Below are 57,671 nucleotides of genomic sequence, written 5' to 3' on the forward strand. Positions count from 1 at the left end.
TGGCGGTGCGCCACCCCCCCCCCCCCCCACATCCTGGCGCCGGGTGGGCGGGGCCCTCACCCCCGCGAAGGCCACCCACACACTGGCCTACGTCATTTACACCTCCGGCTCCACCGGCCAACCTAAAGGCGTCATGGTCGAACACCAGACCCTGTCCAACCTTGTCGACTGGCACTGCACCACTTTCAACCTGCAACCCGGCAGCCACACTTCGAACCTTGCCGGTTTCGGTTTCGACGCCACCGCCTGGGAAATCTGGCCAGCCCTGTGCAGCGGCGCCACCCTGCACCTGGCCCCGACCCAGGACGGCGCCGAAGACATCGATGCCTTGCTCAACTGGTGGCGCGCCCAGCCGCTGGACGTCAGCTTCCTGCCCACGCCCATCGCCGAGTACGCCTTCAACCACGACACGCCGCACCCGACCCTGCGCACCTTGCTGATTGGCGGCGACCGCCTGCGCCAGTTCCCGCACAACCAGCGCTTTAATGTGGTCAACAACTATGGCCCGACCGAAGCCACCGTCGTCGCCACCTCTGGCCTGATGCAAGCCGGCCAGCCGTTGCACATCGGCAAACCCATGGCCAACGCCAGGGCTTATGTACTGGATGAACAGCAAAATCCCGTACCCATCGGCGTCACCGGCGAGCTGTACATCGGCGGTGCCGGCGTTGCCCGTGGCTATCTGAATCGCCCGGACCTGAGCGCCGAGCGCTTCCTCAAAGACCCGTTCAGCCCGCTACCCAAGGCGCGCATGTACAGAACCGGCGATCTGGTGCGCTGGCTGGCCGATGGCACGCTTGAGTACCTGGGTCGCAACGACGATCAGGTCAAGATCCGTGGCGTGCGCATTGAACTGGGCGAGATCGAAAGCCGGCTTGTGCAGTTCACCGGCATCAATGAGGCGGTGGTGCTGGCTCGGGAGGACGAGCCGGGCCAGCTGCGGCTGGTCGCGTATTTCACCGAGTACAAGCACGCACAGCCGGTCGATGTGGCCGAGCTGCGCACCGGGTTGTCGACGCAATTGCCGGACTACATGCTGCCCGGCGCCTTCGTGCGGCTCGACAGCTTGCCGCTGACCGCCAACGGCAAGCTCGATCGCCGCGCCTTGCCCAGGCCTGAGCGAAATTCGCTGTTCAACCGCGAATGGCAGGCGCCGCAAGGGGAGCTGGAAGTCGGCCTGGCGCAGATCTGGGCCGAGTTGCTGGGCGTCGACCAAATCGGCCGCCATGATCACTTTTTCGAACTGGGCGGGCATTCACTGCTCGCCATGCGCCTGGCCTCTCAGGTGCGCCAGCGGCTGGGCGTGGAGCTGAGCCTGAGCGACCTGTTCGCCCAGGCGCAACTGGCCGATGTGGCCCAGGCCTTGAGCCGCGCCGGGTGTAGCCGTTTGCCGGACATTTTGCCCGCGACCCTGGCGGCGACGGCGGATACCGCGCTGCCACTGTCGTTTGCCCAGCAACGGCTGTGGTTTCTGGCGCAGATGGACGGCGCCAGTGCGGCCTACAACATTGCGGTATGCCTGAACCTGCGCGGCCGGCTGGATGAAGGCGCGTTGCAAAGGGCGCTGCAACGCATCGTGGCGCGGCACGACAGCCTGCGCAGCCGCTTTGTCGAGGTCGATGACGTGCCGCAGGTGCTGATCGCGCCACCGGAATCGGCCGCCGTGCTCAGTGTGCTCGACCTGCGCGGCCAGGCCAGCCAGCACCTTGATGAGCGAATCAGGGCTGAAGCCGCCCGGCCGTTCGATCTGCAGCATGACCCGCTGCTGCGCGGGCAGTTGCTGCGGCTTGAAGATGAGCGGCATGTCGTGCTGCTGACCCTGCATCACATCATCAGCGACGGTTGGTCGATGGGGGTGCTGACCCATGAGCTGCGGGCGCTGTATCAGGCTTTCAGCCAGGGCGCGGCCGACCCGCTGGCGCCGCTGGCCTTGCAATACACCGACTACGCGGTGTGGCAGCGACGCTGGCTGGGCGGCGATGCCTTGCAGCAACAGAGTGATTACTGGCGTCAGGCACTGAGCGGCGCGCCGGCGCAATTGCTGCTGCCCACCGACCGGCCACGCCCGGCGCAGCAGGATTACCGGGGCGCGAGTGTCGAGCTGCATCTGGGGCCTGCGCTGAGCGCGGGCCTCAAAGCCCTGGCCCAGCGTCAGGGCGTGACCCTGTACATGATCATGGTCGGCGCCTGGGCGCAGTTACTCACCCGTTTGTCCGGGCAAGGCGAGGTGGTGATCGGTTCGCCGGTGGCCAACCGTGGCCGGGCCGAGATCGAAGGCCTGATCGGCTTGTTCGTCAACACCGTGGCGCTGCTCATCGACGCCAGCGATGCCCCGGACACCCGCGCGCTGCTGGCGCGCGTCAAACAGCGCGTGCTCCAGGCCCAGGCTCATCAGGACTTGCCGTTCGAGCAAGTGGTGGAAATTCTTCGCCCCGAGCGCAGCCTGTCACACAGCCCGGTCTTCCAGACCTTGCTGAGCTGGGACAGCGGTCTGGAGGCCGAGCCAGGCGCTGCCGCCCGGTTGGGTGAGTTGAGTCTGGAAAGCCTTGCTCAGGACAGCCAGGTGGCCAAGTTCGACCTGTCGCTGAACCTGGGTGAAAGCGCAACGGGCATTCGCGGCCATCTGGAATACGCCAGTGCCTTGTTCGATGCCGCGACCGTGCAACGTTATGCCGGGTATTTCGAGCGCGTGCTGCAAGCGATGCTCAACGATGAGCACACGGCCCTGGAGCAGGCGGCGATCGTGTCGGTTCACGAGCGGCAGCAGTTGCTGGAGGGCTTCAACGACACCGTTGTGCCGTATGACCTGCAACAGAGCATTCATGGACTGTTCGAGGCCCAGGTGCTGCGCACACCCGAGGCCATTGCCGTGCAGGCGGGCGCGTTACGCCTGAGCTATGCCGAGCTGAATGCGCGGGCCAACGCGTTGGCGCATGCGCTGATCGAGCGCGGCGTGCAGGCGGACGACCGTGTGGCGATCTGCGTCGAGCGCGGGCTGGAAATGGTCATCGGCCTGCTGGGAATCCTCAAGGCCGGTGGCGCCTATGTGCCGCTGGATCCGGCTTATCCGCAGGAACGTCTGGCACACATGCTTGAAGACAGCGCGCCGGTGGTGGTGCTGGTGCATGAAGCCACGCACGCACTGTTGCCGAATGTGAAGGTGCCGCTGATCTGGATTGAATCTGACGCAGCCCTTGTGGGAGGGGGCTTGCCCGCGATAACGGACGCCAGCCATCTGGCCTATGTCATCTACACCTCCGGCTCCACCGGCAAACCCAAGGGCGTGATGAACGAACACGCCGCCGTGGTCAACCGCCTGCTATGGATGCAGGACGCCTATGGCCTGACCGCCGCCGACACCGTCTTGCAAAAGACCCCGTTCAGCTTCGATGTTTCGGTCTGGGAATTCTTCTGGCCGTTGATCACCGGCGCCAGGCTGGTCATGGCCAAACCCGAAGGCCACAAGGATCCGGCTTACCTGAAACGAATCATCGCCGAGGAAAACATCACCACCCTTCATTTCGTGCCGTCGATGCTCGATGTATTCCTGGCCCACGACGACACCACGGCCAGTCCGTCACTGAAGCGGGTGATCTGCAGCGGCGAGGCCTTACCCGGCAGTCTGGTCAGGCGCTTCAAGGCGCAACTGCCGGACAGCGAATTGCATAACCTTTATGGCCCGACCGAAGCCGCCGTCGACGTCACTGCGTGGAACTGCGCCGGGCCCATCGAACAGACGCCGGACAACACGCCAATCGGCAAACCCATCGCCAATACTCGCCTGTACATTCTTGACGCCCACCAGCAGCCAGTGCCGCTGGGCGTGGTCGGCGAGTTGTACATCGGCGGCGTACAGGTCGCACGCGGCTACCTCAACCGCCCGGAGCTGAATGCCGAGCGTTTCCTCGACGACCCGTTCAGCGACGGTCGTTTGTATAGAACCGGCGATATAGCGCGTTATCTGCCCGATGGAAATATCGAGTACCTGGGCCGCAACGACGATCAGGTCAAGATCCGTGGCTTGCGTATCGAACTGGGCGAGATTCAGGCACGCCTGACCGAGCGGTCTGATATTCGCGAGGCGGTCGTCGTTGCCCGTGACCAGCGCCTGGTGGCGTATTACACCGCCGCCGAACGGCTGGACATCGACGCACTGCGTGCGCATTTGCTGGAAACCCTGCCGGAATTCATGGTTCCGGCGACCTTTGTCCACCTGCAAGCCTTGCCGCTGAGCCCTAACGGCAAGCTGGACCGCAAGGCCTTGCCGGCCCCCGATGCACAGTCGATCAAGACCCGCACGTACGAAGCGCCAGAGGGCGAGCTGGAGATCACCCTGGCACGGCTATGGGCCGAGTTGCTGGGTGTCGAGCGGGTCGGCCGCCAGGATCACTTTTTTGAGCTGGGCGGGCATTCGCTGCTGGCGGTGACCCTGGTCGCGCGTTTGCGCCGCCTGGGCCTGGCCGCCGATGTGCGCGTGTTGTTCGGCCAGCCGAGCCTGGCGGCGCTGGCGGCTGCCTTGAGCCGCAGCGACGAGGTCGAGGTGCCGGCCAACCGTATTGCGCCCGATTGCACGCGCATCACGCCAGCGCTGTTGCCGCTGGTGGATCTGCCGCAGGCGGCCATCGACCGGATAGTCGACAGCGTGGCGGGCGGGGTGGCCAATGTGCAGGACATTTACCCGCTGGCGCCGCTGCAGGCGGGGATTCTCTATCACCACCTGGCTGCCGCGCAGGGTGATCCTTATGTGTTGCAGGCGCAGATGGTGTTTGCCGATACGCAGCGTCTGAATGCTTTTGCCCAGGCGTTGCAAGGGGTGATTGACCGGCATGACATTCTGCGCAGTTCGCTGTTCTGGGACGGGCTTGCAGAGCCGGTGCAGGTGGTCTGGCGCCAGGCGACGCTGGTCTGCGAGGCGCTGCAACCGGACCCGTCAGCGGGCGATGCGCTGAGCCAGTTGCGCCAGCGCTATGACAGCGGCCGTTACCGCATGCCGCTGAACCAGCCGCCGTTGCTGCGCCTGGTGCATGCCGTCGAACCCGGCAGCCAGCGCGTGGTGGCCTTGCTGCTGTTTCACCATCTGGTCATGGACCATATCGCCCTTGAGGTGCTGCGCGATGAAATGCAAACGCTGTTGCAGGGCCGTCCCGAGGCATTGCCAGCGCCGGTCCCGTATCGCCATTACGTGGCCCTGAGCCGCTCGACACTGGGCGTCGAGGAGCACGAAGGGTTTTTCCGCGAGCTGTTGGGCGATGTCGATGAGCCGACCTTGCCGTTTGGCCTGCAAGGGCCCGTTGCCGGGCCGACTGCACAGGCGCGTCTGCGTCTGCACGACGCGGTCAGCCTGCGCTTGCGCGCTACGGCGCGGGACCTGGGCATCAGCGCTGCCAGCCTGATGCACCTGGCCTGGGCCAAGGTGCTGGGGCATTTGTCGGGGCGTGACGATGTGCTGTTCGGCACCGTGCTGCTGGGACGGTTGCAAGGCGGCGAGGGGGCCGAGCGCGCGCTGGGGGTGTTCATCAATACCTTGCCGCTGCGCCTGGTGCTGGGCGAGCAGACGGTTCAGGCCGCCGCGCTGGCCACCCATGAACGCCTGACCCGGCTGCTGCGTCACGAACATGCGCCGCTGGCGCTGGCCCAGCGCTGCAGCGCACTGGCGGCAGGCACGCCGTTGTTCAGCGCCTTGCTCAATTACCGGCACAGTGCCGCGCCGGCCTCGGCCGAGGCTGATCATCCTGTCTGGCAGGGCATCGAGGTGCTGGCCGCCGAAGAGCGCACCAATTACCCGCTGACCCTGAGCGTCGACGATCTGGGCGAAGGCTTCAGCCTGACGGCACTCGCGGCGCCCGGCATCGATGCCGGGCAGGTTTGCGAGCACATGCGTGAAGCGCTTGAGCAGCTGCTGATGGCCCTGGAGCAAGCGCCGCACACCGCCATTGCCGAGCTGTCGAGCCTGCCGCAGGCCGAGCGGCAGCGCTTGCTGGTGGACTTCAATGCCAGCCAGCGCGATTACCCGCGCGAGCTGACCGCGCCCCAGGTATTCGAACGGCAAGCCGCGCAGCATCCCGAAGCGCTGGCGCTGCTGCACGGCGAACAGCGCCTGAGTTACAGCGAACTCAATGCCCGCGCCAACCGGCTGGCGCATTACCTGATCGAGCAAGGGATCAGGCCCGGCGATCATGTCGCGATTCTGCTGCCACGCTCTGCGCTGCTGGTCGTCAGCCAGCTGGCCATCGGCAAGTGCGCAGCCGTCTATGTACCGCTGGATATACAGGCCCCGGCTGAACGCCAGGCGTTTATCGTGCAGGACAGCCAGGCAGTGACGCTGCTGACCCGCAGCGCCGAGCGCGTGGATTACCCGGCACGGCGCATTGACCTGGACCACCTGGCGCTTTACGACCAGTCGGTCCAGAACCCAGGCATAGCGCAGCATGCCGAGTCGCTGGCCTACATCATGTACACCTCAGGCTCCACCGGCACCCCGAAAGGCGTGCGGGTGGCGCACCGGGGCATCAACCGGCTGGTGCTCAACAGCAATTACGCCGACTTCAACGCGCAGGACCGGGTGGCGTTTGCCTCCAACCCGGCGTTCGATGCCAGCACCATGGATGTCTGGGGGGCCTTGCTCAATGGCGCCAGTGTGGTGGTCATCGACCCGGACACGCTGCTCGACCCGCCGGCCTTTGCACGGGTGCTTGGGGATGCGCGGGTGAGCATCCTGTTTGTCACCACGGCATTGTTCAACCAGTACGTGCAGTTGATTCCCCAGGCGCTGGCCGGCTTGCGCATTCTGTTGTGTGGCGGCGAGCGCGCCGAGCCTGCGGCGTTTCGTCGATTGCTGGCGCAGGCGCCGGACCTGCGCGTGGTGCATTGCTACGGGCCGACCGAAACCACCACCTACGCCACCACCTTCGAGGTGCGGGCGCTGGATGAACAGGCGCAAAGCGTGCCGATCGGTGCGCCGATCGCCAACACCCGGGTTTATGTCCTCGACGCTCGCCAGCAACCCGCGCCAGTGGGTGTGCCTGGCGAGTTGTATATAGGCGGCGACGGCGTGGCACGCGGCTACCTGAATCGCCCCGAGCTTACCGCCGCAGCGTTCTTGCATGACCCGTTCAGCAGCGATGAAGGCGCCTTGATGTACCGCACCGGCGACCAGGTGCGCTGGCTGGCCGATGGCAACCTGGAATACCTGGGGCGTAATGACGATCAGATCAAGATTCGCGGGTTTCGCATCGAACCGGGTGAAATCGAAGCCCGTCTGGCCGGTTGCCCCGGTGTGCAGGACGTGGTGGTGCTGGCGCGCGAGATCGAGCCGGGCGCAGTACGCTTGATTGCCTGGTACACCGTCGCTGCCGATCAACCCGCACCGGACAACACCACCTTGCGTGCCTGGCTGCAAGCGCGGCTGCCGGAATACATGGTGCCCGCCGCCTGGGTGCAGCTGCAGCGCTTGCCGTTGACCAATAACGGCAAGGTCGACCGCAAGGCGTTGCCGATGCCGGCCCCGCAGGCATTTGTCAGCCGGGTCTATGAAGCGCCGCAAGGCGAGCTGGAACAGCACCTGGCCGAACTGTGGCGTGAGGCATTGCAGGTCGAGCAGGTCGGGCGTCATGACAGCTTCTTTGAACTGGGCGGGCATTCGCTGCTGGCCGTCAGGCTGGTCAACCAGTTGCAGCAGGCGGGCCTGAACCTCAGCCTGGCCGAGTTGTTCCAGCATGTCAGTGTCGAGTCGGTGGCGGCCTTGATCAGCCAGCGCAGCGGCACGCCTGAAAATGATCAAGCGCTGATCACGGTACGTGCCGAAGGCCAGGGTACGCCGCTGTTTCTGATTCATGAGTTCAGTGGCCTGGAGTTGTACTTCCCGGCGCTGGGCCGGCATATCGACGGTGATTTTCCGATCTACGGCCTGCCGGGCGTGGCGTTGGGGCAGCCGCAGTTGCAGACCATGGAATGCCTGGCCACCCGACTGCTGTCGGAGATTCGCCGGGTGCAACCGCACGGGCCTTACCGCCTGGCCGGCTGGTCGTTCGGCGGGGTGCTGGCGTATGAAATCGCCGCGCAATTGCTCGGCATGGACGAGCACGTGGCCTTTCTCGGTTTGCTCGACAGCTATGTGCCGCGCCTGACCGACCAGGGCAAGGCGCGCTGGTCCGGTGCGGACGCGCTGCACCGGCAACTGCTGCTGCACTGCACGATGTACTGGGGCAATCAGGGCGAGGCAGGCCGCGAGCCATTGGCATGCTTGCAGGCACTGGAGCCACAACTGCCGCAGTTGTCGTTCGATGAACTGCTGGAGCAATGCCGCGGGCAGGATTTGCTGTACCCGGACCTGGCCGCTGCCAACGCCGAAGGCCTGCGCCACTTCATGGCGCGTGAGGTCGCCCATGGCCACGCGCTGGCGCATTACCGGGTCAACCCGATCAGCGTGCCGGTGCATCTGTTCTGTGCCCGGTCGCGCCCGACTGAACTGTCGCGACGCAGCCAGAGCCTGGGCTGGGACACCTTGCTGGCGCCTCGACAACTGCGCAGCATCGAGGTGCCCGGCGATCACCAGAGCATGATGCAGGCCCCGCAAGTGCAAGCGCTGGGTCAGGCCATCGCTCAGGCCATCAGTGCGGCAGAGGCCATAACGTCCGAACAACCGCTGTATCAGCCGTTGGTGACCATTCAGAGCGGTCAGGCGGGGCATCAGCCGGTGTTTTGTGTGCCCGGCGCGGGTGACAGCATCACCGGTTTTATCGGTTTGACCGACGCCCTGGGTCCGCAATGGCCGGTGTATGGCCTGCAACCGCGCGGGCTGGACGGCGCTTCGGTGCCGCACAGCCGGGTCGAGGCCGCCGCGCAGTTTTACGTGCAGGCCATCGAACAGGTGTATCCGCAGGGGCCGGTGAACCTGATCGGCCATTCGTTCGGCGGCTGGGTGGCGTACGCCATGGCTGCCGAGTTGCAGGCGCGCGGGCGCAGTATTGCGTCATTGACCCTGATCGACAGCGAAGCGCCCGGCGGGCAAGGCGTGGCCGGGCGACCGTACACGACCACGGCCGCCTTGCAGCGGCTGATCGAGGCGCTGCAACTGGCCTCGAACACCTCGCTGGGCCTCGACGCCCAGGCTTTCAGCGAGGCCGATGACGACACGCAACTGCGCCTGCTGCATGAAGGGCTGGTGCGTGCCGGCGTCTTGTCGCGCAACGTGGCAGCCACGGCCATGCATGGCCCGGCACGCACCTACGCCACCGCGCTGCGCACTGTTTATCGGCCTCAGCGCCGGTACGACGGGCCGGTGCGTCTGGTGCTGGTCGACGACCCGGTGCTGGATGCGGCGGGTAACCAGCGTGAACAGGCCGCGATGCTGGCGGGCTGGCAACGCGAGGCGGCGCAATTGTCGGTGTGGTATGGGCCGGGCAACCATTTCACCATCCTCAAGGCGCCCAACGTCTACAGCCTCGCCGCCTGGTGGCACGACGGCCAGGCGGTGGCGGCTCAGGCGTCGGTGTCATGACCACACCCGGTTTGAAACCCATCCCCACTATGTTCAGAACGCCTGGTCTTTAACGGTAAGGGATTTATGCAAAAGTCGACATTTCGCAAGACCGCTCTGGGCGTAGCGCTGGTGGCGCTGGCCGGGTTGGGGTTTTACACCGTGCAGGCGCCGGCCGATGCGCCGCGCTACCTGTTTGCAACCGTTGAACGCGGCGACATCGAAAACGCCGTGCTGGCCTCCGGCACGCTGGAGGGCATCAAGCAGGTCGATGTCGGTGCCCAGGTGTCGGGCCAGCTCAAGTCGTTGAAGATCAAGCTCGGCGACAAGGTCAGCAAAGGCCAGTGGCTGGCCGAAATCGATCCGCTGGTGTTGCAGAACACCTTGCGCCAGGCCGAGGTCGAGGAGGAAAACCTCCAGGCCCAGTTGCGCGCCACCCAGGCGCAGCTCAAGCAGACGCAGCGCATCTACGAGCGCTATAAACGCCTGGGCGAGGGCGAGTCGATCTCGCGCCAGGACCTGGAAAGCGCCGAGTCCGATTTCGAGGTGCAGCAGGCCAATCTGATGTCGCTCAAGGCGCAGATCAAGAATGCCCGCATCCAGATCGACACCGCCAAGGTCAACCTGGGCTACACGCGAATCATTGCGCCCATCGACGGCGATGTGGTCGGCATCGTCACCCAGGAAGGCCAGACCGTGATCGCCCAGCAACTGGCGCCGGTGCTGCTCAAGCTCGCCGACCTCGACACCATGACCGTCAAGGCGCAGGTGTCCGAAGCCGATGTGATTCACATCAACCCCGGCCAGCAGGTGTACTTCACCATTCTGGGCGAAGACAAACGCTACTACGCGACCCTGCGCGGTATTGAACCGGCACCGCAGGACTTTCAGAAGGCCAGCAGCGACAACCCCAAGCAAAACGTCGCGGTGTTCTATAACGCGCTGTTCGATGTGCCCAATCCCGGCCACCGCCTGCGCATCGCCATGACCGCGCAGGTGCACATCGTGCTCGACACGGCCAGGGCCGCCCTCAATGTGCCGGTGGCCGCGCTGGGTGCGCGCAATGCCGACGGCAGCTATGCCATTCGCGTGCTGGACGGCAAGGGCGCCGCCCAGGTGCGCAACGTGCAGACCGGGATCAACAATAACGTCAGGGTCGAGATCACTTCGGGCCTGGCCGAGGGCGACCGGGTGGTCATCGGCGACCCGATCAAGGGAGCCAAGGACGCATGAGTCGCGACAACGACAGACAGCCGCTGCTGCAACTGACCGGTATCACCCGCAGTTTCATGGCCGGCGACCGGGAATTCATGGCGCTCAAGGGCATTGACCTGAGCATCGAGGCCGGCGAAATGGTCGCCATCATCGGCGCGTCCGGTTCAGGCAAGTCGACGCTGATGAATGTGCTGGGCTGCCTGGACCAGCCCAGCGCCGGCAGTTACCGCATCAATGGCCAGGAAACCCGCGACCTCGACAACCAGGCGCTGGCCGCGCGGCGCCGCGATTATTTCGGGTTTATCTTCCAGCGTTATCACCTGTTGCCGCACCTGAGTGCCATGCACAACGTCGAGATGCCGGCGATTTATGCCGGCACCCCGGAAACCGAACGCCATGGCCGCGCCCGGCGCTTGCTTGACCGGCTCGGCTTGTCCGGGCATTTGCATCACCGGCCCAGCCAGTTGTCCGGTGGCCAGCAGCAGCGGGTGAGCATCGCCCGGGCGCTGGTCAATGGTGGCGAGGTGATTCTGGCGGACGAACCGACCGGCGCGCTGGACACGGTCAGCGGTAAAGAGGTGATGACCATCCTGCAAGAGCTGCACGCGGCCGGGCACACGGTGATCCTGGTCACCCACGACCCCAAGGTGGCGGCCAATGCCGAGCGCATCATCGAAGTCAGCGACGGCCTGATCATCAGCGACCGACGCAACCAGCCGCCGGACCCATTGCTTGCAGAAAACACGGCGCCGGCGGTTGCAAGCGGTGCTTCGCGGCGCATGGTCGCCAGCCTCGGGCTGTTCAAGGAAGCGTTCAGGATGGCCTGGGTCGCGTTGATCTCGCACCGCATGCGCACCTTGCTGACCATGCTGGGCATTGTCATCGGCATCACTTCGGTGGTGTCGATCTCGGCGATCGGCGAGGGCGCCAAGCGCTATGTGCTCAAGGACATTCAGGCAATCGGCAGCAACACCATCGATGTGTACCCCGGCGCCAGTTTCGGCGACAGCCGCGCCTCGGCCATCGAGACCCTGCTGCCCTCCGATGTGCTGGCGCTTAACCAGCTGTATTACGTCGACAGCGCCACCCCGGTGGTCAACCGCAACCTGTTGCTGCGCTACCGCAATATCGATCTGGACGCACAGGTCAACGGCGTCAGCGAGCGCTACTTTCAAGTGCGCGGCATCAAGATGGAGGCCGGCATTCACTTCAGCGAAAGCGATGCGCGACGCCAGGCGCAAGTGGTGGTCATCGACCACAACGCCCGCAAGCGCCTGTTTGGCGATAACGTCGACCCGCTGGGCCAGGTGATCCTGATCGAAAACCTGCCGTGTACGGTGATCGGGGTCACGGCCGACAACAAGAACATGTTCGCCGCCAGCAAGGCCCTGAACGTCTGGGTGCCATATGAAACCGCCGCCGGCCGTTTGTTGGGCCAGCGCCATCTCGACAGCATCAGCGTGCGCATTCGTGACGGTCAGCCAAGCGACCTGGTCGAAGAAAAGGTCACCCAGTTGCTGCAACAGCGCCACGGCACCAAGGACTTCTTCACCAATAACCTGGACAGCATCATGCAAACCGTCGACCGCACCAGCCGCTCGCTGGCGCTGCTGCTGTCGCTGATTGCGGTGATTGCGCTGCTGGTCGGCGGTATCGGGGTGATGAACATCATGCTGGTCTCGGTCACCGAGCGAACCCGCGAGATCGGCATCCGCATGGCCGTCGGCGCCCGTCAGTCGGACATTCGCCAACAGTTTCTGGTCGAGGCGGTCATGGTCTGCCTGCTCGGCGGGGCGATCGGCATCTCGCTGTCCTATGCCATCGGGCATTTGTTCACGGTGTTCGTCAAAGAGTGGGAGATGGTCTTTTCCGCCGGCGCGATTATTACGGCGGTGGCGTGTTCGACATTGATCGGGATTGTGTTCGGCTTTGTGCCGGCGCGTAACGCGGCGCGGCTGGACCCGATCGATGCGCTGGCGCGGGATTAGGGGCAGACATTCTGGTCAGATCGCTGAGAGTCCCGAGAACCAGGGTGTAACAGCGCGACTGTTGTGCCCTTGGTACTCCCCTTGTCCTCGAAGATCATTGAGGCATAGAAATAAACTGATTGTGGCTGGAATAGCCAGAACGTTCAGCATCCAGAGAACGAAATGACTGGATTCAAACGTCACCAGCGCGACGATGTTAATGACCGCCATGCCAATGATTACAATATTGCACTTGAGGTGCTGACGTCGGCAGGAGGCAAAGCTTTCCCAGTCATACATCAGCCACTCCTCGGCAAAGACTTCGCACTCGGGGCACTTATGAGTGGACGGCACTCTGAGGCGGGTATGTCCACAACTGGGGCACCGAGACTTCATCGCGTTATCCACGGTTGAGTGATGTTCCTTGTCAGGTTTTGCCAAGCTTAACGCAGCGCGAGCCGGGTTGCCCTCATCACGGTTCAGACGAGGGGCTGGGTTGAAAATTGAGCCATGGCGTTCACACTATCGTTCGTCAATCAGGATCAGGAGATACACCATGCCGTGGGGGCCGATACTTGCAGAACCCCGTATTCGCGCTTCATTCACAACGCTCGAACATCACCAGCAAACCGTGGTGATGGCTGCTTATCTTTACCGCCAGCTCGGATTGATCGAGGCGTTTGATCGTCTTTACTCTCAACAGGTTTCGCAGGTTTTCATCCGCGGATTGAACGCTGCGTTGGCAAACGACCGCGATGCGCTGCAGCGTGTCAGTGAAGAGGTCAGCCATTGCATACCGGATACCGAGGTGTACTCAGAGCAGGAAGGTTCTTATGCGCAAAATCTGCTGATTGCGCTGAGCTACTTTCTGGACTTTGTGCACAGCAAGAATGCGAGCGCGCTGGACAACAGCACCCGCATGCTGTTTGAGAACACTGACCTGATCAATTATGAAGTCGATGAACAGTACGATGAAGACAGCGTATTCGCTCACGAAGTGGGCATTTTTCTGCAACTGATCGATGCTGTTCAGCGCTTGTCTGTTGCGCGCTGTCGTGATGTTCACGGCGTTGCAGAGCTTGTGCAGCCGTATATGGTTTGAGCCGTTGCGAGGTGGCTACAGCCACCGCAAATGTGCTGGATTTACTGGCCCTTTCGCGAGCTGCGCTCGCTCCTACGAGGTTTGTGTCGTATTCAATACCGAGCCGCCCCCAAAATCTGTAGGAGCGAGCGCAAGCTCGCGAAGGTGAAGGTACAGTCACCACAAATGTGCTGGGTTTATTGGCCCTTTCGCGAGCTGCGCTCGCTCCTACGCAATTTGTGTCGAACTCAGTATCAAGGCCAGCCCAAAATCCGTGGGAGCGAGCGCAAGCTCGCGAATGCGAGAGTACAGTCACCACAAATGTGCTGATTTAACTGGCCCTTTCGCGAGCTGCGCTCGCTCCTACGCAATTTGTGTCGAACTCAGTATCAAGGCCAGCCCAAAATTCGTAGGAGCGAGCGCAAGCTCGCGAAGGCGAAGGTACAGTCACCACAAATGTGCTGGATTTACTGGCCCTTTCGCGAGCTGCGCTCGCTCCTACGCAATTTGTGTCGAACTCGGTATCGATGCCAACCCAAAATCCGTGGGAGCGAGCGCAAGCTCGCGAAGGCGAAGGTACATTCACCACAAATGTGCTGGGTTTATTGGCCTTTTCGCGAGCTGGCGCTCGCTCCTACGCGTGTGGCGAGTCAGATAAGCGGGTTGTGTTTGATGAGGGGACCGACGCTGCTCGCCCGGCCAACACCGTCACCACGGCAGCCATCAGCAATATCGCGGCGCTGGACTCGAAGGTCGCCCGATAGCCATCCAGGTCGTAAAGAACCCCGCCCAGCGTGGCGCCCGAGGCAATTGCCAGCTGCACAATCGCGACCATCAGACCGCCGCCGGCTTCGGCGTCGTCGGGCAGGGTTCTGGCCAGCCAGGTCCACCAGCCGACCGGCGCGGCCGTGGCCACCAGTCCCCATACACCCAGCAGCACGGTGGTGATGCTCACCGAGCCGCCGAAGGCGACAAGCGCCAGGGCAATCGCGGCCATCAGCAGCGGGATGGTCGCCAGGCTGCGAAACAGTCCTTTTTTCAGAAAGGCTTCGATTGCAAAGGTGCCGATCAGACCGGCCGCGCCCAGTACCAGCAGGATCAGTGACAGGGTAGACACCTCGACCTGGGTCACGCTTTCCAGAAACGGGCGCAGGTAGGTAAACAGCATGAACTGACCCATGAAAAACAGGCTGGCCGCGAGCAGGCCCAGAGCGACCGAGGCGCTGCCCAACAGATGCAACAGGTTGCCTCGGGTTTTGCCGTGTCGCGTCGGGATCGAGGGCATGCGCAGCCATAACCAGGCAAAGGCGAGGGCGGCCACCGGCACCACGCACAGGAACGCGCCGCGCCAGCCAATGATCGAGCCGAGAAAGCTGCCCAGCGGCGCGGCAATGACGGTGGCCAGCGCGTTGCCGCCATTGACCACCGCCAGTGCGCGCGGCACCTGTGCATCCGGCACCAGGCGCATCGCTGTGGCGGCCGATAGCGACCAGAAACCGCCAATCGCCACACCGATCAAGGCGCGGCCCAGCATGAACGTCGTGTAGTCGGGGGCGAATGCCACCACGCTGCCGGAGACGATCATCAACAGGGTCAGCGACAGCAGCAAGCGCTTGCGCTCGATACGTGCGGCGACGGCGGGTATCAGCAGGCTGGTGATCAGGGCAAACAGTCCGGAGACCGAAATGCCCTGGCCGGCCTGGCCTTCGCTGATGTGCAAATCGTTGGCGATCGGCGTCAGCAGGCTGACTGGCATGAATTCAGACGCCACCAGCGCAAAGGCCGCCAGAGACATGGCCAGCACCGCGCCCCAGGCGGCCTGGGGCGTAGAGGGTTGATTGATCATTAACATTTCCTTGCAAGTGCCGGAGCCGTCGACGCTTTTACAGGTGATTCAGAAAAAACGTGCCCAGCTTTTCGAACGGGATCAGGTTGACCCGGTCGTACAAATCCACATGCCCGGCGCCAGGAATAACCAGCAGTTCCTTGGGTTCGCCCGCACGTTTGTAGGCGTCTTCGCTGAACTCGCGCGAGTGTGCATCGCCGGTGATCAACAGCAACGGGCGCGGCGAGATCGTCTCGATGTCGTCGAACGGGTAGAAGTTCATGAACTTCACGTTGCTGGTCTGCGTCGGCATGGTGGTGGTCAGCTTTGACGCGCCCGCTGGCGTCACTTCGCCGCGCGGGGTGCGGTAGAAGTCGAAGAACTCGTCGCCAATCGCGTTGCCGGTCAGTTTTAGCGGCGTGCCGCCGGTGTACTTGACGGCACCGCCCTGAAACTCGACATACCGCTGTTCGGCGGCTTCGCGCAGGATCTGCTGGCGCTGTTCCAGCGTCACGCCGTGCTTGAGGCCGTTACGGTTGGCCGCGCCCATGTCGTACATGCTCACCGTGGCGATGGCTTTCAGGCGCGGGTCGATCCTGGCGGCGCTGATCGCAAAACTGCCGCTGCCGCAAATGCCGATCACGCCAATGCGCGTGCGGTCGACGAAGGGCCGGGTGCCGAGAAAGTCCACCGCCGCGCTGAAGTCTTCGCTGTACAGGTCCGGCAGCACCGCGTTGCGCGGCAAGCCTTCGCTTTCGCCCCAGAACGACAGGTCCAGCGACAAGGTGACAAAGCCTTGCTCGGCCATTTTGGTGGCGTACAGGTTCGCGCTTTGCTCCTTCACCGCGCCCATCGGGTGACCGACGATGATTGCGGCATTTCTGGCTGAAGGGTTCAGGCCTTTGGGCTTGAACAGGTTGCCGGCGACCTTCATGCCGTACTGGTTATTGAAGGTGACCTTTTCGACGGTCACTTTATCGCTGGTGTAGAAGTTGTCGGCGCCGTTGGGCAAGGCCGCAGCGGTGGCGGCGCACGAAGCCAGCATAAGCCCGAAGGCCATGAGCAGTTTGTTCATGGGTATGCCCCTTTAGTGAATGGTGCTCAGCCCGCCAGCGTGGCGTTGTCGATCACGAAGCGGTACTTGACGTCGCCCTTGAGCATCCGCTCGTAGGATTCATTGATCTGGTCGGCGCGCACCAACTCGATGTCGGCGACGATGTTGTGTTCGGCGCAGAAATCGAGCATTTCCTGAGTCTCGGTGATACCGCCGATCATCGAGCCGGCGAGGGTGCGGCGTTTCATGATCAGGTTGAACACAGTGGGCGAGGGGTGCGGCGTTGCCGGCGCGCCGACCAGGGTCATGCAGCCGTCGCGCTTGAGCAGCACCAGCAGCGCATCGAGGTCGTGCGGCACGGCCACGGTGTTGAGGATCAGGTCGAAGCTTTTGCCGTGCGCGGCCAGCTCTTCAGGGTTGCGGGTGACCACCACTTCATCGGCGCCCAAGGCCCTGGCGGCTTCGCGCTTGGGCTCGGAGGTAGTGAAGGCGACCACATGCGCACCCAGCGCATGGGCCAGCTTGATGCCCATATGGCCCAGCCCGCCAATGCCGACGATGCCGACCTTCATGCCCGGCCCGACACCGCGATGGCGCAGCGGCGACCAGGTGGTGATGCCGGCGCACAGCAGCGGCGCCACGGCGGCGAGTTGTTCTTGCGGGTGGCGGATGCGCAGTACATAGCGCTCGTGCACCACGATCTGCTGCGCATAGCCGCCAAGCGTGTGGCCCGGCGCATCCGCGGTCGGGAAGTTGTAAGTGCCGATCATGCCGTCGCAGTAGTTCTCCAGCCCTGCATCGCACTCTTCACAGTGCTGGCAGCTGTCGACGATGCAACCGATGCCGACCAGATCACCGACCTTGAAGCCCGCGACATGCGCGCCTACCGCCGCAACCCGGCCCACGATTTCATGCCCCGGCACACACGGAAATTGTGTACCGGCCCACTCGTCGCGCACCTGATGCAGGTCCGAGTGGCAGATGCCGCAAAAGGCGATGTCGATCTGCACATCATGCGCGCCGGGGACGCGGCGTTCGATCTGCAACGGTTCAAGAGGTTTGTCGCCGGCGTGGGCGCCGTAGGCTTGAATCGGCATGGGGAAACTCCTGGCTGATTGCGTTACCGGTCATTTTCCGGGTATCGCCGGTCTGCCGATAACGCATTCCGCTGGATTTCTTGCCCAATCCGCTGAGTCTTCACTCCTTCCCGTAGGAGCAACTTCAGTTGCGAATTACAGTAGCCCTACGATTCCCCGTCAGGCCCTTTCATGAAAGCCACCACCCCCCAAGCCATCCTGGCGCGCCTCATCAATCGACACATCAGCCAACCCGGCGATTACCCCACTTCAATTCCCGAGTTGGGCTTATACCGCCGCGACCAGCCTTCAGCGCCGGTGGTGTGCATGGTCCCGCCGAGTATTGTGCTGGTCGCTCAGGGCGCCAAACAGATGTGGGCCGGCGGCGAGGGTTTTCCGTATGACACCTCGAATTTTCTGATCACCTCGCTGGACCTGCCGGCCAACTCCGAAGTCATTCAGGCCAGTCCCGAACAGCCATGCCTGGGCCTGACGCTCAAGCTCGATCTGCGCATGCTCGCCGAACTGGTCGCCCAGGGCTGCCTGGCGCCGATGCGCGACAAAGCCGCTGGCAAAAGTGTGGGCATTGGCGCTGCGACGCCGGCGATTCTCGCGCCGGTGCTGCGGCTGCTGCAGTTGCTGGACGAGCCCGATGCGATCCCGGTGCTGGCGCCGATGATCCTGCGCGAGATTCATTACCGGCTGCTGCAAGGCGATCAGTCGCGCCTGCTACGCCAGATTGCCTCGGTCGATGGGCAAGGCCAGCGTATTGCCAGGGCCATCGACTGGCTCAAGCTCAACTACGCCGCCGTGCTGCGCGTCGAAGAACTCGCGGCCAGGGTGCAGATGAGCCCGCCGACCTTTCACCACCATTTCCGCCAGCTCACCGCCATGAGCCCGCTGCAATATCAGAAATGGCTGCGCCTGACCGAAGCCAGACGGTTGATGCTCAACGAGCATCTGGACGTGTCGAGTGCCGCCTTCAAGGTCGGCTATGAAAGCCCGTCGCAGTTCAGCCGTGAATATGGCCGCCTGTTCGGCGTGCCGCCCAAGCGCGACATAATGGCATTGCGCGGGCAGGGCAGTTATTGACGGGATATAAGTCGGGCGGTGAAGAAATATCCAGCCTGTTAGACCGTTTATGCATGAATCGTAGGTAACTATATTCAAATGGAATATCTATAGCGCCGTTAAAGACGTCGCTGTCATTTAACCGTCTGTCATTGCATCTATATTGATGTTTCAGCCATCGATAACGGCGTCCCCGCGACCGTTTGCGGGGTGACTGTAGCCTTGGGCGCTGCAACGCTGGCGTCTTGTGCCATTTCCACAAAATTCTAGAATCAGCGCCATCAAGCAATTATTCAGTCTTTCGATAATGGAGTTTCGATCATGATGAACGCAATGCAGATGCCGATGAACAACACCATGCCAATGATGCCGATGATGGGCATGCCGATGATGATGGCGACCATGGAATGCGAAATGATGGCCGACGCCATGATGTGCACCATGAAGCCGGCGGCTGGCATGGACATGGCCATGTTCAAGAACAACGCCGAAATGATGGCGATGATGATGAACTGCGGCATGCCGATGATGATGCATTGCGCCAACATGTCGATGATGTGCATGTCCGAAAGCGGCATGGCGATGATGAACATGATGGGCGGCATGAACATGCCAATGATGATGCCGATGGGCATGCCCATGCCGATGATGAAGTGCATGATGACCTGCACCGTCGAAGCCGACTGCATGAAGTGCATGATGATGCCGATGCCAGGCATGACCATGGACATGATGAATAACTGCTGCATGCTGATGATGAAAATGATGAACGATTGCAGCATGCCGATGATGATGAGCTGCAATGGTATGCCGATGATGTGCTGCACGTGCTGATACCGGCCTGAGGGCCAGACAAGCCCGCCAGTGAAGACTGGCGGGCTTTTTTACTGGACGCCATTCTGGTAAGTGGCTTGATCGCGTTATGATCCGTCAGTCTTGTCCTGTTACAACGACTGAGGAACTGCCTATCAAACTCGTTTCCAACACGCAGAGCCCATCCCGGCAATGGCAGCGCTTGCTGTCGGCACAACGCCAGGCCCTGGAAATGGCGGTCTCACGCAAGAGCCTCGACGAGTTGCTGGGCTTCATCGCCCGTGCCGGCAGTGAGCACCTGGGTGGGCGGTCGGCGGTGTTTCTGGTCGATCAGGACTCCAGCACCCTGACGTACGCGGCTTCTGAAGGACTCGATGCCGGCTATATCAAGGCGATCCAGGGCTTCGAGATCGGCCCCCATTCTCCCTCCTGCGGCACTGCTGCCTACACCGGCGAGCTGGTGATTGTCGGTGATGTGGCGGGCGACCAGCTCTGGACACCGTTTCTGGAACTGGCGGCGCAGTACGGCATTGCGGCCTGTTGGTCCAGGCCTATGAAGGATGCGAACGGCATTGTGCTGGGCACTTATGCGATCTACCACGAGACGCCGCGTGTGCCGACCGAGGATGAGCTTGAGGCCATCGAGCTGCTGGCCAATGCGGCAGCGCTGATGATCGAGCGCTCCGTCGCTGACACAACCTTGCAAAATACCCTGCAGGCCTTGCAGCGCAGTGAGACCGCCACGCGCGAGTTGAGCCACCGGGTGATGAACACCTTCCATATATTTGAGGGTGTGCTGGGGGCCAAGATTCGCTCCATGCAGGACCCCGATGCCAAAGCGGCCACCGCTGAGGCGCTGGCACGCATCCGGGCGATGTCGCTGGTGCACCACAAACTCTTCTCGCTGACCCAGAACAGCGAAGTCGATCTGGATGCCTCAAGCTTCATGGACAGCCTGATCAACGACCTTGCCCAGGCCTTCGCCTCGGAAAATAACCTGCGCATCATTCTTTCCAGGGAAGTGGGCATTACCCTGCCGGCCGAGCGTTGCGCCTCACTGGGCCTGCTCGCGGTGGAGCTGGTCCTGAACGCCATCAAGCATGCGTTCGATGAAGGGCAGCCGGGCGGGATCATTACCGTGACCCTGCACCGTGATGTCGAGTCGGTGGTGTTTTCGGTGCGCGATAACGGCAAAGGGCTGCCTGACGGGACATTGACCGCCCGCAGCAAGCGGCTCGGAACCCGCTTGATCCATTCGTTTGTCACTGACCTCAAGGCGGACTTTCAAACGCAAAACCTGGAGAAGGGCGCCGAGTTCCTGGTCCGGTTTTCCAGCAGCTCGTAAGAACCTGGCAGGATTACCGGTTCTTCATACCAAGGATTTTCTGTGTATTTTCTATCAGCGCACGATGCGCGCCCAAGGCCAGCCCCATGAAGCCCCACGCCGAATTACGCCTGTGCGCGGTGCCGGTGTGCGGCGGCCTGGTGCTCAGCATCGCCAAGGCACTGGTCAATGGCTGGAACAGCACCGAGCTGTTCTCCGGCTTTCTGTTTGGTTTTCTGATTGCCACGGTGGTGGGCATTCCGCTGTTGCTCTGGGGCGACAGGCGCTGCGGGCAGTTCAAGTGGCGCCATGTGCTCAGTGCGCTGGTGCAGAGCCTGGTGATGGTGTTGATGGTGCGTGGATCGTTCATCAATCTATTGCTGATGTGGGCGATTGGCGGATTGACGCTGGGAGTGCTGTACACCGCAGTGGTCACAGCCATCGAGCGTCTGCCGGTGCGCCGCGCTGGTGGTGGCCGTCAGCGTTGGGGAATGATTGTGGCGGTGCCTGTGTCGGGCGGGCTGACAGCGGGGAGTGTCGCCGCGTTGTTCTATTCCGCCGACTCAACACTGCAAATGTTTCTCTTTTTCGCGTTGGTCGGTGTCTCGCTGAGCATGCTGGTCAGTTGGCCGGTGTTATGGCTGATGGAGCGCTTTGTCTCGACCCGCTGGCGTTATGTGTTGGGTGGCGGGATCAGCGGTGTACTGATCTGGATGTTGTTTGGCATGCCGCTCACACCTGCGTATCCGGCGGCTTTCGTCAGTGAAGTTAGCGCCTGGAACTTCTTGCTGCAGCTTCTCATTGTGCCTTTTGTGCTACTCGGGTTGATGGCCGGTGTCCTATGTACGGCGTTGAATGCCCTGTATGAATGGAGGCAAAACGTGAAGGAGCGTGCCACACCATGAACCTCAATCCCATCATCCACGTGCGCTTCGAGCCAGAAGCGTTGCGCATCGAGTGGGCCGACGGCCTGATCCTGCACCAGCCCTTGACCCGCTACAGCCGGCTGCAAGAGGCCACGCCCGAAGCGCGGGCTGGCTTTGAGATTCAGGGCGCTTCGGTGAGCTGGCCCGCATTGGGCGTCAATGTCGAAGCCGCCGACTGGATCTGGGAGCATCTGTGCAACGAGTCCATGGCCCGCCTGCAAGCGCTGGACTGGCAACTCGACAAATTGACACCGCACGATCAATCCATCGTTGCGCTCTGGCGCCTTGAGGCGGACGGTTACAACGGCGGGTTCCTGCAGTTTTTCTGCAACTGGGGCGACCAGACCTGCACGCTGGCCTTGCAGGCGCTTGCCGCCATCGGCGCACACAGCAGCCATGCCGTGGTCAGCCAGCAGCGCCAGTTGATCGGCCACCTTGAAGACCATCCGCAACTGGAAAAGCTGTGGGACATCGTGCAGTTGCTCAGCGATGAACAGCATGACGTCATCAGCGGCGAACTGGACGAACAGTTATGGGCCGCGATGGAAGAAGTGCCGGGGTTGGCAGCAGGGTATTTCTACCGTCACGAATGACCGTTCGCCGATTCGACAATCAGGTTCGCCAGGGCCTCGACGGCGGTATTCAGGCTGGCCCTGGCCCGGTGCACCAGGCCGATGTCGCGATGAAACGTGTGTTCACCCAGTTCCAGCACGCGCACCGAGGCCGGCCAGGCATTGCAGTGGATCTCCGGCACCAGCGCCACGCCCACGCCATTGGCCACCAGCTTGACGATGGCCTCTTGTTCATCCAGCTCGCACACTTCACGCGGCACCAGGTGCATCTGCCTGAGAAAGCGCTCGACCTGTCGGCCGCCAAAGGAAGAGCGGTCGTAGCGAATGAAGGGTTGTGTCGATAACAGCGTGATCCAGTCATCACCGGGCATTTTTTGCGGCACGATCAGGCGATAGGGCTCGCTGGCCAGCGTGGTCCAGGTCAGATCGCTGTGCAGTGAAAAGGGCGGGCGGATAATCGCGGCCATGTCGATCTCGCCAGTGTCCACCAGGTTGATCAGCTCCAGCGAGACGCCCGGCAGGATGCGCGTGCGGCACTGGGGGAATTGCTGGTGAAAACGGGTCAGTGCATCGGGCAGCAGATTGCGTTGAATGGACACAATGGCGCCGAGGGTCAGCAAGGTCGAGGCGGGCATGCCCGGCGTGCGGTTGCCCAGCTCGTTGTACATCTGGATCAGTTCCTGCGCCTTCACCAGCATTTCGTGGCCACGCCGGTTCAAATGCGCCGCACGGCCTGTGCGGTCGAACAACTCAAAGCCCAACTCGGCCTCCAGGCGCTGCATCTGCGCGCTGACGGCGGCCTGGGTCAAGCCGACGCGATGGGCGGCAGCGGCGAAGGTGCCTTCACGCGAGACGGCAAGCAAGGTCTTGAGTTCGCGAATCATGTACAAATTTCCTTTGTGCTAACCACAAAATCATATTGTTTTTTTTATTGATTCGCCACGCTTAAGATTTCTTCGGCTGCTGAACGACAGCCATGATAAAAATCACAGACCGTGGAGTTTCCCGATGAGCCTTTCTCCTTTTCACCTGGCAATCCCTGTTTACGACCTGGCCGCGACCCGTACCTTCTACGGTGAGGTTTTCGGTCTGGAAGAGGGCCGCTCCAGCACGCAATGGGTCGACTTCAACTTCTACGGTCACCAGTTGGTGATTCATGAGCACCCCAAGACCGCCTCGCAGGAAAGCGTGCACAGCAACCCGGTCGATGGCCACGATGTGCCGGTGCCACACTTCGGCATTATCCTGCAGTGGGAACAGTGGGAAGCCCTGGCTGAACGCCTGAAGTCGTTTGGCACCCAGTTTGTGATCGAACCCTACATCCGCTTCAAAGGCCAGGTCGGCGAGCAGGCCACCATGTTCCTGTTCGACCCGTGTGGTAACGCACTGGAGTTCAAAGCCTTCAAAGACATGAGCCAACTCTTCGCCAAGTAACACGCCTTCTGATCATCAAGCGGCACAACCTGCGTTGTGCCCTTTTTATTTCGATCTAGCCACTGCCTTTAACGCAGCTATTCCCCTCCAACAAGAAGACTAGACATGAAACGTATTCCCCTGGTTTGGCAAATCGTTGCCGGGCTATTGCTTGGCGTGCTCGTCGGTGGGTACTTGAATACTCATCCGGATTATCAACAGTGGGTCAGTGCAGAGATCCTCAAACCACTGGGCGATATCTTTATCAAGATGATGAAGTTGGTCGTAGTGCCGATTGTTTTTTGTTGCATGATTCTGGGCATTGCCGGTGGCGGCGATAACAAGTCGTTTGGGCGCATGGGCGCCAAGTCGCTGGCTTACTTCTTCGCCATTACCAGCCTGGCGATTGTGCTGGGTCTGTGTTTCGCCAATCTGTTCGAACCGGGTGCCGCTACGGACATATCCGGCATTGCTCACACCGCCGCTGTATTGAAGACCGAGCCGTCGAAGGGCGCACTGGTGATTGTGCAGAATATTGTGCCCGATAATATTTTCGTCGCCATGAGCGAGGCGAAACTGCTGTCGATTCTGTTCTTCTCGGTGTTGTTCGGCATGGCGCTCAATGCACTGCCGCGAGAAAAGAGCGCGCCGGTGATTGCGGTGATACAGGGCATTTCCGATGCAATGTTCAAAGTGGTCAGTTTTGTCATGGCCTATGCGCCGATCGGTGTCTTCGGCATGATCGGCGCGACCGTCGCCACCTTTGGATTCGCCTCGTTATTGCCACTGCTCAAGTTGATCGGGGTGGTGTACCTGGCGTTGATAGTGTTCGCCCTGGTGGTTCTGGGCGGTATTTGCTACTTGTTGGGTGAAAACATCTTCAAGTTGATCAAGTACTTCCGTAACGAGTTGATCCTGGCGTTTTCCAGTGCCGCGTCGGCAGCGGTCATGCCGCAGTTGATGAACAAGCTGGAAGCGTACGGCGTGCCTCGGCGCATTGTCAGTTTCGTGGTGCCGGTGGGCTATGCCTTCAATCTGGATGGCGCGTCGATCTTTCTGGGCGTGGCGACGATCTTTGTCGCGCAGCTGTATGGCATCGACCTGTCGCTGTCGCAGCAGATCCTGCTGGTGGTGACCATGGTCCTGACCTCCAAGGGCGCGGCCGGGGTGCCGGGGTTCGCGATCATCATTCTTTCGGCCACCCTGGCCTCGGCCGGGCTGCCACTGGAAGGCGTCGCGCTGATTGCCGGTATCTTCCGCGTGATCGACAGCGGCACGACCACACTGAATGTGCTGGGCAATGCGATTGCACCGTTGGTCATCGCCCGCTGGGAGAGGGTCGAGTTGTTGCCGGCAACACCGGTCAAGAACCTGTAAAGCCTGGCGGTTATGAGGCCAGTGCCGGCGCCAGCATGGCCACGGCGCTGGCGCCGATGCCCTGCAGGTCTTCACGGCTTGCACCGTCGTGGGCCTGCAGCGACATGCCCTCCAGCAGGGTATTAAACGCCGAGGCGAGCAGGCGGGTGTTGGTTTGCGCCTGCAACTGGCCGTCGGCAACCGCGCGATCCAGGCGCTGTTGCAAGTAATCGCGGCCTTCCTGGCGCAAGGCCTTGAGGGCGGCGGTGACTTCTGTGGCATCGTCGGACACGTTTACAGCCGCCAGCACCACCATGCAGCCACAGGGCGCCTCGGTCTCGGTCAGGATCGAGGCTGAGGTGTGGAAGAAGTTGCCAATGGCAGAGACCACGTCAGGTTCGCTGTCCATACGCTCCCAGGTGGAGTCCCAGAAGGTGGTTTCGTAGTGAGCGACCGCTTCCAGAAACAGCCTGGCCTTGTTGCCAAAGGCCGCGTACAGGCTGGGCGGGTTGATGCCCATCGCGGTGCACAACTCGGCAACCGAGGCCGGCTCGTACCCGCGCTTCCAGAACACGGCCAGTGCCTGAAGCAAGGCCTGGTCGCGGTCAAAGGCGCGAGGGCGTCCCTTGCTGCGGGAAACAGAGGAGGAGTGGGGATCGGTCATGGAACTGATTGCCTGGAAATACAGGCGTCGATGATACACAAAACGGCTTCTTCGAGCCGCCACCGACGAGGCCTGTGTTTGTCGAGGTAAAAAGGCCCGCACACCACTTGAAAGCTGTGGTGTGCGGGCTTTTCTTTATTCGCCGGTTACCAGTCCTGGCGAGTCGGCGAAATGATCAGATCGTTGACGGTGACGTTGGCGGGCTGATTCAAGGCATAAACCACGGCATTGCCAATGTCTTCGGGTGCGATGGCAATCCTGTTCAGTTCCTGGGCCGCCTTGCGCCCGGCAGGATCAGTGACCTTGTCGGCCCAGCCGGTATTGATCACACCCGGACTGATGGTGTTGACGCGAATACCATGGTGCACGCCCAGTTCCTTGCGCATCGACTCGGTCATGGCCTGTACAAAGAACTTGGTCGAACTGTAGACACCGGCAGCAGGACCTACCTGATGACCGGCCACCGAGTCCATATTGAGAATCTGGCCACTGCCTTGCTTCAACATGAACGGCAGCACCCCGGCAATTGCGTTCAGGTAGCCCTTGATATTGACGTTGATCATTTTTTCCCAGTCATCGGTCGCCAGGTCTACCCAGTTGGAAAACAGCATCAGGCCGGCGTTGTTGATCAGGATGTCCACCGAGCCAAACGTGTCCTGAGCGAACTGAGCCAAGGCTTTCATATCGTCGAGCCGGGTGACATCGCTGACACGGCCTACGGCTTGCGCGCCGCTGGCTTGCAGTTCGCTGACCATCGCCTCCAGGCCTTCCTGATCCAGCGCGGCGGCAACCACGCGCACGCCTTTGGCCGACAGGGCGCGCGCCGAGGCGGCGCCCAGGCCTGACGAGGCGCCGGTAATGATCGCGGTTTTGTTGTGCAGATAATTCATGAGGCTTCTCTGTGTTTGACGGGGGATTGATCAGTAGTTGCCCAGCGGCCAGTCGGTGTAGCCCTTGGCACCGCCGCCGTAGTAGCTCTCACGCGGGGCAATGGTCAGCTCGGCGCCACGGCGCAGGCGCTCGACCAGATCGGGGTTGGCGATGAACAGACGACCAAAGGCCACCGCGTCGATCCTGCCCTGTGCGCGGCGTTCGATGGCCATGTCGAGGTCGTAGTTATTGTTGCCAATGAAAGGCCCGTTGAACTGCGCACTCAATGCATCCATGTCCACGCCTGCCGGTACTTCGCGCGAGGTGGCGGTGGCGCCTTCGACGAAGTGCAGGTAAGCCAGGTTGAAGGCGTTGAGTTGCTGGATCAGATAGCCGTACATCGCCATTACATTGCTGTCGGGCGGTGTATTGCCGGCATCGGGAGTGACCGGCGACAGGCGAATACCGACCCGCTCAGGCCCCCAGATATCGACGATCGCCTGGGTGACTTCCAGGGTCAGGCGCGCACGGTTCTCGATCGAGCCGCCGTACTGATCGGTACGCTGGTTGGTCGAGTCGCGCAGGAACTGATCCAGCAGGTAGCTGTTGGCCGAGTGCACCTCAACGCCGTCGAAACCTGCGCGCTTGGCGTTTTCAGCCGCGCGCCGGTACTGCTCGATGATGCCGGGAATCTCGTCTGTCTCGAGCGCACGGGGCATCGACACCGGGACAAAGCCATCGACGGTGTAGGTATTGCCCTCGGCCTGAATGGCCGAAGGCGCCACTGGCGCTGCGCCGTCGGGCTGTAACTCCACGCTGGAGAAGCGCCCCACATGCCAGAGCTGGCTGACGATTTTGCCGCCTGCCGCGTGTACGGCATCGGTGACTTTTTTCCAGCCGGCCACCTGTTCATCACTCCAGATACCGGGTGTGGCGGCATAGCCACGGCCTTGCGCGGAAATATTGGTCGCCTCCGCGATGATCAGCCCGGCGCTGGCCCGTTGCGCGTAATACAGCGCGTGCAGCGCATCGGGAATGCCATCTTCTGTGTAGCGGCTGCGGGTCACCGGCGCCATCACGATCCGGTTGGTGAGCGCGAGGGCGCCCAGGTTGACGGGGGTGAACAAGTCGGTGCGGGTGCTGTTGTCAGTCATGCGTAATCAAACCTGAATAGACCAGTCGTCTAAAAAATGATCAGAAAAAAATGGCTGCGGCCTGGCCGCTTAGCCATTTATGAATTCAATAAGGCCGTTCGAGGCGCGCAATGGCCTCGGCCACCGGCGTGTCGCCCTGGGTCAGTTCGATGAGGGTGCGGGTCACGCCAGGGTGTTCGATGATTTCAAGCAAGGCGCTGGCAACGTCGTCGCGGCTCACCTCGCCGTAAGGGATGGCGAGCCCGGCGCGGACCTTGCCGGTGCCCGGTGTGTCGAGCAGCGTGCCGGGGCGCACGATGACCCAATCCAGACCGGACTCGGCCAGGTGCACATCGGCCTGCTTTTTCACCGCCATGTAGTTCTCGAAGGTCTCGGACACCGTTGTGCCCCGCGAGGCCTCGGGAAACGCCGAGACCAGCACGAAGCGTTGCACGCCCGCCGCTTTGGCAGCCGCTACGGCAAGCTCCAGACCGCGACCATCAATGGCATCGGTCATTTCCGGGCCGCCCTTACCACCGGCACCCGCCGAAAAGACCACGGCATCGCTGCCGGCCATCAACTGCGCCAGCGCGTCGCTGTTCAGGTCGAGCAGGCTGCCGGCAATCGGTGTAGCGCCGAGCGCTTTCAGTTGTGCGGCCTGTTCGGCGTGACGAAACAGCGACCTGGGTTCGTGCCCGCGTTCGGCCAGTTGCTGCGCAAGGCGCCGCCCGACCTTGCCGGCACCGCCGACGATAAAGACCTTGTTCATGAGTGGGTTCCTCAAGGCACGACGTGGGTGTGATAGATCTTGCTGACCACGGTCCAGCGACCTTCGACTTTCAGCAGGTTGAAGAAGTCGGTGAAGCAGAAGCCGGAGATGTCATTGGTGTCGATGCGTGCGCTGGCGGCGCTGCCAACGATGTCGATGTTGACGATTGCGCCCTGGGCTTCAGGGGAGGGGCGAAACGCGCTGTCGATGATGTCGAACAGTCCTTGAATCGGCCCGCCGGTGAGCTTGTTATCAGCATCGACACCGAAGATTGTCGCCTGCTCGCTGAATGCCGGTTTCATCAGGCTGCTGTCGGCCTGCTTGCCGCCTTCGTTGTACTGGTTCAGCACTACGACGATGGCGTTGTATTCCTGAACGTAGGTGGGGTTGCTCATGGTGGGGCTCCTGATGGCTGTTAATCTGTAGTGATCGCTAAAGATTGCATATTCTATAGTGAGCGCTACACATAATGTCAAGCCGCTTGTCGATAGCCTTCAGTTATCGATTTATGGGAATTGGTCATTAGTCGCGATGCGTAAACCCCACTAGACTCCAACTATTTGCAATCACAACTATAAGCAACCTAAGGTTCGATTCCATGCCGCAGTCGTTAACGCTACAACGCTTGGGCGAGCAGGTCGGCAATGACCATCTGATCACCGATCCCTACCAGAAAAACTACTACTGCAAAGGCTTTCGCTACGGTCGTGGCGAGGCCCTGGCCGTGGTGCTGCCGCAGACCCTGATGCAGTTGTGGCAGGTGCTGAAAATCTGCCAGGAGGAGGGCGTGATCATCCTCATGCAGGCGGCCAATACCGGAGTCACCGGTGGCTCGACGCCGCACGGTGATGATTACGACCGACCGGTCGTAATCATCAGCACGCGCAAGATAAAAGGCATGAAAGTGATCGATGATGCCCGGCAGATCATCGCCTTTCCCGGCAGTTCGCTGACTGAGCTGGAAGACGGCCTGAAGCCTTATGGCCGCGAGCCGCACTCGGTGATCGGCTCGTCCTGCATCGGTGCCTCCGTGGTGGGCGGTATCTGCAATAACTCCGGTGGCTCGCTGTTGCAACGAGGCCCCGCGTTTACCGAAAAGTCACTGTTTGCGCGTATCAACGAAGACGGCTCGCTGGAGCTGATCAACCATCTGGGCATCGAGCTGGGCGATACGCCCGAGCAGATCATCGGCAACCTTGAAGCGGGTACGTACAGCACCGGCACCGCCAGCGATTGGGCCGGTAAAATCTGGGCCGACGATTATTACGCCGTGATCAAGGATGTCGACGCGCCGACCCCGACGCGCTTCAACGGCAACCCTCAGTACCTGCACGAGAGTTTGGGGTGTGCGGGCAAGGTCATCGTCTTCGCGGTACGCCTGGCCACGTTTGCGGCGGTGACGGCGCAAGACACCTTCTATATCGGCACAAATGACGAGCGCGAGCTGCTGCAACTGCGGCGCTTTCTGATCGAAAACCTCGACCACCTGCCGATTCAGGCCGAGTACATCGACCGCAGCGCCTTTCGTTTGACCCTGCGCTACGCACGGCACATGTACCTGTCGATCAAACGCCTGGGGCCGGCGGCATTGCCGGGGTTGATGCAGAAAAAAGCGCGTTGGGATGCTCAGGTCCGGCGCCTGAAGTTACTGCCGGCGAACATGGTCGATCGCCTGATCCAGTGGGGCAACCGGCTGGTGCCGGCCAATGTGGCGCCGCGCTTGATGGAATTTCACCAGCGTTTCGAACACCACCTGATGATCAAGGTCGACCGCGCCGATACCCCGCAATTGAATACGCTGCTGTCAGGGTTTTTCGCGCAAAAAAGCGGTGACTGGTTCCATTGCAGCGAAACCGAACAGGCCGATGCCTTCCTGATCCGCTTCGCGGTGGGGGGCACGCCGGTGTTCTATTGCGATTATTACGGCATCGACGGCGATAGCCGGCTGATCTCGCTGGATGTGGCGCTACGGCGCAATGACGATCAATGGACCATTCAGCTGCCGCCGGCACTGGCCGCGCAGGTTCAGGAGCAAAGCTGCTGCGGACACTTCTTTTGCCTGGTCAATCACCAGGATTACATCCTCAAACCCGGTGTCGACGGTGCGCAGTTCAAGGCGGCGGTGCTTGAGCTGCTAAACCAGCGCGGTGCCAGGTACCCGGCGGAACACAATATCGGCCACCTGTACCACGCCTCCGAAGCGCATCAGCAACACTTCCATGCGCTGGACCCCACCAATAGCTGCAACCCCGGTATTGGCAAAACCAGCAAGCTGAAAGACTGGGCGTGAGGCGCTGATTCAACTCTGGATCGTTCAGGACGCAGGAGTGAGGCGGGTGGCCGCGCCTTAAGCATCGCGAATGCAAAGGTGCAGTCACTCCAGATGTGCTGATTTCACTGGCCCTTTCGCGAGCTGGCGCTCGCTCCTACGCAATTTGTGTCGTGCTCAGTATCAAGGCCAACCCAAAATCCGTAGGAGCGAGCGCAAGCTCGCGAATACGAAGGTGCAGTCCACGCAAATGTGCTGATTTCACTGGCCCTTTCGCGAGCTACGCTCGCTCCTACAAGATTTGTGTCGTACTCGGTATCGATGCCAACCCAAAATCCGTAGGAGAGAGCGCAAGCTCGCGAATGCGAAGGTGGATTCACCGCAAATGTGCTGATTTCACTGGCCCTTTCGCGAGCTGCGCTCGCTCCTACAAGATTTGTGTCGTACTCGGTATCGATGCCAACCCAAAATTCGTAGGAACGAGCGCAAGCTCGCGAATGCGAAGGTGCAGTCACCGCAAATGTGCTGATTTGACTGGCCCTTTCGCGAGCTGGTGCTCGCTCCTACAAGGCTTTTGTCGTACTCGGTATCAAGGCCAGAATGCGCGAAGCCTTGAAGGCTGACGCGCATTTGGCTTGAGAACACAGTTGCTACGAATGTCAGTAATCAGCATGTTTGATGAGAGTGAGCTCTTATCGGGGACGCGTGACGAAATCGCCGCCCCGCACTCTGCCCGGCCGATCCTACGGCTTCATCACCACGAATACTTGACGCTGGTCAGCAGTGTGCGGCGCATGCCGGGGTAGCACTCGTAAGAGTCATCGCAGGTCGCCACATACTCGGTGTCCAGCAGGTTTTGCGCGTTCACCGACAGCGTCACGTTCTTGTTCAGTGCGTAGCTGGCGCCGGCATCGAACAGGGTGTAGTTGTCGATGTGATAGGTGTTGCCGTTGTCGCCATACAACACGCCGGTGTAGCGTGCGCCGGCGCCCAGGCTCAGGCCGTTGAGCACGCTGTCGTGGAAGGTGTAGTTCAGCCAGGTCGAGGCCATGTGCTTGGGCACGTTGGCCGGGCGCTTGCCTTCGTCGCCGCGGTTGCTCTTGGTGATCTCGGCGCGGGTCAGGGTGTAGGACGCAATCAAATCCCAGTTCTGGTCCAGGCGCGCCTTCAACTCTGCCTCGATACCGCGCGATTGCTGCTCGCCGGAGGCCACGGTGAAGCCGGTGTTGACGCCGTTGATGATCTCGGTGGTCAGCACATTGGTCTTGGTCAGGTCGTAAGCCGCCAGGGTCATCAGGATCGCGTCGCTTGGCTGGTACTTCACCCCAACTTCCCACTGCCGCGCTTCGCTGGGGTCAAACGCATTGGCGTTGCGGTCGGTGCCGGAGTTGGGCGTAAACGACTCGGCGTAGCTGATGTACGGCGCCAGGCCTGTGTCGGTGAGGTAAGTCAGGCCCAGACGGCCGGTGAAGGCATTGTCCTTCTGGTTGGTCGAGGCGCCGACATGGTTGTCGAAGTCGTTGCGCACATAGTCATAGCGACCGCCCGCCGTCAGGATCCAGTGATCGTCGAACTTGATCTGGTCCTGCACATACGCGCCGACCTGCTCGATGGTCTGGTCGTAGTTGATCGAGCTCAGGCTATTGGCCGATGAGGGGCGGGTAATGGCCTGGCCGTACTGCGGCGCGTAGATATTCAGGTTCGGTGCCCGAATCCGCCAGCGGGTGATATCGGCCTCTTGCCAGGTGTAGTCGACGCCCATCAGCAGCTTGTGGGTCAGCGGGCCAGTGGCAAAATCGGCCTGCAACTGGTTGTCGAGGTTGAAGGTGTTCATGTGCTGGTCGAAGCGGTCGGCGATGCGCGTCACGTTGCCGGTGCTGACATCAACGTCGGCGGGCAGCAGGTTCTGGAAGATCACATCGACCTGGCCATAACGGGCGTTCTGGCGGAATTCCCAGGTGTCGTCCAGGCGGTGGCGGAACTCGTAGCCGAAGCTGTATTGCTCCTGGTCCAGGTGGTTGAAGCTGTGGTCACCCATCAGCACATTGGTGGTGTGGCCGGTCGGTGTGCTGTAGGCGAACAGCGAGCCACCGTTTTTATCGCGGGTGAAGTCGCTGAGCAACGTCAGGCTGGTGTCTTCGTCCGGCGCCCAGGTCAAGGAGGGCGCGATGTACAGGCGGTCGTCGTTCAGCTCATGGCCGTCGGCGTAGTCCACCTGGGTATTGGCTTCACGCGCCAGGCCGACCACGCGGTACAGCAGGGTCTGGTCGTTGTTCAACGCGCCGCCGATATCGAACTGGCCTTGCAGGCGGTCATGGTTGCCGCCGGTGAGCTGCACTTCGTTGACGTGATTGGCTTCAGGCTTTTTGCTGACCCGGTTGACGATACCGCCGGCATCGCCCTGGCCGAACAGGCTGGAGGCCGGGCCGCGCACCACGTCGATGCGGTCGAAGGCATAAGGTTCGCTGCGGTAAAACGCATAGCTGTTGTTCTGCTGGCGCAGGCCGTTGAGGTAGTCGCTGCTGGCCTGGCCGTTGAAGCCGCGAATGTACAGCCAGTCAAAACCCTTGGGGTCCAGGCCATAGGCCTCGACCTTGACGCCCGGCACATAACGCAGCGCATCGGTGACCGTTTGCGCGCCCTGGGCCTGCATCTGCTGGCGGGTGATCACCGAGATCGACTGCGGCACCTCGATCAGCGGCGTGTCGGTCTTGGTGCCGGCACTGCTGCGGGTGGCGACATAGCCTTCGACCGGGCCGGCAGCCGGCTCAACGGTACGGCCTGAAATAGGGGTGGGGTCCAGTTGCACGGTGCCCTCGACCAGCTTGATCAGCGAGTAGCTGCCATTGGCCAGTTGCACCGGCTGCAACTTGCTGCCGGCCAATAGCTGGCGCAAGGCGGCGTCGACGGTGTAGCTGCCGCTCAAGCCGGCAGACCGTTGCCCACGGGCGATTGCCGGGTCGAACGAAACAGTGACGCCGGTGACCGCTGAAAACTGCGCCAGCGCGCTGTTTACCGGGCCTGCGGGGATGTCGAAACGGGTTTCTGCGGCGGTTTGCGCCCAGGCGGGCTGCGCCACCATGACAGCGGCCAGGGGCATGCCCAGGGCCAGGCCGAGCACCGCCCGGCGCACGGCGCTGGCCAGTGTTTGAGGTTTTCCAATCGTTGCTGCGGACATACCGTTTCCTTAATCGCCCAAGTGGCAGTGATGGTGGCGTCTATTGCGCCTATCTCTACCAAGTCGAACGAGAATCGGAATCGACAACACCTGAACATAAATTATTTTCAGGCCGGTGTTACACGGGTCCAGTAGCGGCTGAAATGCTGGACGCGCACGGGCAGGGTGGAAGACAGGTTTTCCAGGACGGTGTCGATGTTGGCGAGGTTAAAGGCCCCGGAAATGCGCAGCCTCGCGACCGCTGGATCGCACCCCAGATACCCTGAGCGATAACGCTGCAACTCGGCGATCACCTCACTCAGGCGCCAGTCGTCGACCACCAGCAAGCCCCGGCTCCAGGCGTCGGCCTGCAGGCTGGCCGGTTGCACATTGCCCAACTGGTCCTGACGGAACAGCAGTTGCTGGCCGGCACTGACGCGCAGCGCCGGGCTCATTGAGGCGGTGCGCACTTCTACCGCATGTTCCAGCACGCAGACGCGGGTGGTGTCCTGTTCATGGCGCACGGTAAAGCGCGTGCCCAGCGCCCGAATGCTGCCTTCGCGGGTGTGCACCACAAAGGGCCGACCCTGCGTGTCGCGCGCGGTTTCAACAAGAATTTCGCCGCGCAGCACCTGCACCTCGCGCAAGCTGGCGCTGTAGCGGATATTCACCGCCGTGGCGGTATTGAGGTGCAACTGGCTGCCGTCTTCCAGACGCAGGCCCCGGCGCTCGCCGACGCCCGTGCGCTGGTCGGCCATCAGCGTCGGCAGTGGCGTAGTGCGCCAGGCCAGGGTGCCGCCAGCGCCGGCGGCGATCAGCAACGACAACACCTTGAGCACTTCGCGGCGCTTGGCGCGGGCGTTGCTCAGGGTCGGGCGGGCAATGCCGCAACCGACCCGCTCGAAGCGCTCCTGCATGTGCGTCAGCCGCTCCCACGCCAGGCGATTGCCCGGCGCGCCGTCAAGCCAGCGCCGATGCGCCTCGCGGGTGCTCTCGTCGAGATCGTCGCAACGCAAATCAACGTACCAGCGCGCCGCAGCCTCAAGGGTGGCGTGATCGACCTTCACACGTTACTCCTCGGTGGCCAGCAGGCAGTGCATCAAGGCGCGTACCGCATGCTTTTTCACCGTGTTGACCGAGACCTCCAGTTGCCGGGCGATCTCGACGTAGCTCAGGCCATCGAGCTGCGACATCAGGAAAATCTCGCGGGTGCGGCTACCGAGGCCATCGAGCAACTGGTCGATTTCGAGCAGGGTTTCAATGATCAGAAAGCGTGTTTCAGGCGAGATATCCAGCGCTTCGGGCCGCGCCGCCAGGGTTTCGAGATACGCCTGTTCCAGCGCACGACGGCGGAACATGTCGATCATCAGGCTGCGCGCAATGGTGCTCAGGTACGCGCGCGGCTCGCGCAACTGCGGCGCGCTGCGCTGGGTCAGCACCCTGATGAACGTGTCCTGGGCCAGGTCCGCCGCATGGTCGACGCAACCCAGACGCTTGCGCAACCAGCCGCACAGCCAGGAATGGTGGTCGGTGTAGAGGCTGTGCACGGCCTGTTGTTGCGTAAGGTCGACAGAGGACATGGCTGAAACCTGAGAAGAAGGGCTTATCTGATAATGAATCTCATTTTCTGGTCTGTCGGGGGATTTGGCAAGTGTGCTGTGCCGGTGACGCCGGGCATCAGCCTGCGACGGCGATTATTCAAGAACCGGGACGTTATCGGCGCGACGATAAGGCCCATACGCGGCCGGCACCCAATGGAAGCGCTTCTCGTCGCTGGTGATGTGCCCAACCCCCGGAAACGGCAGGTGCGCCGCCGCGACCCAGCTGCCCTCTTTGGCCAATAGCGCGAATGCACTTTCCCGGGTGCTGACGGCCTTTTTCGGGTCGGTGTCGAAGCGGATCGCCACTTCAGGATGATCGAACTGCACCGCTGCGTTGTGAATCATGTCGCCAATGAACACCATGCGCTGCCCCTTGGAATTCAGGGAATAGGCGGTGCTGCCCGGCGTGTGGCCCGGCACCCATTGCGTCTGCAATTCAGGCAGCGGCGAGGCGGGCGGTACGAATGTCTTGAACCGGCCTTCAGCGCGGTAAGGCGCGACAGAGCGCTGGGCGATGGTAAAACCTTCGCGCGATTTCTCCGGCAGTTTTGCGCTTGCCGCTTCATCCAGCCAGTAATCGGCTTCGGCTTTGGCGGCGTAGACCGTGGCCCTGGCAAACACAGCCTTGCCGTTGCCATCCACCAGTCCGCACACATGGTCCAGATGCAGGTGGGTCAGAAAGATGCTGTCGACCTGCTCGGGCTCATAACCGGCTGCGCGCATGTTGGCGACCAGATTGCCGGCGGTGTCGCCGATGCAACGGCCGGCGCCGGTGTCGATCAGCACCGTGTGCGTGCCGGTATTGACCAGAAAGGCGTTGAAGGTGGTTTGCACATTGGGCGTGTTGATCGCCTGACGGGCCAGCAAGGCGCGGATCTTGCTCTGTTCCATGTTCAGCAGCAGGCGTGGCGACAGGTCGTTGTAACCGTCGAACAGGGAGGTGACTTCATAGTCCCCGACCGCCACGCGAAAATAGCCGGGTACCTGGGCTTCAACCGGCGGGCGCGGCTGTGCCGGCGCCAGGCTTGAAATAGCGGTCAAAGGCAGCAGCAAGACGCTGGCCAGCAGTGTGGTTGACGGGGTAGGGCGCATACCTGGGTACCTTTGTGGGCGTTGAGTTGAACCATCCGTTGAATGTTCCCACTTTGCAGCCCGGCATCATTGTAAGGGTGTGCGCCCATCGGGTGTGCTGCACCGGCATGACAAACCACTCGTAAGAATCCCGGAACCTACTGTTGCTTTCCCTCTCATAGACGTAACAACCAAAAGGAGCCAATACCATGGAACAGTTAGTCTTGGTCGTGGAGGATGAGCCGGTCCTGCTGGAACTGGCCCAGGAGATTCTGGAACTGGGTGAGATCAATGCCGTTGGCGCCCCCAACGCCGATGAGGCACTGCGCGTTCTGGAGCGTATGACCGATATTGGCCTGGTGATCACTGACATCAAAATGCCAGGCAAGATAAACGGTTTCGAGCTGGCCTGGCTGATTGCCGATCGCTGGCCGCATATCCCTGTGCTGGTGACCTCCGGCCATCAGATGATCAGGCCGGATGAGCTGCCGCCGCATGCCTGCTTCATGCCCAAACCCTGGTTGATCAGCGATTTTCTCGACAGGTCCAAAGAGATGCTGCTGGAAGGCCAGGGCTACCGGCATTCAACCGCTGCACCGGCCTCTGAGCTTCACTCGTAACGGGGCACACGCCCCGTCTACGGCCTCAATGCGGCCACTGCTCCAATAGAATCGACACGAATTTCTCTGCCGCCGGCGACAGCGACGCACCGCGTCGATACACCAGCCCCAGTGTACGGTTGACCACCGGGTCGCTGAGCGGAATGCTCACCAGCGTCGGGTGGTCGGCGGCCGGCATGGCCAGGCTGGGCATGGCCGAAACGCCAAGGCCGGCCTCGACCATGCCCAATGACGTCGACAAGTGTTGCACCTCATAAAACCACTGCGGGCGCCAGCTCAGGCCGGACAGCGCGTGGTCGAGCAGCATGCGATTGCCGCTCAGGCGTCCGACGCCGATCAGCCGGTAATCACTGAGTTCCGACCAGGTGACTGAGGCACGGCTGGCCAGTTCATGGTCGCGTCGGCAGGCCAGTACGAAGGGCTCGTTGACCAGCGGCACGAACTCGATGTCGGGGTGCTGGCCGCTCATCATGTTGATGCCGAAATCCGCTTCGCCACGCAGCACCGCTTCCAGGCCTTCGTTGGCGCTGAGGTCGAGCAGGCGGATGCGGATTTTCGGGTAGCGCTCGTTGTACAGGCGGATCACCGAGGGCAAAAAGTAGAACGCTGCCGTCGGAATACACGCCAGGGTCACCTGGCCGACCTGGCGTTCGGCAAGCTCGCGAATATTCAGGATCGAATCGTCGAAGTCATCCAGCAGCCGCCGTGCCTTGGGTAAAAAGTCCCGCCCGACACTGGTCAGGCTGACCTTACGGGTCGTGCGGTCAAGCAAGGTGGTGCCCAGTCCTTCTTCCAGCTTCTTGATGCGTCGGCTGAGCGCCGGTTGCGACAAGTGAAGTGCGTCTGCGGCTTCGTGGAAACTGCCCAGTTCGGCGATTTTCACGAAAGATCGGATGTCCTGGAGCTCGTATTCCATGTTTTTACCTCGATGTGTAAGCGCACTGGCGGGGCGTGGCTCACAGTAAATCAATCATGCATGTATCGCAATAATCACTCTGATCTTTGCATTTGAATGCCTGCAACTTCCCTGACACTCTTGCTCAAAGAACATCAAAAACCCCGATTGATTAGCAAGAGTTAAGGTCATGCAACGAATTCCGTGTGTACTCATGCGTGGCGGCACCTCCAAAGGGCCTGTGTTCCTGGCCTGGGACTTGCCGACTGCCATCGAAGAACGTGACGAACTGCTGCTCAACCTGATGGGCTCGGGCCACGAACTGGAAATCGACGGCATCGGCGGCGGCAGCCCGCAAACCAGCAAGGTGGCGATTGTCAGCCCTTCGTTGCATGCCGATGCCGATGTCGACTACTTGTTCGTCCAGGTCATGGTCGCCGAGCGCCGTGTGGACACCGCCCCCAACTGCGGCAACATGCTCTGCGCCGTCGGGCCTTTCGCCATCGAGCAAGGCCTGGTCAAGACCAAGGGCGATCAGACCCTGGTGCGCATTCGCAACCTCAACACCGGCACCTTCGTCAATTCCGAGGTGCAAACCCCCAACGGCATCGTCAGCTACGAAGGCGACACCGCCATCGATGGCGTGCCCGGCACGGCGGCGCCTGTGCAACTGACCTTTCTGGATGCGGCGGGCAGCAAGACCGGCAAGCTGTTTCCTACCGGCAACACGCAGGATCTGATCGACGGCATCCCGGTGACCTGCATCGACATGGCCATGCCGATGCTGCTGATCGAAGCCAGCCAGCTGGGCAAGCGTGGCGATGAAACCCCGGCGCAACTCGATGGCGACAAAGCCTTCCTCAAGCGCCTGGAAAGCCTGCGCCTGCAAGCGGGCCTGGCCATGGGCCTGGGCGATGTCAGCAACAAGGTGATTCCCAAGCCGGTGCTGGTCTCCAGGCCGTTTGCCGACGGCACGGTGTCGGTGCGGTATTTCATGCCGCACAACTGCCACCGGGCGCTGGCCATTACCGGCTCGATCGGTCTGGCCACTGCCTGCGTCAGCCCCGGCAGCGTGGTCGCCCAATTGCTGGGCACTGGCAGTGAGCCGCGTTTGCAGCGTGTACGCATCGAACACCCAAGCGGCGGCATTGACGTGGTCCTGTCGTACATCGGTGAAAACGGCGAAACCATCCGTGCCTCTGTGGTACGCACCGCGCGCCGGCTGTTCTCGGGTTTTGTCTACGCACCTGTTTCGCACCGTCTGGCCGGTTAACCGCGGTCAGTACGGTTTCGCATCAGCACAATTCTAAAAATGGGTGATGCCATGAAAGTTGTTAAATCGCTCTACTTCCAGATTGTCTGCGCCGTGATTCTGGGCGTGCTCGTCGGGCACTTCTGGGCCCAGCAGGCCGTTGCCCTGAAGCCACTGGGTGATGCATTCATCAAGCTGATCAAGATGATGATTGCGCCGGTGGTGTTCTGCACCATCGTCACCGGCATCGCCGGCATGAGCGACAAACGCTCGCTCGGTCGCCTGCTGAGCAAGACCATGCTGCTGTTTCTCGGGTTGACGGTGATCAGCCTGTTCATCGGCCTGGGCGCGGTGTACCTGTTCCAGCCGGGCAGCGGCATGAACATCGACCCCAGCCAGTTGAGCACCAAGGGCTTGTCGCAATACACCGACTCGGCAGCGAAGTTGAGCGTGGTCGAGTTCTTCATGCACATCATCCCCGAGACATTCGTGGGTGCGTTCAACAAGGGTGAAGTGTTGCCGGTGTTGTTCATCGCCGTACTCAGCGGCTTTGCGCTGTCGTCGCTGGGCGAGCGCGGCAAACCGGTGCTGGCAGTGCTGGAATCGGCGTCGCACATGGTCTTCAAGATCTTCGCCTACCTGATGCGCTTCGCCCCGATCGGTGCGTTCGGTGCCCTGGCCTTTACCGTGGGCCAGTACGGCATCACCTCACTGGGGTCGCTGGCCAAGCTGATCATGACCCTGTACATCGCCTGCGGCTTCTTTGTCTTCGTGGTGCTGGGCAGCATCTGCCGGGCTCATGGCTTCAGCCTGTGGAAACTGCTGCGCTATTTCCGTGAAGAATTCCTGGTGGTGCTGGGCACCTCGTCGACGGAACCGGTGATGCCGCGCATGCTGGAAAAACTCCAGGCGCTGGGCTGCAAGAAGAGCATCGTCGGCCTGGTGTTGCCCACCGGCTACTCGTTCAACCTCGACGGCACGGCGATCTACCTGTCGCTGGCAGCGATCTTCATTGCCCAGGCGTGCAACATCGACCTCAGTGCCGGCCAGGTGATCACCATGCTGGCGATCATGCTCCTGTCGTCCAAAGGCGCCGCAGGCGTCACCGGCAGCGGATTCGTGGCGCTGGCCTCGACCCTGACGGTGATCCACGACATCCCGCTGGCGGGCCTGGCGTTGCTGATCGGCATCGACCGTTTCATGTCCGAAGCCCGCGCCCTGACCAGCCTGGCCAGTAACGCGGTGGCCACCGTGGTCATTGCGATCTCGGAAAAAGGCTGCGACCGCCAGGTCTTGCAGGACGCGCTGAACGGTAAGGTCACGCCAGTCAGTACGACGGATGAGGCCTGGGACACCACACCGGTGACCAGGCACAGCTAAACCGCTTTACCCCAAACCTTTTCGCAAACGTCTGCGCCGGGCTCCCGTCATCGGGAAGCCCGGCGCCCAGGGGACCGTGCGCCTGCGTGCCGGCCAATCTGCCAATAACAACAAGAGAACTCACTATGCTCGCACTCCTTGGCCTGGCCATGGTCGTGGTGTTCACCTACCTGATCATGAGTAAACGCCTGTCGCCCATCGTCGCCCTGACCCTGGTGCCAATCGTGTTCGCGGTGATCGGCGGCTTTGCCCCGACCACCGGCAAGATGATGCTCGACGGCCTGAAAATGGTCGCGCCCTCGGCGGCATTGTTGCTGTTTGCCATCCTGTTCTTCGGCCTGATGATCGATGCCGGTCTGTTCGACCCGCTGATCCGCAAGATCCTCAAGCGCGTCAATGGCGACCCGATGAAAATCGCCATCGGCACCGCACTGCTGTCGCTGGTGGTCGCCCTCGACGGTGACGGCACCACCACTTACATGATCACCTGCGCGGCGATGCTGCCGCTGTACAAGCGCATCGGCATGAACCCGATGATCCTGGCGACCATTGCCATGCTGTCGCTGAGCATCATGAGCGGCATGACCCCGTGGGGCGGGCCTGCGACCCGCGCCATTGCGGCCTTGGGCCTGGATGCCGGCGAGTACTTCGTGCCGCTGTTGCCGACCATGATCGGCGGCGCGATGTGGGTGGTGTTCACCGCCTTTCTGCTGGGGCGTGCCGAGCGCAAGCGCATTGGCAATATCCAGCTGCAAAGCGGCGGTGGTGACTGCTACATCAACGAGATTCTCGGCGACACGCCGCACAAGCGTCCGAAACTGGCCTATGTCAACCTGGCGCTGGTAATCGCGGTGATGGTCGCGCTGGTGATGGGCGTCATGCACTCGGCGATCCTGTTCCTGATCGGCTTCGTCATCGCGCTGATGATCAACTACCCGCAGCTGGACATTCAGAAAGAGCGCATCCTCGCCCATTCGGGCAACGCCATGACCGTGGTGCTGCTGGTGTTTGCCGCCGGTATCTTCGCCGGGATCTTCTCCGGCACCAAGATGGTCGACGCCATGGCGCAAACCCTGGTCGAGTGGATTCCGCCGTCGTGGGGCCACCTGTTCCCGCTGGTGGTGGCGATCACCAGCATGCCGCTGACCTTCGTGCTGTCCAACGACGCATACTATTTCGGCGTGGTGCCGATCCTGGCCAACGCTGCCGCCGCCTACGGCATCTCGCCGCTGGAAATCGCCCGCGCTTCGATTCTGGGTCAGCCGGTCCACCTGATGAGCCCGCTGGTGGCCTCGACGCTGTTGCTGGTCGGCATGGTCGACCGCGACATCGGCGACTTCCAGAAGGCCACGGTCAAGTGGGCGGTGCTCACCTCGCTGGTGATTACTGTTCTGGCCTTGCTGACCGGCGCCATCAGCCTGTTCGTCTGATTCAACCACACCTGTCTCTATCACCTGCAACGCCCTCCATAAAAGGGGGCGTGTGCCGGGCTGCGTCCTTAATAACAACAATGAGTCGCTTGCCATGAATACCTTGATTACTCGCGGTGCTGTTTTGCCTGTGTTTGCGTTGTTGCCGCTGGCCAGCGCCTGCGCCGAAGGCTTTGTCGATGACAGCAAGCTGAAGCTGCAAGCGCGCAACGTCTACTTCAATGAAAATTTCCGCGATGAACACGGCCTCAGCGTCAACGCGGCGCGCACGGCCAAGAGCGAGCGCACCGAATGGGCACAGGGCTTTTTGCTCGATTACCAGTCCGGTTTCTCCCAGGGCACGGTGGGCGTGGGCGTCGATGCCATCGGCTTGTTCGGAGTCAAGCTCGATTCCGGCCGCGGTCGCAGCGGCACGGGCCTGCTGCCGGTGCACAGCGACGGTCGCGCCGCCGACGAGGTCGCCAGCGCGGGCGTGACCGCCAAGCTGCGGCTGGCCAAAACCACGGTCAAATACGGCACCTTGCTGCCCAGAATGCCGGTGCTGATCTACAACGATGCGCGCCTGTTGCCGCAAACCTACCAGGGCGCGCATGTGAGCAGCACCGACATCGATAACCTGACGCTTTCCGGTGGTCATCTGAATCGCTTCAAACTGCGCGATTCCAGCGACAGCATGCCGCTGATCCCGGATGGCTACAGCGGCGGCAAGAGCGGCGACTTCAACTACGCCGGCGCCGAGTACAAGCTGGGCAAGAGCGTGCGCCTGAGCTACTTCTATGGCGAGCTGGAAAACTTCTACCGGCAGAACTTCGCGGGCATTCAACACGACCTGCCGCTGGGAGGCGGTGTGCTGACCAGCGACCTGCGCTATTTCCACAGCACCGACGCCGGTGCCGCTTACGACGGCAAGATCGATAACCAGATGCTCAGCGGCCAACTGTCGTATGCGCTGCAAGGCCACACCGTGAATGCCGGCTACCAAGTGCTCAGCGGTGATGCGGGCCTGCCGTATATCAGCGGCGCCACGGTGTACTCGTTCAGTAACGTCGGGATAGGCAAGTTCATCGAGGAAGACGAGAAAACCTGGATGCTCGGCTATGCCTACGACTTCAAGCAACTGGGCGTGCCCGGCTTGACCTTCTCGACCCGCTACCTGAGCGGCAATGACGGCAAGTCCAGCAGCACGATCAAGGAATGGGAACGCGACGCAGAACTGGCCTACGTGGTGCAGTCCGGCAGCTTCAAGGGGCTGGGGGTCAAGTATCGCAACTATGTATACCGCTCCGATTTCTCCCGTGGCCGCGACAGCAATCGAATCTACCTGACCTACGACATCGCCCTCTGGTAGGGAGCTCAGGATTTAAGGCGGTTAACGCCGATCCGCAGGAGATCACCCGCCGCCTTGGCTCGCGAGCGCTGACCGGTACTCGCCCTGCAACAGCCTGACATTACTTGGCGAAGCAACCTCGACGATGAGCAGCGCACGATGCGTGGCCCAATCGTGAGGACAAAGGAATGTCAGGATACGCAGCAGCACTACGTTTACGGATTGGCCGGTATTCGGCCGCTGGCCAGGTTTACAGGGTGACCTCGGTCGTCAGGGATAGACAGCCGGTGTTCCAGGACTTCCATCTGGCACGACGCCTGGTGCATGAACTCAGGCTCTGTGAAGAACAGCAATGGGCTCGCTCGCTGGCCTGGGTGATCATGCCGGATCATTTTCACTGGTTGTTCGAATTGCGGCACAGCTCATTGCCGTGGCTGATGCAAAAGGTTAAATCGCGCAGTGCCCTTGCCATTCTCAAAGACCTGCCGGGACAGCACGCACTGTGGCAACCCGGCTATCACGACCGGGCCATACGCTCTGAGGATGACTTACGGCCATTGGCGCGCTATGTGATAGCCAATCCAATACGTGCAGGTCTGGTAAGGCGTGTGGGCGATTATCCACTGTGGGATGCGGTATGGATCTGAGCCAGCATTCGCGAGCTGCGCTCGCTCCTACGCAATTTGTGTCGTGCTCAGTATCAAGGCCAGCCCAAACTCGGTAGGAGCGAGCGCAAGCTCGCGAAGGCGGAGGTGTAGTCACCACAAATGTGCTGATTTCACTGGCCCTTTCGCGAGCTGCGCTCGCTCCTACGTAATTTGTGTCGTGCTCAGTATCAAGGCCAGCCCAAACTCCGTGGGAGCGAGCGCCAGCTCGCGAAGGCGAAGGTGCATTCACCACAAATGTGTTGATTTCACTGGCCCTTTCGCGAGCTGCGCTCGCTCCTACGCAATTTGTGTCGTGCTCAGTATCAAGGCCAGCCCAAAATCCGTGGGAGCGAGCGCAAGCTCGCGAATGCGAAGGTGCAGTCACCACAAATGTGCTGGTTTCACTGGCCCTTTCGCGAGCTGCGCTCGCTCCTACGCAATTTGTGTCGTGCTCAGTCTCAAGGCCAGACCAAAATCCGTGGGAGCGAGCGCCAGCTCGCGAAGGCTAAGGTGCAGGCACCCCAAGGTTAGCTGTGGCGGCGGCCTTGGCCAGCATCGCGTGCAGCAGCACATTTGCCCCGGCTTCGGCCCAGTGCGGGTGGATGTGCTCCGCTTCGTTATGGCTCAAACCCTCCACGCACGGCACGAAAATCATTGAGGTCGGCGCCACGCGGTTCAGGTAGCAGGCGTCGTGTCCGGCCCCTGAGATCATGCGTTTGTGGCTGTAACCCAGTTCAACCGCCGCGCGTTCGACCCGCCCGATACAGTCGGCGTCGAAGTTGATCGGCGCGTATTGAAAGATCTGCTTGAGGCTGTGCTGCAAGCCGCTCGCCCGGGCAATCGCCTCAACTTCATCGCGCAGTTGTCCATCCAGCCGTTCCAGTACGCTTTCGTCCGGGTGACGAAACTCGACGCTGAACGCCACCCGTCCTGGTACCACATTGCGTGAGTTGGGAAACACCTGCACCCAGCCCACCGTGGCGCGGCCTTCGTCGCCTTCGGCCACGCCGATCTTATTCACCGCTTCGACCACCCGCGCCAGGCCCAGCAAGGCATCGAGGCGGTGGTTCATCGGTGTGGTGCCGGCGTGGGCGCTGCGGCCCTTGAGTTCGATGTCGTACCAGCGCTGGCCTTGTGCGCCGGTCACCACGCCGATGTCGAGGCCTTCGGCTTCCAGAATCGGCCCTTGTTCGATATGCAGCTCGAACGCTGCATGAATCTCCCGATTACCCATCGGTTCGCTGCCGGCGTAGCCGATGCTTTGCAAGGCCTGACCAATGCTGATGCCTTGCGCGTCGGTGCGCGACAGGCCGTAGTCCAGATCGAAAACCCCGGTGTAGACCCCGGAGGCAATCATCGCCGGGGCGAAGCGCGAGCCTTCTTCGTTGGTCCAGTTGACCACTTCAAGGCTGCGTTCGGTTTCAATGCCGTGATCGTTGAGGCTGCGGATCACTTCCAGGCCAGCCAGCACGCCGTAAATGCCGTCGAACTTGCCGCCGGCCGGCTGCGAGTCGCCATGCGAACCGGTCAGCACCGGCGCCAGGCTGTCATTGCGGCCGGGGCGCCGGGCGAACTGGTTGCCCATGGCGTCGACCTTGATGCTGCAACCGGCTTCGATGGCCCAGCGCTTGAACAGCTCGCGGCCCTGGCGGTCTTCCTCGGTCAGCGCCAGGCGTGACACGCCGCCATTGACGGTGGCGCCGATCTGCGCCATTTCCATCAGCGAATCCCACAGGCGCTGGCCGTTGATGCGCGGCACGCTGCTCATTGTCCGGACTCCGGGTTCTTGACCTTGTAGCGGAAGTTGCAGTGCGAATCGCCCTGCATCAAGGTTTTGGTGCGCACCAGCTCGACGTTGGGGTCGTAGCCGACGATAAACAGCTCGTCGCGGTTGCACGACAGCAAGTGGCCGATCTCGCCCAGGCCCATCTCGCGGTACATCTCGGCGTAGCGGCAGCGGTGTACGTCGTAGTCGTAGTGGGTGGCGTCGCTGGCGATGATCTCGACCTTCAGCGCATCGTCCTGCTCCCACAGGGTTTGCAGGGCGACGAAACCGGCCAGGTCCGGGCCGTTCGGCTCGCGCTCGGCAAAGTATTTACCGGCCTTGACCGCCGCTTGCGACACCGCTTCGCCGATCACCGCCTGCGCCTGTTGCTTGCCGTAGTCGCGGACCAGGATCTCGTAGATCGGCTTGATGATTTCGGCTTCGATTCGCCGCCGGGCCAAAATACCCAGTTCGCCTTGCACAGCGCTCATGTCGGTTCTCCTCACGGTCGGGGCGGCGTTGACCGCCCCGTATCACTTGTTATTCAAGCCGGGCTATTCAGGGCTTACCGCCGGCGACGCTGACGGGCTGCCATTTGTTGGCTTTCACCTGGTAAACGGTGAAGGTCGGGTTTTTCAGGTTGCCCTGCGCATCGAACGCCAGGGTGCCGGTCACGCCCTGATACTCGCTGGCGCGCAGCACCGGCAGGTACTTTTTCGGGTCTGTGGAGCCGGCTTTTTCCACCGCGGCGATCAGCACGCCGACACCGTCGTAGGCAAACGGCGCATGCAGTTCGATTGGCTGCTTGTAGCGTTTTTTATAGGCTTGCTCGAACGCCTTGCCGCCCGGCATTTGCTCGACGGCAAGACCCGGCTCCAGGGCGATCACGCCTTCGCCGTCGTTTTGCGCCAGGGTCAGGAAGGTCTGGCTGACAAAGCCACCTGCGCCCATCAACGTCGCCTTGATGCCCAATTGCTTGAGGCGCTTGGCCAGGGGCGCAGCCTGGGCGTCGACGCCGCCGAAGAAGATCAGGTCCGGGTTCTTGCTGCGGATGCTGGTCAGCACGGCGCTGAAGTCGATGGTCTTGTCGTCGACGTATTCGCGCGCCACCACCTTGCTGCCGCCGGCCTCGATGGATTTGACGAACTGATCGGCCAGGCCCTGGCCGAATGCGGTGCGGTCATCGAGCACGGCGATGCGCTTGGCCTTGAGGGTTTGCAGCGCGTACTGGCCGGCCACCTGGCCGCCGTCGTCGTCATGGCCCATGACCCGCAGGCTGGTGTCGAAGCCTTGCTGGGTATAGCCATGGCCGGTGGCGACCGGCGCAACCTGGGCAATGCCGGCATCGTGATAGACACGGGCGGCGGGGATGCTGGTACCGGTGTTCCAGTGGCCGACCACGCCGACGACACCGGCATCGACCAGGCGCTGGGCAACGGTCACGGCGGTGCGCGGGTCGGACTGGTCGTCTTCCGAGATCAGCTTGTAGGTCACCGCCTCGCCGCCGATGGTCGGCTTGCGCGCGTTGGCCGCGTCGATGGCCAGTTGCGCGCCGTTTTCCAGGTCCTTGCCGATCCGCGCCGACGGTCCGGTCAACGGGCCGGCAAGACCGATGAGCACGGTCTGGTCGGCCAGGGCAATGCTTGACGCCAGGCTGCTCAGCAGCAGGCCGGCGAGGGTGGCACGTTTGATCAGGGCAGGGTAATGCATGCTGTGGTTCCTTGGGCTTATTGCTATGAGGTACACGCCGGAGGCCCGGTGGCGTCGGAATTTTATAGAACGATCGGTTGTAACCCTTGCAGGCACGCGCGCTGCCTTGGGCGGCACTCGGCCGACCGGCTGCGTTAGCAGCCGTAACCTTTCAGTGTTCCGCAGATTTTTGTGAGCGCTACGCACTCAATCGCGGGCAGAGCGCGCTCCTACAAGAGCGTGTGTGGCTTGAGTCAGGTGGTTATTCCCCCAGATATGCCGCGCGTACCTGCGGGTCGTCGAGCAGTTGTGGCGAGGCGCCTTGCAGGCTGATCCGGCCGCTGTCCATCACATAGCCGCGCTGGGTGACTTGCAGCGCCAGGCGGGCGTTCTGTTCCACCAGCAGCAACGTCATGCCGGTGCGGCACACCTGCTCAATCACTTGAAAAATCTTCTCGACCATCACCGGCGCCAGGCCCATCGACGGTTCGTCGAGTACCAGCAGGCGCGGGCGCGACATCAGGGCGCGGCCCAGTGCGAGCATCTGTTGTTCGCCGCCGGACATCAGCCCGGCCGGTTGCTGCAAGCGCCGGCGCAGGTGCGCAAAGCTGTCGAGTATCCGTTCGATATCGTCGTCGATCGCTGCCGTATCGCGGCGCAGAGAGGCGCCGGCGTGCAGGTTTTCCAGCACGCTCATGCGCGCAAACACACCACGGCCTTCGGGCACCATCGCCAGGCCCAGCTTCAAACGCTCGTGGGCGGCGAGGTTGTTGAGTGGCTGGCCGGCAAAGTGCAGGCTGCCTGCGCTGGCCGGGATCAAACCGGTCAACGCCTTGAGCGTCGAGGTCTTGCCGGCACCGTTGGCGCCGATCAGCGTCACGTGTTCGCCGGCTTCAACGTGCAGGTTCAGCGATTTCACCGCCTCGATGGCACCGTAATGCACGCTCAGGTTGCGGATTTCCAGCAGGGCTTCAGGCATGAGCACCGGCTCCCAGATAGGCTTCGATCACCTGCGGGTCATTACGCACCTGCTGCGGCGTGCCGCGGGCGATGACCTGGCCGTGGTCGAGGACGGTAATGCGATCGCACAGGCCCATCACCAGTTTGACGTCGTGTTCGATCAACAGCAGGGTGCGGCCGTCGTCGCGGATCTTTGCCAGCAGCGTGCGCAATTGCTGTTTCTCCGTGGCGTTCATGCCGGCCGCCGGTTCGTCCAGCGCCAGCAGGCGCGGCTCGGTGGCCAGGGCCCGGGCGATTTCCAGGCGTCGTTGATGGCCGTACGACAAGGTGTCGGCGCGCTGCCCGGCCAGCTCGCCGATGCCGACATACTCCAGCCACTGTTGGGCGATGTCGCGGGTCTCGGCTTCTTCACGGCGGGCGCGGCCATGGCGCAGCAAGGCGGCAAGCAGGCCGTTACGGGTGCGCACATGGCGACCGACCATGACGTTTTCCAGCGCGGTCATGGCCTTGAACAGGCGGATGTTCTGGAAGGTGCGGGCAATGCCGGCGCGCGCCACTTCATGCACCGAGGACGGTTTGTACGCCTGGCCCTGCAACGCAAAGTGGCCGCTGTCGGCCTGGTACAGCCCGGTCATCACGTTGAAAAAAGTGGTCTTGCCGGCGCCATTGGGGCCGATCAGGCCGTGCACTTCGCCGGCCTGAATCTGCAGGTCGACGCCTTGCAGCGCGGCGACACCACCGAAGTGTTTATGCACGCTGTGAATATGCAGCAGTGGCGTGCTCATCGTGCACGCTCCCGCTGCGCAGGCCATAGACCTGTCGGTCTGAAATGCATCACCAGAATCAGTGCCAGGCCGTAGACCAGTTGGCGGATCACTTCCGGGTCGACCAGTACTTCACCAAACAGCGCCAGTTGCAGGCTGCCCATGCTCGCGCGCAGCACTTCAGGCAAGGCGGCCAGCAGCACACAGCCCAGAATCACGCCGGGAATGTGGCCCATGCCGCCGAGCACGACCATGGCCAGCACCGCCACCGATTCGTTGAGGGTGAACGATTCGGGCGAAACAAAGCCCTGAAACGAGGCAAACAACGCGCCGCCAATGCCGCCAAAGGCCGCGCCGATGGCGAACGCCAGCAGCTTCAGGCGCTTGGTGTTCAGGCCCATGGCCGCCGCGGCTTCTTCATCCTCACGAATCGCCATCCACGCACGGCCAATGCGCGAGTCTTGCAGGCGCAGGCAGGCGAGCATGATCAGCACCGCCAGCGCGGCGAACAGATAGTAATAGAGGTACACCGACGGCAACTTGAGGCCAAAGAGTTCCTGGGTACGCGCCAGATTGATGCCGAACACCTGCACCGGCTCGATTGAAGAGATGCCTTTCGGGCCATTGGTGATGTTCACCGGCCGATCGAGATTGCGCATGAAGATGCGGATGATCTCGCCAAAGCCCAACGTGACGATGGCCAGATAATCGCCGCGCAAGCGCAAGGTCGGCGCACCGAGGACGATGCCGAGCCCTGCGGCGAGCAAGGCGGCCAGCGGCAGGATCAGCCAGATCGAGGTGTGCAGGCCGTCGGGCAGCATCGCGGCCAGCGCCGGAAACTGGGTCAGCAAGTGCGGCGACGACAGCAATGCGGCCAGATACGCGCCCAGTGCGTAAAAGGCAATAAAGCCAAGGTCCAGCAGCCCGGCATAACCGACCACGATGTTCAGACCCAGGGCGAGCATGATGTACAACAGGGCGAAATCCAGGGTCCGCACCCAGGCATTGCCGCCCGTGTAACCGGCGATCCACGGCGCCAGCAACAGCGCGGCGGCAAACAGCACCAGGCCCAGTTTCGGACTGGCAGCGCGTTTGAGGTTCAAGGCCAGACTGATCATGCGCGCACCGCCAGCCGCTCGCCGAGCAGGCCCGAAGGGCGCAGCACCAGCACGGCGATCAGCACCATGAAGGCAAAAACGTCCTGATAATTGCTGCCGAACACACCGTTGGTGAGTTCGCCCAGGTAACCGGTGCCCAGCGACTCGATCAGGCCCAGCAGCACGCCGCCGAGCATCGCGCCCTTGAGGTTGCCGATGCCGCCCAGTACAGCGGCGGTAAAGGCCTTGATGCCGGGCAGGAAGCCCATCGAGAAATGCGCGTTGCCGTAGTTGCTGGCCATCATGATGCCGGCCAGCGCCGCCAGGGCGCCGCCGATGGCAAAGGTCAACACGATTACCCGGTTGGGGTTGATGCCCATCAGGCTGGCTACTTGCGGGTTCTCGGCCACCGCACGCATGGCGCGGCCCAGGCGGGTGCGGTTGACCAGCAGCAACAGGGCGCCCATCACCGCCATGGCAATGACCACGGTAGCGATGGCGGTGACATTGGTGATCGCCGGCGCGTGCTCTTCACTGCCCGCGGTGATCTCGATCGGGTCCAGCGGCAGCAGTTGCGGGAACATCTGCGGGTTGCGGCTCCAGATAATCATCGCCACGGTCTGCAACAGCAGCGACACGCCCAGGCCACTGATCAGCGGCGCCAGACGCGGTGCATCACGCAGGCGGCGGTAGGCAACCCGCTCGATCACCCCGGCCAGCAACGCACAGGCCGCCATGGCCAGCACCGTGGCGATGGCCAATACCAGCAGGTCCGGGCAACCCGGCAGGCTGGCCTGCAACCCATGAATCACCGACAGGCCGACCAGCGCGCCGACCATCAACACATCGCCATGGGCGAAGTTGATGATGCGCAAGATCCCGTAAACCATGGTGTAGCCCAGCGCGATCAGCGCATAGAGGCTGCCGAGCACCAGGCCGTTGAGCAATTGTTGAATAAAGGTATCCATGAACAAGAAAGCGCCAGCAAGCAAAGGCGGCACAGTAGGTATTTATTCTGTTTTTATCAAATATCCAAAATTCATATGGTTATATGCGTGCGAATTCAATTGTTGAATTTGTTTTGTTCCAGTAAATAGTGGGTTTCTGAATTCGGCTAATTGGCATTAAGCTCAACACATGAATAATTTAGAACAGTTAACGAGTGATCCGCCGTTGCGCGCCGTGCGCACCTTCGAGGCCTTTGCCCGCCACGGCGGGGTCAATGCCGCCGCGCGTGAGCTCGATGTGTCGGCCTCGGCGATCAGTCACCAGTTGCGCCTGCTGGAAGAGTTTCTCGGCCAGCCGCTGACCTCGCGCCAGGGCCGCAACCTGATCCTCACCGATGAGGGTCGCGAGTATTACCGGGCCATTCGCTCGGCCTTCGCGGTGCTGCGCAGCGCCACCGACCATGTGCGTGAACAGTCGGCCACCCGGCAGATCACCATCAGCCTGATCCCGATGTTCGGCATCAATCTGTTCATTCCCCGGCTGGCCGAATTCCTCGCCGAAAACCCGGGTGTCGACGTCAACGTCACCTACGCCAACCACCGCAGCTACCCCAGCGATGCCGCCGACATCTCGATTCGTTTCGGCACCGGCCACTGGCCCGGTTACCACAGCGAGCCGCTCATGTCCGGCGCCGTCACGCCGTGGTGCAGCCCGGCCTTTTTAAAGCGTCACGGGCCGCTGGATTCACTTCAGGCGCTGACCGAACTGCCGCTGCTGCACGACGAAGAGCGCGGCACCTGGGCGCAATGGTTCCAGACTGCCGGGCTGCGTCATCCGTCTGCGTTGCAAGGCTTGCTGTTCGAAGACGGGCAGCTTGCACTCACGGCCGCGCAGACCGGGCTGGGCGTGGCCTTGCTGCGCGAACCGTTGATCAGCGGGCTGCGCGATCGCGGTGAGCTGGTGAAACTGGCCGAGCATTCGCTGGATGACGGGCGTGCCTATTGTTTGTGTCGGCGTGCGGAAGGCCAGTTGTCCAAGGAAGGCTTGAACCTCTACAGCTGGCTGAAACGCGGCTTGGTACTCGGTGAATAGAAACCGGTTTTTTCGTTATAAGTTAATCGCTTAACGCTCTTAGGCGGGTTTTTGCTGCGCTGATATATTACGTGGCATATCAAAACCTGCTTCACCTTGTGGAGTGCGGGATTTCCATGAGGTGTGCGTTGAACGCTCGTTTTCTGCCATTGCGTCGCTCGCTGATGTTGGGGTTAGGCTTGCTGTGCCTGGCCGCGTGCCAGCCGGACACCAGCCCGCAGCGCCAGGCGACGCTGGTCATCGCCGTGCCGTCGGACCCGGTCGGTCTCGATCCTGCGCTGAACAGGGCAGAGCCGGTGGGCAGCGAGATCATCCTTAATCTGTTCGACACCTTGCTGGCCTGGGCGCCGCCGCGCTTCGAGCACCTGCAAGGGCGTCTGGCCAAAGACTGGCAATGGTCGGCAGACGGCCGGCAACTGACGCTGAACCTGCGCGCTGGCGTGCGTTTCCAGAACGGTAACCCTGTGGATGCCGAGGCCGTGCGCCGCTCGCTGGAGCGGGCGCGTGCCGGCAATCCTTTTCTGGCCGCCAGTTTCAAGCCGGTCCGCGCCATCGTGGTGACCGGGCCGTTGAGCCTGCGCATTGACCTTGATGAGCCGACGCCGATTCTTGGCGCCTTGCTGGCCCAGCCGCAGGCGGCCATCGTCGATGTCAGCAGCGTGCAAACCGGGCGCCAGCCGGTGGGCAGCGGCGCCTTCAGCTTGCGCCGCTACAGCGCCGACACCGACGTGGTGCTGGAGCGCAACCCGGATTACTTCCGTGGCCCTGCGCAGTTGCAACGGCTGGTCTACCGGATCATTCCGGACGCGGCGACCCGGCGGCTGGAGCTCAAGTACGGCGGGGTGGATATCAGTCCGCAGCTCAGCCAGCTGTCGACGCTGGTGGCCGACGATGTGGCCGCCTTCCGTGATAGCGGGCAGATCGATGTGCTCGAGCAGCGTAGCCAGATCGTGCGCCAGCTGGAATTCAACAACCTCAAGACCGACAGCCCGGTCAGCGACCTGCGCGTGCGTCAGGCCATGGCCTGGGCGGTGGATTACGACGGGCTGGTGCGCCATGTGCTGGGCGATACGGTCGAGCGGGTGTATGGGCCGTTGCCCAGCGCCAGTTGGGCGTTCGATACCCAATTGCAGGCTCAGGCGTTTACTCATGACCCGGCCAGGGCGCGGCAATTGCTCAGCGAGGCGGGTTATCCGCCCGGCACGCTGAAGCTTACGCTGTACACCTATCAAGGCCTGCTGTGGAGCAGTGTGGCGACGTTTCTGCAGGCCAATCTGGCCGAGGTCGGTGTGCAGCTGGAGATCCGCCAGGAAGAGTTTTCGCTGTTACGCGCGCGGCATGTGTCGGGGGATTTCGACATTGCCCTGGACGGTCGCCAGCCCTGGTACAACGACCCCGATGCGCACATCACCATCGGTTATCTGTCGAGCCTGGCGCGTTCGGCGATGACCTTTCGCATGCCGGCCAACCCTGCGCTGGACCAGGCGATCGTCGATGCCGCGCGAGAAAGCACGCCGGCACGCCGCACCCAGCGTTATGTCGAGTTGCAGCGTGAGCTGGTTCAGCGCGTGCCGGCCATTTATCTGTTCAGCAACAAGCTGATCGTGTTCAAGCGCCCGCAGGTCAAGGGCCTGCTGCTCAACAGCGCGCCGCCGCTGAATGAATACTGGAGCGTGTACAAGGAGCCGGCCTTGTGAAAACGTTTATCTTGCGCCGCACCTTGGCGGCGCTGCCGGTGCTGCTGTTGGTGTTGCTGCTGATTTTCTCGCTGTCGCGGGCCATTCCCGGTGACCCGGCGGCAAGCCTGTTGGGGCCGGAGGCGAGCAACGCGCAAATCGCCGCGCTGCGTTTGCAGTTGCGCCTCGACGAGCCGCTGTACAGCCAGTTCGTCACGTACCTGGGCGGTGTGCTGCAAGGCAATCTGGGCACCTCGCTGAAAAGCGGCCAGCCGGTGCTCGATGAGGTGCTGCAGCGCCTGCCGGCGACCCTGGAACTGACCGTGCTGGCGACCTTGCTTGCGGTGCTGCTCGGGGTGCCGCTGGGTATTTATGCGGCCTTGCGCTGCGGCACCTGGGTCGATCACCTGATCCGCCTGTTGTCGCTGGCCGGGGTGTCGACGCCGGCATTCGTCACCGCGCTGATCCTGCAAACCCTGTTCAGCATTCACTTGGGCTGGCTGCCGATTTCCGGGCGCAGCAGCCCGTGGTGGATCGACGAGCCGATAACCGGGCTGGTGCTGGTGGACTTCGTGCTGCGCGGCAACTGGGCCGGGGCCGGTGATGCGTTGCTGCACATGATCATGCCGACCTGTGTGCTGGCGCTGTTTCTGGCGGCGGTCATCGGTCGCTATATCCGCAACAGCCTGCTCGAAACCCTGGGCGAAAATTACATTCGCACCGCGCGGGCCAAGGGCATGGGCGAAACCACGGTGGTCTGGGTACACGCCTTGCGCAACTCGCTGCTGCCGGCGATCACCATCGTCGGCCTGCACTTTGCCGAAATGCTCGGCGGCGCGATTCTCACCGAAACCGTGTTCGCCTGGCCCGGCATCGGCCGTTACATGCTCGACGCCATTCATAACCGCGACTACCCGGTGATCCAGGGCACCACACTGGTGTTTGCCTTGCTGTACATGGGCGTGTCGCTGCTGGTCGACCTGCTCTACGCGGCCGCCGACCCACGCTTGCGAGTGCACACGGCATGAGTGAATTGAAGCACTACCTGCGCGCTAACCCGCTGGCGCTGCTGGGCCTGACGCTGCTGGCGCTGATTCTGCTCGGGGTGCTGTTTCCCGGCGTATGGACCGCCTGGGCGCCGGACCGCATGGCAGTGGCCGGGCATTTTGCCGCGCCGGGCAACGGCCACTGGCTGGGCACCGACCAGTTTGGCCGCGATGTCCTGAGCCGCCTGTTGCACGGTGGCCAGTACACCTTGCTGATCGGCTGCGGCGTGGTCGCCCTGGCATTTACTGCTGGCGTAACCCTGGGCACGGTGGCCGGCTTTTTCGGCGGCTGGGTCGACGGCGTGATCATGCGTCTGGTCGATGCCTTGCTGTCGTTTCCGGGGCTGGTGCTGGCGATTGCCCTGGCGGCGACCTTCGGTCCCGGACTGGTCAATGCCATGCTGGCCGTGGCGCTGAGCATGGCGCCGGCCTTTGCCCGGGTCGCGCGTGGCCAGGCGTTGAGCATCACCGCGCGGCCCTATGTCGAGGCGGCGATTTCGATCGGTGTGCCGACCCGCACGATTCTGCTGCGCTATGTGCTGCGCAACGGGCTGGGACCGCTGCTGGTGCAGGCCTCGCTGGGCGTGGGCAGCGCCATTTTGCAGACCGCCAGCCTCGGTTACCTCGGTCTTGGCGCTCAACCACCGCAATCGGAGTGGGGCGGCGACCTGGCCGCCAACCTGCAATTTATCGACCGCTCGCCGTGGATCGCCCTGGCGCCCGGCATCGCCATTCTGCTCACGGTGCTGAGCTTCAACCTGATCGGCGATGCACTGGCCGAGTGGTTCAACCCGAAGAAAAGGAACAGCCGATGACACGGGATACGCTGGCGCTGCGAGTCGCGCTGGAAAAGGTCGACTTCTTTGCCGCCAACCGGGTGACTGACGACACCAGCATTCTGACCCTCAAGAACCTGGTCATGGAGCCCTTGTGTTACTGGCAGGACGGCCAGTTGCACCCTGCGCTGTTTGCCCGCTGGAGCCACAGCGCCGATGGCCGCCACTGGCGCTTCGAGATTCGCCAGGGCGCGCGCTTTCACGATGGGCACTTGTGCCAGGCCAGCGATATTCTGGCGTTCATCGACGGCATTCTGGCGTCGCGCGACACCTTCGGCATGCCGTGGGCCTATTCGCGCTATTTCGCCCAGGCGCACTTCAGTGCCGGCGACGATTTCACCGTGCTGATGCAAAGCGCCGAGCCCATCGGCGACATTCTGGAAATATTTTCCGAGTTCTATATTTGCCGCGAAGACCCGCAAGGCCTGCCATTGCTGGGCACCGGTCCTTACCGTGTCGTGGATTTTCACCGCGGGCACATGGCGCGTTTACAGCGCGTGAGCGGGCAGGGTCCGCAGCAGCTTGCGTTTGTCGCCTGCGCCACCGCCGAGGAGCGCTATCGGTTGTTGCAGCAAGGCGAGGTCGATGTCGCCACCCACCTGGAGCGTGGCGAGGCTCGGCTGGATTTCGACCCGCGCTGGCAATGGCAGCGGCGCCTCAACACCTTGTCGGTCATGCAGTACCTCAACTGCAGCAGCGGCCTGTTCAGCGATCCGCGTGCGCGGCTGGCCGCCAACCACGCACTGGACAGCCAGGCGCTGGTCAACGAGGTGCTGCAGGGCCTGGGCGAACCGTCGGCCACGGTGGTCAGCCCCTGGCACACCGGGCATCGCCAGGCCGGCATCAGCCCGCTGCGACACGACCCGGCGCTGGCCCGGCACCTGCTCGATCAGGTGGGTGGCTGCGCCAAGGTGCTGATCCGTACGCCGTTGTACATGCCGGAAAAAGCCGAACAGATCAGCCGCTTTGTGCTCGATTCGCTGGCGCGTGTGGGCATCGAAGGTGTGCTGGAGGTGCAAAACGATCGTCCCGAGTACGCCCGCGAGATCGGTCGCAAGCAGATGGGCGATGCGGCGATTTTCGATTCATCGCCGCACAGCACCTACCGGATTCTCAACGACAAGATTTCATCGACGGTGCAAGGCGTCTGGTGGCAAGGGTTCGACGACCCGGCACTGGAGCCGTTGATTCTGGCGGCCAATCACAGCCTTGAGCCCGGCGCCCGCGCGGCGGCCTACGGGCGTTGTCTGGCGCGATTGAATGCCAATCCGCCGTGGTTGTACCTGTTCCACCCGCACGTCCTATTCGCCGCCCGCCACGACCTTGCCGGGTTGAGCCTGGGCGCCAAGGGCGATCTGTTGATCGCGCATTAATCTCGTACAGACTCTGGAGCCAGCATGGATTCCCGCTACTCAATCACCTTTTTCTACTACGACGACCTGCTTGCCGCCGCCACCTTCTACGAGCAGGTGCTGGGTCTGGAGCTGGCGCTGGACCAGGGCATGGCGCGCATTTACCGGATTGGCAGCGGCGCCAGCTACT

46 protein-coding genes (1 of these 46 running past the window's edge) are annotated in these 57,671 nt (G+C 62.1%); 23 read left to right on the forward strand and 23 right to left on the reverse strand.

The window, feature by feature from the left end:
- The 3 genes from ACYAS9_RS11700 to ACYAS9_RS11710 all read left to right on the forward strand — a co-directional run.
- Positions 1–9,499 (forward strand): amino acid adenylation domain-containing protein (locus ACYAS9_RS11700; RefSeq protein WP_463568458.1); only part of this gene is annotated, 9,499 nt, incomplete at its 5' end.
- A 66-nt stretch (positions 9,500–9,565) separates the two neighbouring features.
- Complete coding sequence (gene macA / locus ACYAS9_RS11705; protein WP_463568459.1) at positions 9,566–10,711, forward strand: macrolide transporter subunit MacA; 1,146 nt, start codon at positions 9,566–9,568, stop codon at positions 10,709–10,711.
- The gene (locus tag ACYAS9_RS11710; protein ID WP_463568460.1) at positions 10,708–12,681 is read left to right on the forward strand and encodes a MacB family efflux pump subunit; all 1,974 of its coding nucleotides are present in this window, start codon (positions 10,708–10,710) and stop codon (positions 12,679–12,681) included. Before macA ends, ACYAS9_RS11710 begins: the two co-directional genes overlap by 4 nt.
- Positions 12,682–12,696: 15 nt before the next feature.
- Here ACYAS9_RS11710 and ACYAS9_RS11715 read toward each other — a convergent pair whose 3' ends face one another.
- Positions 12,697–12,960 carry a hypothetical protein gene (locus ACYAS9_RS11715; RefSeq protein WP_463568461.1) on the reverse strand — a complete coding sequence of 88 codons (264 nt, stop codon included), beginning with the start codon at positions 12,958–12,960 and terminating at the stop codon, positions 12,697–12,699.
- Positions 12,961–13,216: 256 nt separating this feature from the next.
- On the opposite strand from ACYAS9_RS11715, the gene ACYAS9_RS11720 reads away from it, so the two are divergent.
- Positions 13,217–13,762, forward strand: coding sequence for a hypothetical protein (locus ACYAS9_RS11720; protein ID WP_463568462.1), 546 nt, complete (start codon positions 13,217–13,219; stop codon positions 13,760–13,762).
- A gap of 613 nt (positions 13,763–14,375) precedes the next feature.
- Here the strand turns inward: ACYAS9_RS11720 and ACYAS9_RS11725 are convergent.
- The 3 genes from ACYAS9_RS11725 to ACYAS9_RS11735 are packed head-to-tail and all read right to left on the reverse strand — an operon-like array spanning position 14,376 to position 17,717.
- On the reverse strand, positions 14,376–15,587 hold the full coding sequence (locus ACYAS9_RS11725) for an MFS transporter (protein WP_463568463.1): 1,212 nt from the start codon (positions 15,585–15,587) through the stop codon (positions 14,376–14,378).
- 37 nt (positions 15,588–15,624) lie between these two features.
- Positions 15,625–16,641: an alpha/beta hydrolase gene (locus ACYAS9_RS11730; RefSeq protein ID WP_463568464.1), complete on the reverse strand. Its 1,017-nt coding sequence runs from the start codon at positions 16,639–16,641 to the stop codon at positions 15,625–15,627.
- 26 nt (positions 16,642–16,667) lie between these two features.
- Positions 16,668–17,717: an NAD(P)-dependent alcohol dehydrogenase gene (locus ACYAS9_RS11735; protein WP_463568465.1), complete on the reverse strand. Its 1,050-nt coding sequence runs from the start codon at positions 17,715–17,717 to the stop codon at positions 16,668–16,670.
- Positions 17,718–17,888: 171 nt separating this feature from the next.
- Here ACYAS9_RS11735 and ACYAS9_RS11740 point away from each other — a divergent pair, with 171 nt between their 5' ends.
- The gene (locus ACYAS9_RS11740) at positions 17,889–18,788 is read left to right on the forward strand and encodes an AraC family transcriptional regulator (RefSeq protein WP_463568466.1); all 900 of its coding nucleotides are present in this window, start codon (positions 17,889–17,891) and stop codon (positions 18,786–18,788) included.
- Positions 18,789–19,060: 272 nt separating this feature from the next.
- Here the strand turns inward: ACYAS9_RS11740 and ACYAS9_RS11745 are convergent, their stop codons facing one another.
- Complete coding sequence (locus ACYAS9_RS11745) at positions 19,061–19,594, reverse strand: hypothetical protein (RefSeq protein ID WP_463568467.1); 534 nt, start codon at positions 19,592–19,594, stop codon at positions 19,061–19,063.
- A 95-nt stretch (positions 19,595–19,689) separates the two neighbouring features.
- Here ACYAS9_RS11745 and ACYAS9_RS11750 point away from each other — a divergent pair, with 95 nt between their 5' ends.
- The 3 genes from ACYAS9_RS11750 to ACYAS9_RS11760 all read left to right on the forward strand — a co-directional run bounded on the left by ACYAS9_RS11750 (position 19,690) and on the right by ACYAS9_RS11760 (position 22,423).
- Positions 19,690–20,925 (forward strand): sensor histidine kinase, encoded by a 1,236-nt coding sequence (locus ACYAS9_RS11750; RefSeq protein ID WP_463568468.1) that lies wholly within the window; start codon positions 19,690–19,692, stop codon positions 20,923–20,925.
- A gap of 86 nt (positions 20,926–21,011) precedes the next feature.
- Entirely contained in the window at positions 21,012–21,809 is a 798-nt protein-coding gene (locus tag ACYAS9_RS11755) for a hypothetical protein (RefSeq protein ID WP_463568469.1), read from the forward strand.
- Positions 21,806–22,423, forward strand: a complete 618-nt coding sequence (locus ACYAS9_RS11760; RefSeq protein ID WP_463568470.1) for a DMP19 family protein — start codon at positions 21,806–21,808, stop codon at positions 22,421–22,423. Before ACYAS9_RS11755 ends, ACYAS9_RS11760 begins: the two co-directional genes overlap by 4 nt.
- On the opposite strand, the gene ACYAS9_RS11765 is transcribed toward ACYAS9_RS11760, so the two are convergent.
- The gene (locus ACYAS9_RS11765; RefSeq protein WP_463568471.1) at positions 22,414–23,286 is read right to left on the reverse strand and encodes a LysR family transcriptional regulator; all 873 of its coding nucleotides are present in this window, start codon (positions 23,284–23,286) and stop codon (positions 22,414–22,416) included. The two genes, ACYAS9_RS11760 and ACYAS9_RS11765, sit on opposite strands and share 10 nt — an antisense overlap.
- 124 nt (positions 23,287–23,410) lie before the next feature.
- On the opposite strand from ACYAS9_RS11765, the gene ACYAS9_RS11770 reads away from it, so the two are divergent.
- On the forward strand, positions 23,411–23,836 hold the full coding sequence (locus tag ACYAS9_RS11770) for a VOC family protein (RefSeq protein WP_463568472.1): 426 nt from the start codon (positions 23,411–23,413) through the stop codon (positions 23,834–23,836).
- 105 nt (positions 23,837–23,941) lie between these two features.
- Positions 23,942–25,192, forward strand: coding sequence for a cation:dicarboxylate symporter family transporter (locus ACYAS9_RS11775; RefSeq protein WP_463568473.1), 1,251 nt, complete (start codon positions 23,942–23,944; stop codon positions 25,190–25,192).
- 10 nt (positions 25,193–25,202) lie between these two features.
- On the opposite strand, the gene ACYAS9_RS11780 is transcribed toward ACYAS9_RS11775, so the two are convergent.
- The 5 genes from ACYAS9_RS11780 to ACYAS9_RS11800 all read right to left on the reverse strand — a co-directional run bounded on the left by ACYAS9_RS11780 (position 25,203) and on the right by ACYAS9_RS11800 (position 29,002).
- Entirely contained in the window at positions 25,203–25,835 is a 633-nt protein-coding gene (locus ACYAS9_RS11780) for a TetR/AcrR family transcriptional regulator (RefSeq protein ID WP_463568474.1), read from the reverse strand.
- A gap of 146 nt (positions 25,836–25,981) precedes the next feature.
- Positions 25,982–26,725 (reverse strand): SDR family oxidoreductase, encoded by a 744-nt coding sequence (locus ACYAS9_RS11785; protein WP_463568475.1) that lies wholly within the window; start codon positions 26,723–26,725, stop codon positions 25,982–25,984.
- Between the two features lie 30 nt (positions 26,726–26,755).
- On the reverse strand, positions 26,756–27,859 hold the full coding sequence (locus ACYAS9_RS11790; RefSeq protein ID WP_463568476.1) for an alkene reductase: 1,104 nt from the start codon (positions 27,857–27,859) through the stop codon (positions 26,756–26,758).
- Positions 27,860–27,944: 85 nt separating this feature from the next.
- Entirely contained in the window at positions 27,945–28,607 is a 663-nt protein-coding gene (locus tag ACYAS9_RS11795) for an SDR family oxidoreductase (RefSeq protein WP_463568477.1), read from the reverse strand.
- Between the two features lie 11 nt (positions 28,608–28,618).
- Complete coding sequence (locus ACYAS9_RS11800; protein WP_463568478.1) at positions 28,619–29,002, reverse strand: nuclear transport factor 2 family protein; 384 nt, start codon at positions 29,000–29,002, stop codon at positions 28,619–28,621.
- Positions 29,003–29,205: 203 nt separating this feature from the next.
- Here ACYAS9_RS11800 and dld point away from each other — a divergent pair, with 203 nt between their 5' ends.
- Positions 29,206–30,897, forward strand: a complete 1,692-nt coding sequence (gene dld, locus ACYAS9_RS11805; protein ID WP_463568479.1) for a D-lactate dehydrogenase — start codon at positions 29,206–29,208, stop codon at positions 30,895–30,897.
- Between the two features lie 733 nt (positions 30,898–31,630).
- Here the strand turns inward: dld and ACYAS9_RS11810 are convergent.
- The 4 genes from ACYAS9_RS11810 to ACYAS9_RS11825 form a co-directional block, all read right to left on the reverse strand.
- Entirely contained in the window at positions 31,631–34,054 is a 2,424-nt protein-coding gene (locus ACYAS9_RS11810; protein ID WP_463568480.1) for a TonB-dependent siderophore receptor, read from the reverse strand.
- Between the two features lie 107 nt (positions 34,055–34,161).
- Positions 34,162–35,100 carry a FecR domain-containing protein gene (locus ACYAS9_RS11815; RefSeq protein ID WP_463568481.1) on the reverse strand — a complete coding sequence of 313 codons (939 nt, stop codon included), beginning with the start codon at positions 35,098–35,100 and terminating at the stop codon, positions 34,162–34,164.
- A 3-nt stretch (positions 35,101–35,103) separates the two neighbouring features.
- Complete coding sequence (locus tag ACYAS9_RS11820) at positions 35,104–35,613, reverse strand: sigma-70 family RNA polymerase sigma factor (protein WP_463568482.1); 510 nt, start codon at positions 35,611–35,613, stop codon at positions 35,104–35,106.
- A 114-nt stretch (positions 35,614–35,727) separates the two neighbouring features.
- Positions 35,728–36,726 (reverse strand): MBL fold metallo-hydrolase, encoded by a 999-nt coding sequence (locus tag ACYAS9_RS11825; RefSeq protein WP_463568483.1) that lies wholly within the window; start codon positions 36,724–36,726, stop codon positions 35,728–35,730.
- 188 nt (positions 36,727–36,914) lie between these two features.
- On the opposite strand from ACYAS9_RS11825, the gene ACYAS9_RS11830 reads away from it, so the two are divergent.
- Positions 36,915–37,325, forward strand: coding sequence for a response regulator (locus tag ACYAS9_RS11830; RefSeq protein WP_463568484.1), 411 nt, complete (start codon positions 36,915–36,917; stop codon positions 37,323–37,325).
- A 25-nt stretch (positions 37,326–37,350) separates the two neighbouring features.
- Here ACYAS9_RS11830 and ACYAS9_RS11835 read toward each other — a convergent pair whose 3' ends face one another.
- Positions 37,351–38,241 carry a LysR family transcriptional regulator gene (locus tag ACYAS9_RS11835; RefSeq protein WP_463568485.1) on the reverse strand — a complete coding sequence of 297 codons (891 nt, stop codon included), beginning with the start codon at positions 38,239–38,241 and terminating at the stop codon, positions 37,351–37,353.
- A gap of 169 nt (positions 38,242–38,410) precedes the next feature.
- Here ACYAS9_RS11835 and ACYAS9_RS11840 point away from each other — a divergent pair, with 169 nt between their 5' ends.
- From ACYAS9_RS11840 to ACYAS9_RS11860, 5 genes are all read left to right on the forward strand, one after another.
- Positions 38,411–39,493, forward strand: a complete 1,083-nt coding sequence (locus ACYAS9_RS11840; protein WP_463568486.1) for a 4-oxalomesaconate tautomerase — start codon at positions 38,411–38,413, stop codon at positions 39,491–39,493.
- A 39-nt stretch (positions 39,494–39,532) separates the two neighbouring features.
- Positions 39,533–40,852, forward strand: coding sequence for a dicarboxylate/amino acid:cation symporter (locus ACYAS9_RS11845; RefSeq protein ID WP_463568487.1), 1,320 nt, complete (start codon positions 39,533–39,535; stop codon positions 40,850–40,852).
- A gap of 125 nt (positions 40,853–40,977) precedes the next feature.
- Positions 40,978–42,282, forward strand: coding sequence for a CitMHS family transporter (locus ACYAS9_RS11850; RefSeq protein ID WP_463568488.1), 1,305 nt, complete (start codon positions 40,978–40,980; stop codon positions 42,280–42,282).
- 94 nt (positions 42,283–42,376) lie between these two features.
- Positions 42,377–43,630, forward strand: coding sequence for an OprD family porin (locus ACYAS9_RS11855; protein ID WP_463568489.1), 1,254 nt, complete (start codon positions 42,377–42,379; stop codon positions 43,628–43,630).
- A gap of 167 nt (positions 43,631–43,797) precedes the next feature.
- Complete coding sequence (locus ACYAS9_RS11860) at positions 43,798–44,256, forward strand: REP-associated tyrosine transposase (protein WP_463568490.1); 459 nt, start codon at positions 43,798–43,800, stop codon at positions 44,254–44,256.
- A 505-nt stretch (positions 44,257–44,761) separates the two neighbouring features.
- On the opposite strand, the gene ACYAS9_RS11865 is transcribed toward ACYAS9_RS11860, so the two are convergent.
- The 7 genes from ACYAS9_RS11865 to ACYAS9_RS11895 form a co-directional block, all read right to left on the reverse strand.
- A complete protein-coding gene (locus ACYAS9_RS11865; RefSeq protein WP_463568491.1) occupies positions 44,762–46,024 on the reverse strand; it encodes an allantoate amidohydrolase in 1,263 nt (420 codons plus the stop codon).
- The gene (locus ACYAS9_RS11870) at positions 46,021–46,512 is read right to left on the reverse strand and encodes an L-2-amino-thiazoline-4-carboxylic acid hydrolase (RefSeq protein WP_463568492.1); all 492 of its coding nucleotides are present in this window, start codon (positions 46,510–46,512) and stop codon (positions 46,021–46,023) included. The genes ACYAS9_RS11865 and ACYAS9_RS11870 overlap by 4 nt, the downstream gene beginning before the upstream one ends.
- A 67-nt stretch (positions 46,513–46,579) precedes the next feature.
- Entirely contained in the window at positions 46,580–47,731 is a 1,152-nt protein-coding gene (locus tag ACYAS9_RS11875) for a branched-chain amino acid ABC transporter substrate-binding protein (protein ID WP_463568493.1), read from the reverse strand.
- 241 nt (positions 47,732–47,972) lie between these two features.
- Positions 47,973–48,689 carry an ABC transporter ATP-binding protein gene (locus ACYAS9_RS11880; RefSeq protein ID WP_463568494.1) on the reverse strand — a complete coding sequence of 239 codons (717 nt, stop codon included), beginning with the start codon at positions 48,687–48,689 and terminating at the stop codon, positions 47,973–47,975.
- Positions 48,682–49,455 carry an ABC transporter ATP-binding protein gene (locus tag ACYAS9_RS11885; protein WP_463568495.1) on the reverse strand — a complete coding sequence of 258 codons (774 nt, stop codon included), beginning with the start codon at positions 49,453–49,455 and terminating at the stop codon, positions 48,682–48,684. The genes ACYAS9_RS11880 and ACYAS9_RS11885 overlap by 8 nt, the downstream gene beginning before the upstream one ends.
- Positions 49,452–50,552 carry an ABC transporter permease subunit gene (locus tag ACYAS9_RS11890; protein WP_463568496.1) on the reverse strand — a complete coding sequence of 367 codons (1,101 nt, stop codon included), beginning with the start codon at positions 50,550–50,552 and terminating at the stop codon, positions 49,452–49,454. The genes ACYAS9_RS11885 and ACYAS9_RS11890 overlap by 4 nt, the downstream gene beginning before the upstream one ends.
- Positions 50,549–51,499, reverse strand: a complete 951-nt coding sequence (locus tag ACYAS9_RS11895; protein WP_463568497.1) for a branched-chain amino acid ABC transporter permease — start codon at positions 51,497–51,499, stop codon at positions 50,549–50,551. Before ACYAS9_RS11895 ends, ACYAS9_RS11890 begins: the two co-directional genes overlap by 4 nt.
- Positions 51,500–51,668: 169 nt before the next feature.
- On the opposite strand from ACYAS9_RS11895, the gene ACYAS9_RS11900 reads away from it, so the two are divergent.
- The 6 genes from ACYAS9_RS11900 to ACYAS9_RS11925 all read left to right on the forward strand — a co-directional run.
- The gene (locus tag ACYAS9_RS11900; protein ID WP_463568498.1) at positions 51,669–52,571 is read left to right on the forward strand and encodes a LysR substrate-binding domain-containing protein; all 903 of its coding nucleotides are present in this window, start codon (positions 51,669–51,671) and stop codon (positions 52,569–52,571) included.
- 128 nt (positions 52,572–52,699) lie between these two features.
- Positions 52,700–54,268 carry an ABC transporter substrate-binding protein gene (locus ACYAS9_RS11905; protein WP_463568499.1) on the forward strand — a complete coding sequence of 523 codons (1,569 nt, stop codon included), beginning with the start codon at positions 52,700–52,702 and terminating at the stop codon, positions 54,266–54,268.
- Positions 54,265–55,275 carry an ABC transporter permease gene (locus ACYAS9_RS11910; RefSeq protein ID WP_463568500.1) on the forward strand — a complete coding sequence of 337 codons (1,011 nt, stop codon included), beginning with the start codon at positions 54,265–54,267 and terminating at the stop codon, positions 55,273–55,275. The genes ACYAS9_RS11905 and ACYAS9_RS11910 overlap by 4 nt, the downstream gene beginning before the upstream one ends.
- Complete coding sequence (locus ACYAS9_RS11915) at positions 55,272–56,108, forward strand: ABC transporter permease (protein WP_463568501.1); 837 nt, start codon at positions 55,272–55,274, stop codon at positions 56,106–56,108. The genes ACYAS9_RS11910 and ACYAS9_RS11915 overlap by 4 nt, the downstream gene beginning before the upstream one ends.
- The gene (locus ACYAS9_RS11920) at positions 56,105–57,502 is read left to right on the forward strand and encodes an ABC transporter substrate-binding protein (protein ID WP_463568502.1); all 1,398 of its coding nucleotides are present in this window, start codon (positions 56,105–56,107) and stop codon (positions 57,500–57,502) included. The genes ACYAS9_RS11915 and ACYAS9_RS11920 overlap by 4 nt, the downstream gene beginning before the upstream one ends.
- Positions 57,503–57,526: 24 nt before the next feature.
- Positions 57,527–57,671: the start of a VOC family protein gene (locus tag ACYAS9_RS11925; RefSeq protein WP_463568503.1), read on the forward strand. Its footprint extends 242 nt past the window's final position; only the first 145 of its 387 coding nucleotides appear in the window; it begins with the start codon at positions 57,527–57,529; its stop codon lies off the right edge, out of view.

It is taken from the genome of Pseudomonas sp. HP_08 (assembly GCF_055284095.1).

Excerpts from the sequence above, each read along its gene's own strand:
- macA (WP_463568459.1), top strand. The coding sequence starts at position 9,566 with ATGCAAAAGTCGACATTTCGCAAGACCGCTCTGGGCGTAGCGCTGGTG.
- ACYAS9_RS11710 (WP_463568460.1), top strand. The coding sequence starts at position 10,708 with ATGAGTCGCGACAACGACAGACAGCCGCTGCTGCAACTGACCGGTATC.
- ACYAS9_RS11715 (WP_463568461.1), bottom strand. The coding sequence starts at position 12,960 with ATGTATGACTGGGAAAGCTTTGCCTCCTGCCGACGTCAGCACCTCAAG.
- ACYAS9_RS11720 (WP_463568462.1), top strand. The coding sequence starts at position 13,217 with ATGCCGTGGGGGCCGATACTTGCAGAACCCCGTATTCGCGCTTCATTC.
- ACYAS9_RS11725 (WP_463568463.1), bottom strand. The coding sequence starts at position 15,587 with ATGATCAATCAACCCTCTACGCCCCAGGCCGCCTGGGGCGCGGTGCTG.
- ACYAS9_RS11730 (WP_463568464.1), bottom strand. The coding sequence starts at position 16,641 with ATGAACAAACTGCTCATGGCCTTCGGGCTTATGCTGGCTTCGTGCGCC.
- ACYAS9_RS11735 (WP_463568465.1), bottom strand. The coding sequence starts at position 17,717 with ATGCCGATTCAAGCCTACGGCGCCCACGCCGGCGACAAACCTCTTGAA.
- ACYAS9_RS11740 (WP_463568466.1), top strand. The coding sequence starts at position 17,889 with ATGAAAGCCACCACCCCCCAAGCCATCCTGGCGCGCCTCATCAATCGA.
- ACYAS9_RS11750 (WP_463568468.1), top strand. The coding sequence starts at position 19,690 with ATGATCCGTCAGTCTTGTCCTGTTACAACGACTGAGGAACTGCCTATC.
- ACYAS9_RS11755 (WP_463568469.1), top strand. The coding sequence starts at position 21,012 with ATGAAGCCCCACGCCGAATTACGCCTGTGCGCGGTGCCGGTGTGCGGC.
- ACYAS9_RS11760 (WP_463568470.1), top strand. The coding sequence starts at position 21,806 with ATGAACCTCAATCCCATCATCCACGTGCGCTTCGAGCCAGAAGCGTTG.
- ACYAS9_RS11765 (WP_463568471.1), bottom strand. The coding sequence starts at position 23,286 with ATGATTCGCGAACTCAAGACCTTGCTTGCCGTCTCGCGTGAAGGCACC.
- ACYAS9_RS11770 (WP_463568472.1), top strand. The coding sequence starts at position 23,411 with ATGAGCCTTTCTCCTTTTCACCTGGCAATCCCTGTTTACGACCTGGCC.
- ACYAS9_RS11775 (WP_463568473.1), top strand. The coding sequence starts at position 23,942 with ATGAAACGTATTCCCCTGGTTTGGCAAATCGTTGCCGGGCTATTGCTT.
- ACYAS9_RS11780 (WP_463568474.1), bottom strand. The coding sequence starts at position 25,835 with ATGACCGATCCCCACTCCTCCTCTGTTTCCCGCAGCAAGGGACGCCCT.
- ACYAS9_RS11785 (WP_463568475.1), bottom strand. The coding sequence starts at position 26,725 with ATGAATTATCTGCACAACAAAACCGCGATCATTACCGGCGCCTCGTCA.
- ACYAS9_RS11790 (WP_463568476.1), bottom strand. The coding sequence starts at position 27,859 with ATGACTGACAACAGCACCCGCACCGACTTGTTCACCCCCGTCAACCTG.
- ACYAS9_RS11795 (WP_463568477.1), bottom strand. The coding sequence starts at position 28,607 with ATGAACAAGGTCTTTATCGTCGGCGGTGCCGGCAAGGTCGGGCGGCGC.
- ACYAS9_RS11800 (WP_463568478.1), bottom strand. The coding sequence starts at position 29,002 with ATGAGCAACCCCACCTACGTTCAGGAATACAACGCCATCGTCGTAGTG.
- dld (WP_463568479.1), top strand. The coding sequence starts at position 29,206 with ATGCCGCAGTCGTTAACGCTACAACGCTTGGGCGAGCAGGTCGGCAAT.
- ACYAS9_RS11810 (WP_463568480.1), bottom strand. The coding sequence starts at position 34,054 with ATGTCCGCAGCAACGATTGGAAAACCTCAAACACTGGCCAGCGCCGTG.
- ACYAS9_RS11820 (WP_463568482.1), bottom strand. The coding sequence starts at position 35,613 with ATGTCCTCTGTCGACCTTACGCAACAACAGGCCGTGCACAGCCTCTAC.
- ACYAS9_RS11825 (WP_463568483.1), bottom strand. The coding sequence starts at position 36,726 with ATGCGCCCTACCCCGTCAACCACACTGCTGGCCAGCGTCTTGCTGCTG.
- ACYAS9_RS11830 (WP_463568484.1), top strand. The coding sequence starts at position 36,915 with ATGGAACAGTTAGTCTTGGTCGTGGAGGATGAGCCGGTCCTGCTGGAA.
- ACYAS9_RS11835 (WP_463568485.1), bottom strand. The coding sequence starts at position 38,241 with ATGGAATACGAGCTCCAGGACATCCGATCTTTCGTGAAAATCGCCGAA.
- ACYAS9_RS11840 (WP_463568486.1), top strand. The coding sequence starts at position 38,411 with ATGCAACGAATTCCGTGTGTACTCATGCGTGGCGGCACCTCCAAAGGG.
- ACYAS9_RS11845 (WP_463568487.1), top strand. The coding sequence starts at position 39,533 with ATGGGTGATGCCATGAAAGTTGTTAAATCGCTCTACTTCCAGATTGTC.
- ACYAS9_RS11850 (WP_463568488.1), top strand. The coding sequence starts at position 40,978 with ATGCTCGCACTCCTTGGCCTGGCCATGGTCGTGGTGTTCACCTACCTG.
- ACYAS9_RS11855 (WP_463568489.1), top strand. The coding sequence starts at position 42,377 with ATGAATACCTTGATTACTCGCGGTGCTGTTTTGCCTGTGTTTGCGTTG.
- ACYAS9_RS11860 (WP_463568490.1), top strand. The coding sequence starts at position 43,798 with ATGTCAGGATACGCAGCAGCACTACGTTTACGGATTGGCCGGTATTCG.
- ACYAS9_RS11865 (WP_463568491.1), bottom strand. The coding sequence starts at position 46,024 with ATGAGCAGCGTGCCGCGCATCAACGGCCAGCGCCTGTGGGATTCGCTG.
- ACYAS9_RS11870 (WP_463568492.1), bottom strand. The coding sequence starts at position 46,512 with ATGAGCGCTGTGCAAGGCGAACTGGGTATTTTGGCCCGGCGGCGAATC.
- ACYAS9_RS11875 (WP_463568493.1), bottom strand. The coding sequence starts at position 47,731 with ATGCATTACCCTGCCCTGATCAAACGTGCCACCCTCGCCGGCCTGCTG.
- ACYAS9_RS11880 (WP_463568494.1), bottom strand. The coding sequence starts at position 48,689 with ATGCCTGAAGCCCTGCTGGAAATCCGCAACCTGAGCGTGCATTACGGT.
- ACYAS9_RS11885 (WP_463568495.1), bottom strand. The coding sequence starts at position 49,455 with ATGAGCACGCCACTGCTGCATATTCACAGCGTGCATAAACACTTCGGT.
- ACYAS9_RS11890 (WP_463568496.1), bottom strand. The coding sequence starts at position 50,552 with ATGATCAGTCTGGCCTTGAACCTCAAACGCGCTGCCAGTCCGAAACTG.
- ACYAS9_RS11895 (WP_463568497.1), bottom strand. The coding sequence starts at position 51,499 with ATGGATACCTTTATTCAACAATTGCTCAACGGCCTGGTGCTCGGCAGC.
- ACYAS9_RS11900 (WP_463568498.1), top strand. The coding sequence starts at position 51,669 with ATGAATAATTTAGAACAGTTAACGAGTGATCCGCCGTTGCGCGCCGTG.
- ACYAS9_RS11915 (WP_463568501.1), top strand. The coding sequence starts at position 55,272 with ATGAGTGAATTGAAGCACTACCTGCGCGCTAACCCGCTGGCGCTGCTG.
- ACYAS9_RS11920 (WP_463568502.1), top strand. The coding sequence starts at position 56,105 with ATGACACGGGATACGCTGGCGCTGCGAGTCGCGCTGGAAAAGGTCGAC.